This is a genomic window from Caulobacter sp. KR2-114 (assembly GCF_049446115.1).
GTDB lineage: Bacteria > Pseudomonadota > Alphaproteobacteria > Caulobacterales > Caulobacteraceae > Acaudatibacter.
The window spans coordinates 339,191-395,038 of sequence record NZ_JBMSEC010000006.1 but is presented as its reverse complement, the minus strand read 5'-3'; the positions used below and the strand labels follow the sequence as shown (position 1 = coordinate 395,038).

At 71.4% G+C, this 55,848-nt stretch carries 52 protein-coding genes (2 of these 52 only partly in view); 24 read left to right on the top strand and 28 right to left on the bottom strand.

The annotated features are described in order from the left end of the window. From ACO2Q3_RS21530 to ACO2Q3_RS21505, 6 genes are all read left to right on the top strand, one after another. Positions 1–6,891, top strand: the 3' portion of a protein-coding gene (locus ACO2Q3_RS21530) for a hypothetical protein (RefSeq protein ID WP_423310342.1). 3,414 nt of this gene lie to the left of the window's left edge; the window shows 6,891 of its 10,305 coding nt (coding positions 3,415–10,305); the start codon falls outside the window, past its left edge; its stop codon occupies positions 6,889–6,891. Between the two features lie 103 nt (positions 6,892–6,994). Continuing rightward, positions 6,995–7,303 (top strand): hypothetical protein, encoded by a 309-nt coding sequence (locus ACO2Q3_RS21525; RefSeq protein ID WP_423310340.1) that lies wholly within the window; start codon positions 6,995–6,997, stop codon positions 7,301–7,303. A gap of 162 nt (positions 7,304–7,465) precedes the next feature. After that, entirely contained in the window at positions 7,466–8,290 is an 825-nt protein-coding gene (locus ACO2Q3_RS21520; protein WP_423310338.1) for a sterol desaturase family protein, read from the top strand. A gap of 163 nt (positions 8,291–8,453) precedes the next feature. Further along, a complete protein-coding gene (locus ACO2Q3_RS21515; protein ID WP_423310336.1) occupies positions 8,454–10,163 on the top strand; it encodes a thiamine pyrophosphate-dependent enzyme in 1,710 nt (569 codons plus the stop codon). A gap of 238 nt (positions 10,164–10,401) precedes the next feature. Then, entirely contained in the window at positions 10,402–10,719 is a 318-nt protein-coding gene (locus tag ACO2Q3_RS21510; protein WP_423310334.1) for a hypothetical protein, read from the top strand. Continuing rightward, complete coding sequence (locus tag ACO2Q3_RS21505) at positions 10,716–11,582, top strand: transglutaminase-like domain-containing protein (RefSeq protein WP_423310332.1); 867 nt, start codon at positions 10,716–10,718, stop codon at positions 11,580–11,582. The genes ACO2Q3_RS21510 and ACO2Q3_RS21505 overlap by 4 nt, the downstream gene beginning before the upstream one ends. Positions 11,583–11,619: 37 nt before the next feature. Here the strand turns inward: ACO2Q3_RS21505 and ACO2Q3_RS21500 are convergent, their stop codons facing one another. Beyond that, positions 11,620–11,877, bottom strand: coding sequence for a hypothetical protein (locus tag ACO2Q3_RS21500; protein ID WP_423310331.1), 258 nt, complete (start codon positions 11,875–11,877; stop codon positions 11,620–11,622). A gap of 5 nt (positions 11,878–11,882) precedes the next feature. Then, positions 11,883–12,068, bottom strand: coding sequence for a hypothetical protein (locus ACO2Q3_RS21495; RefSeq protein WP_423310329.1), 186 nt, complete (start codon positions 12,066–12,068; stop codon positions 11,883–11,885). 256 nt (positions 12,069–12,324) lie between these two features. On the opposite strand from ACO2Q3_RS21495, the gene ACO2Q3_RS21490 reads away from it, so the two are divergent. Further along, complete coding sequence (locus tag ACO2Q3_RS21490; RefSeq protein WP_423310327.1) at positions 12,325–12,537, top strand: cold-shock protein; 213 nt, start codon at positions 12,325–12,327, stop codon at positions 12,535–12,537. 237 nt (positions 12,538–12,774) lie between these two features. Here the strand turns inward: ACO2Q3_RS21490 and ACO2Q3_RS21485 are convergent, their stop codons facing one another. The 7 genes from ACO2Q3_RS21485 to ACO2Q3_RS21455 form a co-directional block, all read right to left on the bottom strand. Continuing rightward, a complete protein-coding gene (locus ACO2Q3_RS21485) occupies positions 12,775–12,999 on the bottom strand; it encodes a hypothetical protein (RefSeq protein WP_423310325.1) in 225 nt (74 codons plus the stop codon). A gap of 219 nt (positions 13,000–13,218) precedes the next feature. Continuing rightward, a complete protein-coding gene (locus ACO2Q3_RS21480; protein WP_423310323.1) occupies positions 13,219–13,644 on the bottom strand; it encodes a BLUF domain-containing protein in 426 nt (141 codons plus the stop codon). Between the two features lie 3 nt (positions 13,645–13,647). Then, entirely contained in the window at positions 13,648–14,394 is a 747-nt protein-coding gene (folE, locus tag ACO2Q3_RS21475) for a GTP cyclohydrolase I (protein WP_423310321.1), read from the bottom strand. A 192-nt stretch (positions 14,395–14,586) separates the two neighbouring features. After that, a complete protein-coding gene (locus tag ACO2Q3_RS21470) occupies positions 14,587–15,462 on the bottom strand; it encodes an aldo/keto reductase family oxidoreductase (RefSeq protein ID WP_423310319.1) in 876 nt (291 codons plus the stop codon). Between the two features lie 252 nt (positions 15,463–15,714). Beyond that, entirely contained in the window at positions 15,715–16,752 is a 1,038-nt protein-coding gene (locus ACO2Q3_RS21465) for a sensor histidine kinase (protein WP_423310317.1), read from the bottom strand. A gap of 175 nt (positions 16,753–16,927) precedes the next feature. Beyond that, on the bottom strand, positions 16,928–17,119 hold the full coding sequence (locus ACO2Q3_RS21460) for a hypothetical protein (protein WP_423310315.1): 192 nt from the start codon (positions 17,117–17,119) through the stop codon (positions 16,928–16,930). Positions 17,120–17,198: 79 nt separating this feature from the next. Beyond that, positions 17,199–18,041: a fatty acid desaturase gene (locus ACO2Q3_RS21455; RefSeq protein WP_423310313.1), complete on the bottom strand. Its 843-nt coding sequence runs from the start codon at positions 18,039–18,041 to the stop codon at positions 17,199–17,201. Positions 18,042–18,336: 295 nt separating this feature from the next. On the opposite strand from ACO2Q3_RS21455, the gene ACO2Q3_RS21450 reads away from it, so the two are divergent. Then, positions 18,337–19,764 carry an APC family permease gene (locus ACO2Q3_RS21450; protein ID WP_423310311.1) on the top strand — a complete coding sequence of 476 codons (1,428 nt, stop codon included), beginning with the start codon at positions 18,337–18,339 and terminating at the stop codon, positions 19,762–19,764. Positions 19,765–19,806: 42 nt separating this feature from the next. Here ACO2Q3_RS21450 and ACO2Q3_RS21445 read toward each other — a convergent pair whose 3' ends face one another. Beyond that, complete coding sequence (locus tag ACO2Q3_RS21445; RefSeq protein ID WP_423310309.1) at positions 19,807–20,298, bottom strand: HtaA domain-containing protein; 492 nt, start codon at positions 20,296–20,298, stop codon at positions 19,807–19,809. Between the two features lie 171 nt (positions 20,299–20,469). On the opposite strand from ACO2Q3_RS21445, the gene ACO2Q3_RS21440 reads away from it, so the two are divergent. Next, the gene (locus ACO2Q3_RS21440) at positions 20,470–21,066 is read left to right on the top strand and encodes a ribonuclease T2 family protein (RefSeq protein WP_423310307.1); all 597 of its coding nucleotides are present in this window, start codon (positions 20,470–20,472) and stop codon (positions 21,064–21,066) included. A 22-nt stretch (positions 21,067–21,088) separates the two neighbouring features. Here the strand turns inward: ACO2Q3_RS21440 and ACO2Q3_RS21435 are convergent, their stop codons facing one another. The 6 genes from ACO2Q3_RS21435 to ACO2Q3_RS21410 form a co-directional block, all read right to left on the bottom strand. After that, positions 21,089–22,822: an ATP-binding protein gene (locus ACO2Q3_RS21435; RefSeq protein WP_423310306.1), complete on the bottom strand. Its 1,734-nt coding sequence runs from the start codon at positions 22,820–22,822 to the stop codon at positions 21,089–21,091. Further along, positions 22,819–23,730, bottom strand: coding sequence for a sensor histidine kinase (locus ACO2Q3_RS21430; protein ID WP_423310303.1), 912 nt, complete (start codon positions 23,728–23,730; stop codon positions 22,819–22,821). Before ACO2Q3_RS21430 ends, ACO2Q3_RS21435 begins: the two co-directional genes overlap by 4 nt. Positions 23,731–23,743: 13 nt before the next feature. Next, entirely contained in the window at positions 23,744–24,115 is a 372-nt protein-coding gene (locus tag ACO2Q3_RS21425; RefSeq protein ID WP_423310301.1) for a response regulator, read from the bottom strand. A 300-nt stretch (positions 24,116–24,415) separates the two neighbouring features. Beyond that, entirely contained in the window at positions 24,416–25,609 is a 1,194-nt protein-coding gene (locus ACO2Q3_RS21420) for an aminotransferase (protein ID WP_423310299.1), read from the bottom strand. 223 nt (positions 25,610–25,832) lie between these two features. Beyond that, entirely contained in the window at positions 25,833–26,138 is a 306-nt protein-coding gene (locus tag ACO2Q3_RS21415) for a hypothetical protein (RefSeq protein ID WP_423310297.1), read from the bottom strand. Continuing rightward, on the bottom strand, positions 26,135–26,941 hold the full coding sequence (locus tag ACO2Q3_RS21410) for a DUF899 domain-containing protein (RefSeq protein WP_423310295.1): 807 nt from the start codon (positions 26,939–26,941) through the stop codon (positions 26,135–26,137). The genes ACO2Q3_RS21415 and ACO2Q3_RS21410 overlap by 4 nt, the downstream gene beginning before the upstream one ends. Positions 26,942–27,033: 92 nt before the next feature. On the opposite strand from ACO2Q3_RS21410, the gene ACO2Q3_RS21405 reads away from it, so the two are divergent. Genes ACO2Q3_RS21405 through ACO2Q3_RS21390 form a run of 4 tightly spaced genes read left to right on the top strand, consistent with a single transcriptional unit; the run spans position 27,034 to position 30,448 of the window. Then, entirely contained in the window at positions 27,034–28,260 is a 1,227-nt protein-coding gene (locus ACO2Q3_RS21405) for a helix-turn-helix domain-containing protein (RefSeq protein ID WP_423310293.1), read from the top strand. Positions 28,261–28,269: 9 nt separating this feature from the next. After that, entirely contained in the window at positions 28,270–28,914 is a 645-nt protein-coding gene (locus ACO2Q3_RS21400; protein WP_423310291.1) for a glutamine cyclotransferase, read from the top strand. 53 nt (positions 28,915–28,967) lie between these two features. Continuing rightward, positions 28,968–29,759 (top strand): phytanoyl-CoA dioxygenase family protein, encoded by a 792-nt coding sequence (locus tag ACO2Q3_RS21395; protein ID WP_423310289.1) that lies wholly within the window; start codon positions 28,968–28,970, stop codon positions 29,757–29,759. 50 nt (positions 29,760–29,809) lie between these two features. Then, positions 29,810–30,448, top strand: coding sequence for a LuxR C-terminal-related transcriptional regulator (locus ACO2Q3_RS21390; RefSeq protein WP_423310287.1), 639 nt, complete (start codon positions 29,810–29,812; stop codon positions 30,446–30,448). Between the two features lie 136 nt (positions 30,449–30,584). Here ACO2Q3_RS21390 and ACO2Q3_RS21385 read toward each other — a convergent pair whose 3' ends face one another. From ACO2Q3_RS21385 to ACO2Q3_RS21360, 6 genes are all read right to left on the bottom strand, one after another. Next, positions 30,585–31,811 (bottom strand): acyl-CoA dehydrogenase family protein, encoded by a 1,227-nt coding sequence (locus ACO2Q3_RS21385; RefSeq protein WP_423310285.1) that lies wholly within the window; start codon positions 31,809–31,811, stop codon positions 30,585–30,587. Positions 31,812–32,111: 300 nt separating this feature from the next. Next, positions 32,112–33,203, bottom strand: coding sequence for a sulfate/molybdate ABC transporter ATP-binding protein (locus ACO2Q3_RS21380; RefSeq protein WP_423310283.1), 1,092 nt, complete (start codon positions 33,201–33,203; stop codon positions 32,112–32,114). Beyond that, on the bottom strand, positions 33,160–34,008 hold the full coding sequence (cysW, locus tag ACO2Q3_RS21375) for a sulfate ABC transporter permease subunit CysW (protein ID WP_423310281.1): 849 nt from the start codon (positions 34,006–34,008) through the stop codon (positions 33,160–33,162). The genes ACO2Q3_RS21380 and cysW overlap by 44 nt, the downstream gene beginning before the upstream one ends. Before the next feature lie 76 nt (positions 34,009–34,084). Next, complete coding sequence (gene cysT / locus ACO2Q3_RS21370) at positions 34,085–34,975, bottom strand: sulfate ABC transporter permease subunit CysT (protein WP_423310279.1); 891 nt, start codon at positions 34,973–34,975, stop codon at positions 34,085–34,087. 2 nt (positions 34,976–34,977) lie between these two features. Further along, positions 34,978–36,006, bottom strand: coding sequence for a sulfate ABC transporter substrate-binding protein (locus tag ACO2Q3_RS21365; RefSeq protein ID WP_423310277.1), 1,029 nt, complete (start codon positions 36,004–36,006; stop codon positions 34,978–34,980). Between the two features lie 38 nt (positions 36,007–36,044). Then, positions 36,045–37,547, bottom strand: coding sequence for an OprO/OprP family phosphate-selective porin (locus ACO2Q3_RS21360; RefSeq protein ID WP_423310275.1), 1,503 nt, complete (start codon positions 37,545–37,547; stop codon positions 36,045–36,047). Between the two features lie 290 nt (positions 37,548–37,837). Here ACO2Q3_RS21360 and ACO2Q3_RS21355 point away from each other — a divergent pair, with 290 nt between their 5' ends. Beyond that, positions 37,838–38,428, top strand: coding sequence for an HAD-IA family hydrolase (locus ACO2Q3_RS21355; protein WP_423310273.1), 591 nt, complete (start codon positions 37,838–37,840; stop codon positions 38,426–38,428). A gap of 9 nt (positions 38,429–38,437) precedes the next feature. Here the strand turns inward: ACO2Q3_RS21355 and ACO2Q3_RS21350 are convergent, their stop codons facing one another. Continuing rightward, positions 38,438–39,592, bottom strand: a complete 1,155-nt coding sequence (locus ACO2Q3_RS21350) for a hypothetical protein (RefSeq protein WP_423310271.1) — start codon at positions 39,590–39,592, stop codon at positions 38,438–38,440. 900 nt (positions 39,593–40,492) lie between these two features. On the opposite strand from ACO2Q3_RS21350, the gene ACO2Q3_RS21345 reads away from it, so the two are divergent. Further along, a complete protein-coding gene (locus tag ACO2Q3_RS21345) occupies positions 40,493–41,485 on the top strand; it encodes a serine hydrolase (RefSeq protein WP_423310269.1) in 993 nt (330 codons plus the stop codon). On the opposite strand, the gene ACO2Q3_RS21340 is transcribed toward ACO2Q3_RS21345, so the two are convergent. From ACO2Q3_RS21340 to ACO2Q3_RS21330, 3 genes are all read right to left on the bottom strand, one after another. Next, positions 41,482–42,606 carry an AI-2E family transporter gene (locus ACO2Q3_RS21340; protein ID WP_423310267.1) on the bottom strand — a complete coding sequence of 375 codons (1,125 nt, stop codon included), beginning with the start codon at positions 42,604–42,606 and terminating at the stop codon, positions 41,482–41,484. The two genes, ACO2Q3_RS21345 and ACO2Q3_RS21340, sit on opposite strands and share 4 nt — an antisense overlap. A gap of 147 nt (positions 42,607–42,753) precedes the next feature. Then, on the bottom strand, positions 42,754–44,961 hold the full coding sequence (gene katG, locus ACO2Q3_RS21335; RefSeq protein WP_423310265.1) for a catalase/peroxidase HPI: 2,208 nt from the start codon (positions 44,959–44,961) through the stop codon (positions 42,754–42,756). A gap of 516 nt (positions 44,962–45,477) precedes the next feature. After that, entirely contained in the window at positions 45,478–46,341 is an 864-nt protein-coding gene (locus ACO2Q3_RS21330) for a hypothetical protein (RefSeq protein ID WP_423310263.1), read from the bottom strand. A 207-nt stretch (positions 46,342–46,548) separates the two neighbouring features. On the opposite strand from ACO2Q3_RS21330, the gene ACO2Q3_RS21325 reads away from it, so the two are divergent. Next, entirely contained in the window at positions 46,549–47,727 is a 1,179-nt protein-coding gene (locus ACO2Q3_RS21325; protein ID WP_423310261.1) for an amidohydrolase family protein, read from the top strand. 25 nt (positions 47,728–47,752) lie between these two features. Here the strand turns inward: ACO2Q3_RS21325 and ACO2Q3_RS21320 are convergent, their stop codons facing one another. Beyond that, on the bottom strand, positions 47,753–48,943 hold the full coding sequence (locus ACO2Q3_RS21320) for an MFS transporter (RefSeq protein ID WP_423310259.1): 1,191 nt from the start codon (positions 48,941–48,943) through the stop codon (positions 47,753–47,755). Positions 48,944–49,085: 142 nt separating this feature from the next. Between ACO2Q3_RS21320 and ACO2Q3_RS21315 the strand changes: the two genes are divergently transcribed. The 6 genes from ACO2Q3_RS21315 (at position 49,086) to ACO2Q3_RS21290 (ending at position 53,766) form a co-directional block, all read left to right on the top strand. Continuing rightward, positions 49,086–50,012, top strand: a complete 927-nt coding sequence (locus ACO2Q3_RS21315) for a carbon-nitrogen hydrolase family protein (RefSeq protein ID WP_423310257.1) — start codon at positions 49,086–49,088, stop codon at positions 50,010–50,012. A gap of 72 nt (positions 50,013–50,084) precedes the next feature. Next, a complete protein-coding gene (locus ACO2Q3_RS21310) occupies positions 50,085–50,381 on the top strand; it encodes an autorepressor SdpR family transcription factor (protein ID WP_423310255.1) in 297 nt (98 codons plus the stop codon). After that, positions 50,378–50,752: an ammonium transporter gene (locus ACO2Q3_RS21305; RefSeq protein ID WP_423310253.1), complete on the top strand. Its 375-nt coding sequence runs from the start codon at positions 50,378–50,380 to the stop codon at positions 50,750–50,752. Before ACO2Q3_RS21310 ends, ACO2Q3_RS21305 begins: the two co-directional genes overlap by 4 nt. 105 nt (positions 50,753–50,857) lie before the next feature. Next, positions 50,858–52,570, top strand: a complete 1,713-nt coding sequence (locus ACO2Q3_RS21300; RefSeq protein WP_423310251.1) for an alpha/beta hydrolase family protein — start codon at positions 50,858–50,860, stop codon at positions 52,568–52,570. Between the two features lie 148 nt (positions 52,571–52,718). Beyond that, positions 52,719–52,883, top strand: a complete 165-nt coding sequence (locus ACO2Q3_RS21295) for a hypothetical protein (protein WP_423310249.1) — start codon at positions 52,719–52,721, stop codon at positions 52,881–52,883. Between the two features lie 106 nt (positions 52,884–52,989). Next, positions 52,990–53,766: a sensor histidine kinase gene (locus ACO2Q3_RS21290; RefSeq protein WP_423310247.1), complete on the top strand. Its 777-nt coding sequence runs from the start codon at positions 52,990–52,992 to the stop codon at positions 53,764–53,766. 4 nt (positions 53,767–53,770) lie between these two features. Here the strand turns inward: ACO2Q3_RS21290 and ACO2Q3_RS21285 are convergent, their stop codons facing one another. Continuing rightward, positions 53,771–54,727 (bottom strand): polysaccharide deacetylase family protein, encoded by a 957-nt coding sequence (locus tag ACO2Q3_RS21285; protein ID WP_423310245.1) that lies wholly within the window; start codon positions 54,725–54,727, stop codon positions 53,771–53,773. Positions 54,728–55,106: 379 nt separating this feature from the next. On the opposite strand from ACO2Q3_RS21285, the gene ACO2Q3_RS21280 reads away from it, so the two are divergent. Both ACO2Q3_RS21280 and ACO2Q3_RS21275 read left to right on the top strand, forming a co-directional pair. Continuing rightward, positions 55,107–55,595: a MarR family winged helix-turn-helix transcriptional regulator gene (locus ACO2Q3_RS21280; protein WP_423310243.1), complete on the top strand. Its 489-nt coding sequence runs from the start codon at positions 55,107–55,109 to the stop codon at positions 55,593–55,595. After that, positions 55,592–55,848: the beginning of a glycoside hydrolase family 130 protein gene (locus tag ACO2Q3_RS21275; protein WP_423310241.1), read on the top strand. The gene runs 856 nt beyond the window's last position; the window shows 257 of its 1,113 coding nt (coding positions 1–257); it begins with the start codon at positions 55,592–55,594; its stop codon lies beyond the right edge, outside the window. Before ACO2Q3_RS21280 ends, ACO2Q3_RS21275 begins: the two co-directional genes overlap by 4 nt.

Sequence of the window (55,848 nt, the reverse complement as noted above, 5' to 3'; positions counted from 1 at the left end):
GCGGGCACGGTGGCGATCACCTCCACGGGCGGCAACGGCGTGCTGGCGACCACCAACGCGCACGGCAACGTGTCGGTGACCACGGCGGCGAACGCCTCGGTGACCGGCCTGTCGGGCATCGTGGCGACCAACACCGCCGACAACACCGCCTTCGGGACGGTGACGGTGGATGCGGAAGGCAATGTGACGGGCACGGGCGCGGGCGGCGGGGTCAACGCCCTGACCGGCGCGGTGACCGGCTTCGGCGGCCAGGGCATCGTGGCCACCACCAGCACCAACGGCAACGTGACGGTCACGCAAGGGGCCGGCAAGACGATCACGGCGGCCACCGACGGCATCGACGCGACCAACACCTCCGGCATCAACGGGGCGGTGACGGTCAACGTCAACGGCACGATCAACGCCGGCGCCAACGGCGTGGTGGCGGCTGACGCCACCACCGGCAACGACCAGATCGCGGTCAACACGGCGGTCGGTTCGGCGATCACCACCACCGGCGGCACGGGCATCATCGCCTACAGCAACGGCATCGACGGCACGGTGTCTGTGCTCAGCCAAGGCGCGGTGAACGCCACGGGCGGCCTGGGCATCGACGCCGAGATCACCAACGTGGCCAATGGCTCGAACGTGTTCGTCGGCAACGACACCACCCAGACGGGCTCGGTGACGGCGACCGGCACGGGGATCCTGGCCCAGACCGTCGGCACGGGGAACGTGACGGTGGAGACGGCGGCCGGCTCGACGGTGTCCAGCACCGGCGGCGACGGCATCTTCGCCAACGCCCTGGGCGGCGGCAACGCCCGCGTGGTGGCCAACGGCGCGGTGTCCGGCGACCCGGGCATCAAGGTCAACGCCGTCGGCAACGGCTCGGCGACCACCGACACCTTCGCCAACGTCACCGGCCTGCAGCAGGGCATCCTGTCGACCACGGTCAACGGCCCGAACGTCGTCAACGTCCACACCGCCGGCTCGGTGGTGAAGGGCGGGACCGGCGCGGCGGTCGAGGCGGACGCCAGCGGCTCGGGCTCGGTGTCGGTGAGCACCGATGCGGGCACGGACCTGGAGAGCACCTCGGGCTCGGGCGTGCTGGTCACCAGCAACACCGGCAACCTGACGGTGCTGTCGAACGGTTCGATCGGCGCCACCACCGCGGTGGGCGTCGACGGCGTGACGGCCACGATCAGCAACGCCGCCTCGGGGGGAACCATCTCGGTGACCACCGGCGCGGGTGCGGTGAAGGCCGCCGCTGACGGCGTCAACGCCACCAGCGCCGGCACGGGCCAGATCACCGTGAACACCGGCAACGGTGCGATCACGGCCGGGGCCATCGGCGTCAACGCGGCCTCCACCGGCGGCGGCAACGTCACGGTGACGGGCGGCTCGGGCACGATCGCCGGCAACGGCGGCGTCAACGCCACGACCACGGGCGGCACGGGCATCGTCTCGGTGACCACCAACGGCACGGTGACGGGCGTCAACGCGGCGGGCATCAAGGCCACCACCAGCAACGGCGCCATCACGGTGACCGCCAATGGCGCGGTGAGCACCTCGGGCAGCGGCAGCGGCGTCGTCGCCGCGGCGGGCGGCGCCAACGCGGTGACCGTCAACACCCAGGGCGTCAGCGCCAACGGCGGGGCCTGGGGCATCAACGCCTCCAGCCTCGGCGGCAACGTCGGCGTGACCAACGCCGGCGCGGTCAGCGGCCTGAGCGGCATCAACGCGACCACCACCCTCGGCGGCACGGTGACCGTGAACGCGGTCGGCGGTTCGGTGACGGCGCTGGGCTCGGGCGGGACCGGCATCAACGCCGTGACCACCGGCACGGGCAATGTGACGGTGCAGACGGCCGCGGTGACGGCGACGGCGGGCACGACCTCGATCGGCGTCAACGCCGCCAGCGGCTCTGGCAACGTCGGGGTGCAGACCAACGGCGTGGTCAACGCCTCCGGCACCGGCGTGGCTGCGGCCACCGGCGGCGCCGGTTCGGTCAACGTCCTGACCGTGGCGGCGGTGACCGGCACGAACGGCACGGGGATCTCCACCACCGGCGGCACGGGCGGCTCGACCGTCCGCGCCGAGGCGGCGGTGAGCGGCGGCGCGTTCGGCATCAACTCCTCCTCCACCGGCACGACCGCCGTGACGTCCGATCCGGGCGTGGCGGTGTCGGCGAGCGCCGGCACGGGCATCCAGGCCTCGGGCGTGACCACCACGGTCACGGCCGGCGGCACGGTGACCGGCACGGGCGGCTCGGGCATCATCGCTTCCTCCACCACCGGCAATGTGACGGTGACGGCGGCCAAGGCGGTGAGCGGCACGGCCGGTGACGGCATCAAGGCGACCGCCGCGGGCGGCAACGTCTCGGTGGCGGCTTCCGACACGGTGTCGGGCACGACCTCGGGCATCACCACGGTGGCCACGGGCGCCGGCACGACCAGCATCACCGCCGCCAAGACGGTGACGGCGACGGCCGGCGACGGCATCAAGACGACGGCGGCCAACGGCCTGACCACGATCACCGCGGCGGACATCACCGCGGCGGGCGGCAGCGGCGTGAACGCCACGGGCACGGCCACCACGGCCACCCAGGGCGGCTTCAACGTCAACGTCACCGGGCCGATCCTCGGCATCGGCGGCGGCCTGGTGGACGGCATCCGGATCACCGACAACTCGGCGGTGACCTCGGCCGGCATCACCCTGACCAACACCGGCAATATCGGTTCGGCGACGGTGGCGCAGCAGCCCACGGGCGATGGCATCAAGACGACGATCACCAACGCCGCCAACGGCGCGAACATCACGGTGACCAACTCGGGCGCGATCTTCGACAACGGCGGCAAGGCCGGCATCGAAGCGACCTCGGCCGGTGCGGGCACGGTGAGCGTGACCAACAGCGGCGCCATCGATCCGGCCGCCTACGGCATCTACGCCAAGAGCGGCGGGACGGTGAACGTCAGCAACACCGCCACGATCACCGCGGGCACGGGCATCCATGCCGACAGCACCACGCTCGGGGCCAACACCGTCACGGTGCTGGGCTCGGGCGCGATCACGGCCACGAGCGGCAACGGCATCGAGGCTTCCTCGACCGGCACTGGCGCGGTGAGCGTCGGCCAGTCGGGCAACGCCTACTCCGGCGCCATCTCGGCCACGGGCTCGACCTCGGCGGTGGGCGTCAGCGCCACCGGCGTGGGCGCGGTCAACGTCTACACCTCCTCGACCGTCATCGGCGGCGGCACGGGCATCAGCGCGGTTAGCTCTGGTGCGGGTGCGGTCACGGTGAGCGCCACCAGCGCGGTCACGGGTCAGAACGCCATCGGCGTGAAGGCCTCCAGCGCGGGCGGCAACGTCACGGTCGGCACGGTGGGCGTGTCGGGCAAGACCTTCGGCATCAACACCACCACCTCCGGCACGGGCGTCACCTCGGTGAGCACGAACGGCACGGTGACGGCGTCGGCCGGCACGGCGATCAGCGCGACGACGACGGGCTCCGGCCAGGTGACGGTGACCAACGTGGGCACGACCACGGGTACGGGCGGCTCGGGTGTGGTGGCCGGTTCGACCGGCGGCGGCGCGGTGACGGCGAACGTGGCCGGCGTGACCACCGGCACGGCGGGCTACGGCGTGTCGGCGACGACCACGGGCGGCAACGCCGCGGTGGTGGTCAACGTCAGCCCCGGCGCCAGCATCTCGGGCACGGCGGGCGGCATCCTGGCCACCGCGGCGGGCTCGGGCAATGTGACGGTCAACGCCCAGAACATGTCGGGCTCGGGCACGATCACGGCGAGCGGGGCCGGCACGCGCGGCATCGACGCCGAGAGCGGCACGGGCGCGGTGGACGTGGAGTCCTACAACCAGGGCATCTCGGCCACCAAGACCGGCATCTACGCCTCCAGCGCCGGCAACATCGGCGTGGGGACCACGTTCGGCTCGGTGTACGGCCCGATCAGCGGCATCTCCGGCGCTGGCTCGGCGGGCATCGATGCGGAAGGCGCGGGCGCCGGCTCGATCACCATCAACTACAGCAACCTGGGCAGCGGGGCCGGCATCACCGGCGCCGGGGCGGGGGCGGCCTACGGGATCGAAGCCAACAACACCTCCGGCACGATCGCGATCACCACGTCGAACAACGGTGTGGGCGTCGCCTCGATCACCAACATCAACACCGACGGGATCCTGGCCACCACCAACAACAACACTGGTGGCATCACGATCACCAACAACCAGAACATCTTCATGAACGCCGGCTCTGACGCGGGCATCAAGGCGGTGAACCTGGGGACCGGCACGGTGACGGTGTCGAACTCGGCGACGATCGATCCGGCGGCCTACGGCATCTACGCCAAGGGCGGCGGCAACGTGGTGGTGTCGAACTCGGGCGCGGTGACGGCGGGCGTGGGCATCCACGCCGACTCGACCGGCACGAACGCCACCAGCGCGGTGACGGTGACGTCTTCGGGCAATACCGTGACCGGCACGAGCGGCAACGGCATCGAAGCGTCCAACACCGGCTCCGGCTCGGTGAGCGTGACGGCCAACGCGGCGAACCTGACCACCGTGCAGACGGCGGTGAGCGGCGCCACGAACGGCATCAGCGCCACCTCGACGGGCGGCGGCGCCATCGGCGTCTCCACCATCGGCAACGTGTCGGGCGGTTCTGCGGCCGGCATCGTGGCCTCGACGTCGGGGGCCAACGCCAACGTCGCGGTGACCACGGCCAGCCAGTCGAACCTGCCGTCGGGGACCTACAACACGGTCTCGGGGGTCACCTACGGCGTGCAGGCCACCTCGGTGGGCTCGGGCGCCACCAGCGTGACCACCGGCACGATCGTGACGGCCTCGGGCGCGGGCACGGTCAACAGCAAGACCGGCCCGGTGGGCATCAGCGCCACGGGCGGCACGGGCGGGGTCACCGTCACGGCCAACCGCAACGTCACGGCCGCCAACGGCCGGGCCATCGTCACCAGCAGTGGCGCCGGCGGCACGGTCAGCATCGGCTCGGGGGCGATCGCCACCGGCCTGGGCGACGCCACCCACGCGGTGGTGGACGTGACCACCGCGTCCGGCTCGACGACCACCATCAACAACGCCGGCACGATCACCTCGGTGAACGCCTCGCCGGCCGCCTACCTGGACCTGGCGATCAAGGGCACGACCGGCAATGTGGCGGTGAACAACACCGGCGCTCTGCTGGGCCGGGTCGACTTCTCGGGCCTGACCGGAACCAACGCGGCCAGCGTGAGCAACGCGGCCGGGGGGGTGTGGCACACCAACGGGACCTCGACCTTCTCCGGCGGGGCTGACAGCGTCTCCAACACCGGCACGATCTTCACCGGCGCGGCGACCACCCTGGCCTTCGGGGCCGGGACCGACAGCTTCGCCAACAACAAGGGCGGCGTGGTGATCGCCGGGGAGCTGACCGGCGCCTCGACCCTGACCCTGACCGGCCTGGAGACCTTGACCAACAACGGCAAGATCTACTTCGGCAGCCAGAACGCGGGCTCCACCACCGACGGGCAGATCAACGACGCCATCATCGCGTCGGGGGCCACCCTGGGCGGGACGGGCACGCTGCTGATGGACGCCAACCTCAGCACCGTCACCCAGGCCGGCTGTGCGTCGCTGACCGCGGCGGACTGCCTGCAGGTGTCGGGCACGGCGGCCGGGACCAACCAGGCCATCGTGGTGGTCGACACCAAGGCGGCTCCGCTGGGCGGCTTCCTGGGGACCACCACCGGCATCGTGCTGGTGCAGGGCGCCGGCTCGGCGGCGGCCAGCTACCACCTCGACCCGACCTCGACCTGGTTCGTGGCCGGCGGCACGCCGTACTACGGCGGCGCCACCAACGTGCTCGATAAGCCGGGGATGTTCTTCTACGACCTGGCCAACGACGGCACGAACGAACTGCTGGTCTCCGCGCCCAAGCTGCCGGCGTTCCAGTTCGCCCAGATCGGGGCCATCGCCGGCGACACCTGGTACACCACCACCCAGTCCTGGTTCGACCGTCAGGCCGACCTGCGCGACGCCCTCGACGGCCGCGCCACCGGCTCGCAGCCGGCGGTGTGGATGAAGATCGTCGGCGACTGGGGACGGCGTGACTCGACCGAGACCCTGACCCTGGCCAACAAGACCTACACCTACGACACCTCCTACCGTGGCGACACGGCGGCGGTGATCGCCGGGGTGGACCTCTTGAACGTCACCGACAAGGACAAGGCCTGGGTCGTGGGCGTGCAGGGCGGCTACGTCGACGCCAACGAACGCTTCCGTCAGGGCGGCACGCGCCTGAACCTGACCGGCGGCGTGGTGGGCGTCTACGCCACCTACCTGCAGGGCGGGCTGTTCGTCGACGGCATCATCAACGGCAACATCCTGACCGGGAACTGGAACATCCCCGGCCTGGGCGCCACCGTCGCGCCGTGGACCGCCTCCAGCCACGTCAACACCTGGGGCGGCCAACTGGAAGCCGGCTACGCCTTCCCGATCGGCGCCTCGTCCTTCGTCGAACCGCTCGGCTCGATCGCCTACGGCCGCACCACCACCGGTCAGCTCGTGCTGCCCGGCGCGACCCAGACCATCGGCAACGCCGACACCCTGCGCGGCAGCCTGGGCGGCCGGATCGGCACCACCGCCTCCTTCCAGTACTACAAGGTCAAGGTGGCCCTGGAAGGCCGCGTCTGGGACGAGTTCGACGGCAAGACCAACACCGCCCTCTCCGCGGGCGGCATCTTCAACAACTTCAACGACATCAACGGCGTCTACGGCGAGATCAAGGGCGAAGCCAACCTGTTCGCAGTCGGCAACAACCTCTCCGCCTTCCTCAACTCCGGTGTGAAGTGGAAGTCCCGCTACCAGGACACCTCCGTCACCCTCGGCGTCCGCTACCAGTGGTAGGCTGAAAGGCCCGATACCGGGTCAGAAGCAGCGTCCCGCCGGTCGGCAAGGCCGGCGGGACGTCCGCCCCCCCGGGCGGCCCGGGCCGTCGAGGACGTCGCCGATGCCAAACCTCTTCACAACACCGCAAACCGGGCCGGCGGCCGTCTCCGCCGCGAGTCCGGCAGCGACCACAGCGCGGCGGGCGACCTACGGCCAGATCCAGGCGCATTGCCGGCGCGCGTACGGCTTCACGCCGCAGACCTGCTGGATCGCCGACGTCCTGGCCGAACAGGGCCTCACCCGGCGCCAGGCGCCCAACCGCAAGAACCCCGACGCGCCGCGCAAGCCGTGCCCCCCGCACCGCAAGGCCGAGCTGGTCCGCGCCATACGCGCCCTGGGCATGCTGATGGTCGACAAGGGGCTGGACTAGGTCCGGCCCAGCCACAGACCGCCGCTCGCCGAACGAACATCGTTGACCGCCGATTCACCGTCTCTCTAGGCCGGAAAATTAAGTCCGCCGGCCGATAACGGACCCGCGCCGAAGTCGAACCTGGTCCGCAAGAGGCTGGGGGGCGCGGGAACGAGGAGCACGGTGGATCTGGCCTGGTGGATCTCGCACATCACTCACGCCTGGCTGACCAGCCTGGTGCGTGACGGCGGGCGCTATGCGGCCTTCTCCGTAGCCGTGTGGCTGCTGCTGTGGGTGGCGCTGCGCCGGCCGCTGGCCGGGCGCAAGATCCGCGCCGCGACGCCGCCGGTGCGCCAGCTGCTGGTGGAATTCCTGACCTCGATCCGCTCGGTGGCGGTGTTCGCCACCGCGACCGTGGCGATGATCGTCGCCTCACGCTGGGGCCTCTATCCCCTGGTCCGGGTGGCGCACGCCTGGGGCCCGGTGTGGTTCTGGGCCTGCCTGGCGCTGATGATCCTGGCGCACGACGCCTATTACTACTGGACCCACAGGGCGATGCACTGGGGGCGGTTCGCCGTCATCCACCGCCGCCATCACCGCAGCGCCAATCCCTCGCCGTTCAGCGCCTATTGCTTCAGCCTGGGCGAGGCGGCGCTGATGGTCTCGTTCGTGGTGATCTGGCCCTGGCTGGTGCCCACGCCCTGGGGCGTGATCCCGCTCTTCATCATCCACCAGATCGCCCGCAACACCCTGGCGCACTGCGGCTATGAACTGGCGCCCGCGCGCGCCGACGGCCGGCCGGTGTTCGACTGGCTGACCACCACCACCCACCACGACCAGCACCACGCCCACGCCGGCTACAATTTCGGCCTCTATTTCACCTGGTGGGACCGCTGGATGGGCACCGAGCATCCGCAGTACCATGCCGCCTTCGCCCGGGCGGCCGGGCGCAAGGCCCCCGCCCCCGCCCCTTCCGCCGCGCCGGCCGAGATCGCCGCGGCCGGCTGAGGCCGCCTGGCCGTCTCCCGCCGGCTCCCGATCGGCGACCCTTCCACCCCCTGAACCAACGCCCGCCGAGCGCATTGCCCCTGCAGGCGAGCGGTGCGGCTGCGGCGTGCAAGACGGCGGGCGCCGGACCGTTCCCTGATGACCCATCAGCAGGAGCGGCGCGATGTCGAAGACGGTGGCGGAGGTGATGGTCGAGGTGCTGACGGGCGCCGGCGCGAAGCGCTGCTACGGGGTGCCGGGCGACACGCTGAACTATTTCACCGACGCCGTGCGCCGCTCGCCCCTGCGCTGGGTGCACGTGCGCCACGAGGAGGCCGGGGCGATGGCCGCCGGCGCCGACGCCCTGCTGAGCGACGAGCTGGCCCTCTGCGCCGGCTCCTGCGGGCCGGGCAGCCTGCACTTCATCAACGGGGTCTGGGAGAGCAACCGCAACCGCGCGCCGGTGGTGCTGATCGCCAGCCAGGTGATCCGCGACGAGCTGGGCTTCGACTTCCCGCAGGAGGTGGACTTCAAGGCCGTCTACGCCACCGGCACGGTGTTCTGCGAGGAGATCCGCACCCCGGCCCAGGCGCGGCGGATGACGGCGATGGCGGCGCAGGCGGCGCTGTCGGGGCGCGGCGTGGCGGTGCTGATCGTGCCGGTCGACGTATCGATGGCCACGGCGCCGGACGAGCCGGCGTTCGCCGTGCATCGCGCCCGGCCGGTGGTGCGGCCCAGCGACGCCGAGCTCGACCGCATCGCCGAGGCGCTGAACCAGGGCGGCAAGATCACCGTCTATGGCGGCTCCGGCTGCGCCGGAGCGCACGACCAGGTGGTGGCCCTGGCGGCGAAGCTGCAGGCCCCGGTGGCGCGCACCTCCCGCGCCAAGGACTTCCTGGAGCACGACAACCCCTATGACGTCGGGATGACCGGCGTGTTCGGCGCCAAGGGCGGCTACGACGCCCTGACCGCCTGCGACACCCTGCTGCTGCTGGGCTGCGACTTCGCCTGGCGGCAGTTCTACCCGACCAAGGCGACCATCATCCAGGTGGACATCGACGGCGCGCACCTGGGCCGCCGCCACCCGGTGGACATCGCCGCGGTGGGCGACATCGGTCCCACCCTGGACGCCCTGCTGCCGCGCCTGCGCCCGCGCGACGACCGCAGCTTCCTGGACGCCGCCCTGGCCGAACACGCCAAGGCCGGCGCCAGGCTGGAGAAGCACGCGGTGGCGGACAAGGGGCCGATCCACCCGCAATACCTGACCGAGACCATCGCCCGCCACGCCGCGCCGGACGCGATCTATACCGCCGACGGCGGCTCGCCGATGGTCTGGAGCCTGCGCCACGTGGCCTCCACAGGGCGCAACCGGGTGCTGACCAGCCTCAGCCACGGCACCATGGCCAACGCCATGCCCCAGGCGCTGGGGGCGCAGGCGGCCTATCCAGGCCGGCAGGTGATCTCGCTGTCCGGCGACGGCGGGCTGGCGATGCTGCTGGGCGACCTGCTGACCACGATCCAGGAGGCGCTGCCGATCAAGGTCTGCGTGTTCGACAACGGCTCGCTGGGCTTCGTCGAGCTGGAACAGAAGGTCGAAGGGCTGCTGGACGCCTACACCGACCTGAAGAACCCGGACTTCGCCCGCGTGGCCGAGGCCATCGGCCTTTGGGGGCGGCGCGTGGAGCACGCCGCGGATCTGGAGAGCGCGGTGCAGGCCTGGCTTGCCCAGCCGGGGCCGGCGCTGCTGGACGTGGTGGTGGCCCGCAGCGAACTGGTAATGCCGCCCAAGGTCGAGGCCAGGCAGGTGTTCGGCACGGCGCTCTATTCGGCCAAGGCGGTGCTGGCCGGCCGCGGCGCCGACGTGGCGGCCCTGGTCAAGGGGGCGCTGGAGTAGCCTGCGGCCCCCCGACAGCGCGAGATTGTCCGGCGCCGCATCGGGTTTTGTGCTATGGAAGCTGGCGTGGGCGGCGATGGATGCGTCCACCGCGGGAACGCGCGCCGACCCTGGCGTGTCCTGAACAACCCACAGCCTCTATCCGTCGCGGCGCACGACGACGGGAAGGTCCTTCCGACGACCGTCCGATCGCAGGCCCTGCGCGGGCGAGCGTTCTCCCGCCCAGAAAGGCGCCGCTATGCACGACCATCCCCCGGCCGGCGATCCGCCAGCCGACCTCAAGCCGGCCGATGGCGAGGACGCGCAGATCAGCCGCGAGCACCAGGCCGAGCACCAGCGATCGCCGGAGGATGGGGCGGGCGACGAGGTGGTGCAGCGCTGGCACGACCTGCGGGAGATGCTGATCCGCCAGCTGGACCAGTTCGAGACCGGCGGGCTGACCCTGCGGGCCAACGACGTGGACGTCTCCGCCGCCGCGGTCACCGACCTGAAGCGCAGCATCCTGGAGTTCGACGCCCTGATCTCGCAGGCGGCGATCGGCGCGACGGGACGATGAACCCGCTGCGCCTGCAGTCCGGCTTTCGCATCAGCTACGACTGCCCCCTGCCCGTGCCGATGATGCTGATGCTGAGCGTGCATCCCTCGCGGCGCGGCGACCTGGAGACGCCGGACTGGCTGGTCACCGACCCGGTGCTGCCGGTGCGGCTGTACATCGACGGCTATGGCAACCTCTGCAGCCGGCTGCTGGCGCCGGCGGGACGGCTGACGCTGTCGGCCGACTTCGTGGTGCGCGACGACGGGCAGATCGACCCCTACGAGCCCCAGGCCGTACAGCACCTGGTGCAGGACCTGCCGGACGAGGTGCTGCTCTACCTGCTGGGCAGCCGCTATTGCGACACCGATCGGCTGACGCAGCTGGCCTGGACGCTGTTTCGCGACACGCCGCTGGGCTGGGCCAGGGTGCAGGCGGTCGCCGACTATGTGCACGAACGGATCGTGTTCGACCACGCCGCCGCGCGGCCGGACAAGACCGCCTACCAGGCCTGGGAGGAGCGCGCCGGCGTCTGCCGCGACTACGCCCACCTGGCGGTGGCGTTCTGCCGCTGCCTGAACATCCCCGCGCGGTATTGCACCGGCTACCTGGGCGACATCGGCGTGCCGGTGGTGGGGGCGATGGATTTCAGCGCCTGGTTCGAGGTCTACCTGGGCGGGGCCTGGCGCACCTTCGACGCGCGCAACAACATGCCGCGCATGGGCCGCGTGCTGATCGCCACGGGCCGCGACGCGGTCGACACGCCGATCGCCACCACCTTCGGCGACGCCAAGCTGGTGGGGTTCGAGGTGATCAGCCTTGAGGCGCCGCCAGTGGCCGCGCCGCCAGTGGCCGCGCCCCCGCCCACCCAGGGCGAGGTCGGGTAAGGCGGCCCTGGCACTTCGTCGGCGGGGCGGCGGCCGCTCAGGACTTGGTGATCAGCTCGCTGGTGTCGACGCCGCCGGGGGTGACCAGCACGCCCAGGAAGCGCATCTCGCCTCCCGCATAGCTGATGTCCGAGACGGCGAGCGTGCCGTCGCGCTTCAGCAGGCTGGCGTCGCCCAGGGTCAGGCGAAGAGTCATCTTATCGCGCTGCCCCCCGGCCTGCTCGGCGTCCTCGATCTCTTTGCGGAAACGGGCGCCAGGGGCGTCGCGGCGGCGGGCAGAGGGCGGGTTGGCCATGGGCTTCACGTGGTGAGCGCGAAGTAGCCGGCTTCGCCGCTGACCCGCACGAGGCAGGGACGACCGGCGTCCTGCATCTCGCGGGCCCGACGATTGGCCGCCGCCTTGGACACCTGCTGTTCGCTGGACTGCCCGAACACTTCGCCTTCGAGCTCGACGGCCCACGCGCCTTCGTGGCGCAGCACGGTCAACACCGCGCGATCTGAATTGACTCGCATAACCTCTTCTTAACGCATTACGCCCGCTCACCTAGAGTTTTTTTCCAAATTGACTTGCAAAAAAAGCCAGTCTGGCCTAATTATACCCAATCGAATTTCGTTTCGGCTCTGCGCGACTCCGCAAGAGATCTTTGATTTCTGCTGCGGAACTACCCTGACGTCCTATCCGAAAATTTGATCTCACTCGCCAAACGGGGCGTGAGAACTCATGTCCGGAAAGGGACAATCCATGGCAACCGGGACCGTGAAGTGGTTCAATGACCAAAAGGGCTTCGGCTTCATTCAGCCGGACGCCGGTGGCAACGATGTGTTCGTGCACATCTCCGCCGTCGAACGCGCCGGCCTCAGCGGCCTGCAAGAAGGCCAGAAGCTGAGCTTCGAGCTCGAACAGGACAAGCGCAGCGGCAAGATGTCCGCTGGCCAACTGCAAGCCGCGGGCTAAGCCCCCGGCCTGCAGGGCGGCCCGCCTCGGCGGGTTCGCCCCTGCGACGCAAATGAGCGCGCCGGCCTTGTGGCCGGCGCGCTTTTTTGTGTTTTGTCAGAAGGCGCCGGCCAGGCCGCCGGCCACCGCCAGGGCGGCCACGGCCGCGGCGCAGCCCAGGCTGCAGACGACGACGACCCAGCCCAGCGGCGTCAGCACGCTCCGCCGCCTCGCGCGCCCGCCCTCCCCGCGCCGCACTCAGGCCGCCGTTGACGTCCGTGCAGGCGCCTTTCGCCGGGCGACCTTCACAGGGGCCGGCTTGGCCTCCACCCGGGCGGCCAGTTCGGCCTCGATCAGCGGCAGAAGGGTGGCGGCGTCGCGCTGGCGCTGCCCGTCCGGGCCGGCGGCCAGGCGTTCGGCATTGTCCCTCAGGGTGCCGAGGGCGGCGTTGTCGTAGGCATGCAGATTGTCGGCCAGGGCCATCGGTTCTCCAGTTCAGGGCCGAACGCCCCACACAGGCGCGAACGGCCGCCTCCGCACCGTTTTGGGCGCGTAGGCTGACGTTCGCGTCTGTGAGGATCCGTTTCCACGCGCCTGCGCCGATTGCGCCGCGTGACTCAAGGGCCTGTCGCTCCAATGTGGCCCCTTGGACGTCTCGCCGCAATGGCCGGCGCGGAAAGGGGTCGGCGCGGAGCGGGCGGCTCAGTCGCGCTGGGCGACCGATCCGGTCTCCACCAGCTCCAGCAGCAGGGCCAGGGTGGCCTCGCCGGACCCCTCGAACGGATCGAGGGTGGCGCTCTTGAAGTACTTCAGCAGCAGGGCCGCGTTCAGCGAGGCGGTGTCCACCTTGCCCATGCTCCAGAGCGAGAACTTGCGGGTGCGGATCTCGCGGTAGGACAGCAGGCGCACGCCGGCATGGCGGCGGTCGCCGACGATGCGGTTGTAGAGGTCGTTGACCTCGTCACGACCGCCCTCCAGCACCTGGATGAACACGTCGCCGGCGACGCACAGCAGGCCCGTGACGCCCTTTTCGGCGTTGCGCCGGCGGGAGATGGCGACGATCTCGGCCACGGCGCGGGCGTCGCCCGGGACCGTGGCCCTGCTCGCATAGAGGCAGCGCACCAGCATGGGTCAGGCCTTCAGGCTGAGGAGGGAGAGAAACTCGCGGCGCAGGGCCGGATCCTTGAGGAAGGAGCCGCGCATGACGCTGTTGATCATCTTCGCCTCGCTGTCCTTGACCCCGCGCCAGTGCATGCAGAAGTGGTCGGCCTCCATCACCACGGCCAGGCCGTCGGGCTTGACCTTGCGCATCAGCAGGTCGGCCAGCTGGCTGATCGCCTCCTCCTGGATCTGCGGGCGCGACATGATCCAGTCGGCCAGGCGCGCGTACTTCGACAGGCCGATCAGGTTGGAGTGCTCGTTGGGCATCAGGCCGATCCACAGCCGGCCCATGATCGGGCACAGGTGGTGGCTGCAGGCGCTGCGGATGGTGATCGGGCCGACGATCATCAGCTCGTTCAGCGCCTCGACGTTGGGAAACTCGGTGACCTCTGGGGCGTCGACGTAACGGCCGCGGAACACCTCGGTCAGGTACATCTTGGCGACGCGCCGGGCGGTCTCGCGGGTGTTGTGATCGCCGGAGACGTCGATCACCAGGCTTTCCAGCACCGCCTGCAGGCGATCCTCCACCTCGGCGGCCAGTTCCTCCAGCTCGCCGGGGGCGATGGCGAAGGCGATGTTGTCATTGGCGTGGAAGCGCCGGCCGCCCTCGACGAGGCGCGAGCGGATGCGCTGGGACACCGGCACGCCGGGGGTGGCGATGGGCGCGGCTGGCGCGCGGTCCGTCTCGGCGGCGCCCTCGGGCGTATCGTTCGACATGCCGCCCTTATACGGGAGAACCGGGGGATTGGTTCAACAGACCGTAGACTTCCGGCAGTGAGCGCCGCCCCCGGCCAGCTGGCCGAGGGCGCCACTTACGCGGCGCTGGAACCAGGGGATCAGGGTCAGCGCCGCGGACAATACGCGCCAGCGGCGAACTCGATCCCTGTCCGGCGCCGATTGTGGAGCGGCTCAGCCTTCGCCACGTCCGACGCTGTCCAGCCGGGCCAGGACGCCCGCTGGCAGCTCGAGTTCGGCGGCCGCCAGGTTCTCGCGCAGATGGCCGACGGAGCCGGTGCCGGGGATCAGCAGGATGTTGGGCGCACGGTGCAGCAGCCAGGCGAGCGCGGTCTGCAGCGGCGTGGCGCCCAGGTCGGCGGCGACCTCGGACAGCACGGAGGACTGCAGCGGCGAGAAGCCGCCCAGGGGGAAGAACGGCACATAGGCGATGCCCGCGGCCACCAGTTCGTCCACCAGGGCGTCGTCGGCCCGGTGAGCCAGGTTGTAGAAGTTCTGCACGCAGACCACCGGCGCGATGCGCCGCGCCTCGGCGACCTGGGCGGAGGTGGCGTTGCTGAGTCCCAGATGGCGGATCAGGCCCTGCCGCTGCAGCTCGGCCAGCGTCGAGAAGCCCTCCGCGATCGAGCCCTCGCTGGGCTGGTGAATGTCGCCCATGACCCGCAGGTTGACCACGTCGATCACGTCGCGGCCGAGGTTGCGCAGGTTGTCATGCACCGCACTGGTCAGCTCGGCGGGGGTGAAGGCCGGGTTCCAGGAGGCGTCGGCGCCGCGCCGGGCGCCGACCTTGCTGACGATGGTCAGGTGGTCCGGATAGGGCGACAGGGCCTCGCGGATCAGCTGGTTGGTGACGTGCGGACCGTAGAAGTCGCTGGTGTCGATGTGGTCGACCCCGCTGGCCACGGCCTCGCGCAACACGGCCCGGGCGGCCTCGGGATCCTTTGGCGGGCCGAACACGCCGGGCCCGGCCAGCTGCATGGCGCCGTAACCCATGCGTTTCACGGTGCGGTCGCCGAGCGTGTAAGTTCCGGCGGTGGCGAGGTCGGTCATGGGCGGGTCTCCTGAAGGGCCACCGCTATATGTCCCCCGCCCCGCCATCCGATAATCCCACACGATCGGGACGACCTGTTCGCCAAGGCGAACAATGGCGCCTGTCTCGCCGTCGAGCGGCACGGGCCTGATCCGCCTGGCGCTGGCGATCACAAGGCGCGCGAGCGATGTCAGAGGGCGCGACCACTCAGACGGTGGCGCGCGGCCCGTCGCCGCCGAGCGCTGCGCCCCGGGCCTCCGCGGAACAACGCGCTAGGCGCCGCCGGCCCCGCCATCGTGCACGATCGAGACCCGCGTGCCCGGATCGCCGTCGGTGACCTCCACCGTCGCCCCGACCTGAGTGGCCAGGGCGTGAACGATGCTGGTGCCGAGCCCCACCTTGGTGGGCTGCCCGTTCGTGGGCATGCCGACCCCGTCGTCGGTCACGGTCAGCGCCCAGTCCGGGGTCTGGGACTGGTAGCCCACGACGATGTGGCCGCCCTGTCCGGGCGGGAAGGCGTGCTTCAGGGCATTGATCACCAGTTCGGTGACGATCAGGCCGAGGCTGACCGAGAGGTCGGCCGTGGCCACGCCGTCGTCGGCCTCGACCCGCAGCACCAGCTTGTCGTGGTCCTGGATCATCGAGGCGCCGATGCTGGCGCACAGCTCGGTGAAATAGGCGCGCAGCGCCACATCCCCGGCCCTGGACTGGGCAAGCTGCTGCTGCAGCGCCGCCACCGACATCACCCGGCTGTGGGCGTCGACGAGATAGCCCTTGGCGTCTTCCGACGGCACGCGGCGGGCGCTCTGCAGCAGCACGCTGGCGATGATCTGCAGGCTGTTGGCGACCCGGTGCTGCAGTTCCTGGTGCAGCACGGTCTTCTCGTGCAGCAGGTCGTCCTTCAGCTTGGCGGCGAGGCGGGCCTCGGTGACGTCCGAGGCGGCCATCAGCAGGCGCACGTTGTCCGGGTCGGCGTAGTGCAGCACGCGGGCGCTGACCACCAGCCGGCGCGGCGCAACGCCCGGACGGATCAGATCCATCTCGTAGGCGTCCACCCCCGCGTCGCCGTTCAGCGCCAGTTTCAGCAGGGTCCGCAACTGCGGCGCGCCCCATTCGCCGGCGCCCAGGGCGAACACAGAGCGCCCGACCATTGCGTCGGCGGGGATCTGAAAGGCGCGCGAGAAGGAAGAGCTGGCCGCGACGACGGCGAAATCGCCATCCAGCAGGAGCGTGGGGGCCTCGGAAGAGACCACCACGGCGACGGCGAGACTGTCGGCAACAACGTGAGGTGGGGGGGCTTCATCGCCCATGAGTGGCCTTGGGGGTGGCCTGCCGGAGGCTCACAGAACGGAAGTCATTCCCGGCAGGGCTGCAAACAACGCGGAGAACGACACAAACGCATGTCGCCTGCTGCCTACGCTCAACTATAGCACGGCCCGGAGGGCCGGGTCGCCGACTTAGGCATGAAGGCCCGGACACCGCGATTCACCCATCCGAACCAGCCCGGAACACGGCCGCGGCCGGCTCGGTCAGGCTGCCCAGGAAGCCATCGCGCACCGCCATCGCGCGCCAGAGGGCGGCGAGCGCCATGAACTCGGACGCCACCATCACGTCGCAGGCCAGGCCGGCGCTGACGGCGCAGGCCGTCGCGCGCAGATGGCACTCTTCCGATGTCATAGGCCTCACCTGGCCGGGCGTTCGGTCCACGAGCCAAGCGGCTGGCGCGACCGATCGTTCCTCGGGCGGCGGCGATCGGCTAGCGCGTGGCTTCGGGCATCGCCTTCGCGTACGGCCCGACCATCAGCCCCTCGATGCGCGAGCCCTCGGCCACGAGCACCGGGCGCAGGGCCCGGAACAGGCGGGCGTAGTTGTAGAACGGCACGCTGGGCCACAGGTGGTGCATCAGGTGCAGGTTCTGCTGCAGCAGCACCACGGTCCCGCCGGGCCACAGGCTGACGCGGGTGTTGTGGTAGCGCTCGGTGCGGTCGAACGGATAGTGCGGCAGCCACTGGAAGAAGATGTTGAGGATCAGCATCGCCAGCCGCGTGGGAATGAACCACAGCGCCAGCCAGTCGACGAAATGGCCGGTGGTGACGGCCGCGACCAGGATGGCGACATGCGCCAGGGTCACCGCCGAGGCCTGCAGGATGTCGCCCGGGCTGAGGATGGTCGACAGGCGGGCGTAGCGCTCGCGGTTGACGAACCGCAGGGCGACCAGGGGCACGAGGGCGGTGGGCAGGCCCTTCAGCCACTTCGTCAGCAGCTGGGCGAAGCTGCCCTTGACGAAGATGTCCGGGTCGCGCTCGGTGTTGGTGTGCGAGTGGTGCAGCACGTGGGTGCGCAGCAGCGGCGGCCAGCTGGCCCCCATGCCGAGCGCGCCGATCCAGCCGACCACGGTGTTGACCCAGGCGAGGCGCCTGGGGCTGGAGACGACGTTGCCGTGAATGCTCTCGTGCACCAGCGAATAGTGCGCGTAGCACACCAGCGCCAGGATCGGCGTGCAGGCCCACAGCGGCAGGGCATGGCCCAGGCCCGCGGCGATCAGCGCCGCCTCGCTGGCCGGCAGGATCACCGCCAGCGCCAGGGTCGGCCACGCCACGGCCGGCGACAGTTCGCGCGCGATCCGCTTCTCGTCGGCATGGCTGATGCCGATCGCCGCGCGCAGCGCCTGGGTGTCGAGGGTCCCGTCCGCCCTATGTCATCCTCCGTTGACATAGGCATCCCTAGCAGCTTCGGAAGCGAACTCCAGAAGAAAGTGACGGATGCGTCATCTTTCCGCCGACCCAGCCTCTTGGCCCAGACCACTGGCGCGCGACCGTCCCGGGCGGCCCGCGCGACCGGCTTGCCATGGCCTCGGCCGCCGCTAACCTCGCGACCTCGACTGGGGGCCGCAAATGATTGATTCCGAAGAGGGCGCTGCTGCTCGGGGCGCCGGTCCCCGGGACGCCACGCCCGGCGGCGCCGCGACGGCCGAACTGGCGGCGCTGGGCTACAAGCAGGAGCTGAAGCGCTCGCTGTCGCTGGCCGACCTGGTGGTCTGGGGGCTGCTGTTCATCGGCCCGATCGCGCCCACCTCGGTGTTCGGCTTCGTCTACAACCTGAGCCACGGCATGCCGGCGCTGGTCTATGCCGTGGGCCTGGTGGCGATGCTGTTCACGGCGCTGAGCTACATGGCCATGGGCCGCGAGTTCCCGCTGTCGGGCTCGGTCTACGCCTATGTGGCGCGGGGGGCCGGCGAGACGGTGGGCTTCATGGCCGGCTGGGCGATCCTGCTGGACTATGTGCTGCTGCCGACCCTGGTCTATGTCGGCACGGCCACCGCCTTCCACGTGCTGTTCCCCTGGCTGCCGAAGACGCCGCAGATCCTGGCCTTCCTGGTGGTGATCACCGGGGTGAACCTGGCCGGGGTGAACATGGCCAACTGGGTCAACCGCATCATGCTGGCGCTGAACGTGGTGGTGCTGGCGCTGATCCTGGTGCTGGCCGCCGTCGGCCTGTCGCGGGGCACGGCCGGGGCGCACTTTTCGGTGGCGCCGCTGTACCAGCCGGGCGTGGTGACGCCGAAGCTGATCTTCGGCGCGCTGAGCCTGGCGGTGCTGTCGTTCCTGGGCTTCGACGCCATCTCGACCCTGGCCGAGGAGGCCCGCGGCGGGGCGAAGGACATCGGCCGGGCGACCTTCCTGTCCCTGGTGCTGTCGGCGGTGCTGTTCGTGCTGCAGACCTATCTGGCGGGCCTGTTCGTGCTGGGCCATCCGCCTTTCGCCGCCGGCGACGAGGCGGCCACCGCCTTCCTGCAGATCGCCCGCATCCTGGGCGGCGAGCCATTCCGCTTCTTCGTGGCGTTCGCCGGCTCGGCGGGCGCGCTGTCGGCGGCCGTGGTGGCCCAGGCGGCCACGGCGCGCATCCTCTACGGCATGGCCCGCGACGGCCAGCTGCCACGGCCGCTGGCGCGGATCAGCGGCGCGCGCCAGGTGCCGGACATCGCCATCCTGGCGATCAGCCTGGTGACCCTGGGCACCAGCCTGTTCTTCCAGAACCTGCTGCAGCAGCTGACGGCCATCGTCACCTGCGGGGCGATGCTGGGGTTCCTGGCCCTGCACGCCAGCGTCATCATCCACTTCCGCGGCGGCCTGCGGCCGGGCGCCAACCTGGTGCGCCACCTGGCCTGCCCGCTGATCGGCGCGGCGATCATCGGCTATGTGCTGTGGAACACCGAGACCCTGGCCAAGGCGGTCGCCGGCGGCTGGCTGGCGCTGGGCGTGGCGATCGCCGTGACGTTGCGCCTGACCGGGCGCGGCCTGAAGCTGCAGGACGGTCTGTAAGCGCCGCGCCGCCGGAGCGATCCGGCTTGCGGGGCGAGGCGACTAGCGCAGCTTGAGCCGCACGGGGTCCAGCGGGGTCATCGGCAGGTAATGGTCGCCCAGCACCTGCCAGCCCTCGATCGACATCACCGCCGGCACCACCAGGGCGCCGTCCAGACCCACCACCGCGTTGGCCACGTCGAGCTTGGCCAGGGGGATGCGACGGATGCGTTCGGGCGTGTCGTAGACGGTCAGGAAGGCGCCGGCCTCGCCGATCTCGATCGACGGGTCGGCCATGAACACCGACAGCATGCCGCCGTGCGCCTGGAAGCGGACCTCGCCGGCGAAGGCGCCCTGCCCTGTCAGCTTGCCGTCGGCGCCCAGCTTCAGGCCCGGCCCCGGCGCGGCGTCGAAGATGAAGGTCCCGTCCTCGGCGCGCTCGGCGCCCAGGCCCGCGTCCACGGTCCCGCCGGAGCCTTCCACATAGTGGCGGAAGCTTTCCTTGACCCCCCAGGTGAGCGTCGCGGCGTTCGCCCGGATCGGCGTGGCGGACATGACAGGATCCTCTTCGGTTGCAGGCCCCTTCTACGGGGGCAGGCGCCTGCCTTGCAACGCGGGAGGTCCCGCAAGCCCCGTCCGGTCCACTTCGCCCCGCGCCGTCACTCGCGCGTCGCGAGACCTGGGCTATGATGCACCCCTGACTTCGTGCGCCTCGGGAGGGACGCCATGCGGTGGATGATCGGTGTGGTGCTGGGCGTCAGCCTGGGTCTGGCAGGCTGCGGCGTGGCCTCGGCCGCCGGCCACGATGTGGGCAAGCGGCCGCCCGGCAAGTTCGACTACTACGTCCTGGCGCTCAGCTGGGCGCAGGGCTACTGCGACGTCACCCCCCACCCCGATCCGGCGGAGTGCGGGACCATCCCCGGCTTCGTACCGCATGGCCTGTGGCCGCAGCTGAACGGGGGCAACTGGCCGTCGAACTGCAGCCATCAGGCGCTGCCGGCAGCCGAACGCCAGCGCTCGCAGGGGATCTACGCCAGCCCCGGGCTGATCACCCACGAATGGTCCAAGCACGGCACGTGCTCGGGCCTGAAGCCGGCCGCCTATTTCGACCTGACCCGCGCGGACGTGGCCAGGGTGCAGATTCCGGCCGACTACCGGACCGGCCGCAAGCTGGGCGCCGGCGAGGCGGACGCCCTGGATCAGGCGCTTGTCGCCGCCAATCCCGGCCTGACCGCCGGCGACCTGAAGCCCGTGACAGCCAACGGCGAGATCACCGAGGTCGATATCTGCCTGACCAAGGCCGGCGCATTCCGCAGCTGCTGACGACGGCCGCCGCCGGGATGGGTCAGTCCCCCGCCAGGTCGACCAGGCGCTCGCGTCCGGTCATCCGCCAGCGCGAAACGATGGCGTCGAGGGCCGGCCGGTCCATCGGCGCCTGCTCGGCCTTTTCGGCATAGCGCTGGCTCATGTTGTGCGGCAGGTCGGCGCGCGGCAGGTCATCGATGCGCACGCGCATGGGCATGGCCGCGGCCTGGCCAAGGATGATCGCCTCGCGGTCGGCCAGCAGCGGCAGGAAGTCGATCAGGTCGACGAGACCCTCGTAGGCGCTGCCGCGGATCACCTGCTGGTCCCTCTCGCTGGAGAGCCGCAGGGCGATGGCGGTGCTGCACTGTGAGAGGATGGTGGTGTCGAGCTCGCTCGGCCGCTGGGTGACGAGGCCCAGCGAGATGCCGTACTTGCGGCCTTCCTTGGCGATGCGGCCCAGCGCCATGCGGGTGGGCACGAAGGCGTCGTCGCCCTGCGCCGGCGCATAGCGGTGCGCCTCCTCGCAGATGATCAGCATCGGCAGCGTTCCCTGGCTCCAGACCGCCAGCTCGAAGGCCAGGCGCGAGACCACCGAGATCACCACGTCGAGGATCTCGTGCGGCACGGTGGACAGGTCGATGACGCTGATCGGGCGGCCGTCGTTGGGGATGCGGAACAGCCGCCCCAGCACGTCGGTCATCGTGTCCTCGACCGTCAGGCTGCCGAACATGAAGTTGTAGCGGCGGTCCACCGCCAGGGTCTCCAGCCGCGCCTTCAGCCGGCGGTAGGGCGTGATCTTGCGCGTGCGCTCCAGCTTGCCGAGCTCGTCCTGGATATAGGCGATCACGTCGGACACGCGGAACGGGGCGGGCGTATCGACGGTGATGACCATGTTCTCGGTCAGCCGCCTCGCCAGCAGCGAGCTTCGCCCGACGGCGGCCTCGGCATAGCGCTTCTTGGCGAACAGCACGCCGTCGCCGAGGATCTCGACCTCTTCCTCCTGGTAGGCGTCGTTGCTGGTCAGGGCCGCGCACAGCTCGCGGAAGTTCAGCATCCAGAGCGGCAGGTTGAAGTCGTCCAGGGTGATCCGCTCGACCAGGGCGCCGAACGCCCCGGCGTACTCGTTGTGCACGTCGAGAATGACGATGTGCGAGGTCGGCCGCGCCTCCAGCATGCGGCGCAGGATGCAGGTCAGGGCCGAGGACTTGCCCGAGCCGGTGCTGCCGACGACGATGAAGTGCTTCTGCAGCAGGTCGTCGACCATCAGCCGGGCCGGCACGCCGGCGTCCTGATACAGCGAGCCGATGCGGATCGAGGGGCGGCCCGACGGGGCGAAGATGCAGCCCAGGTCCGCCCGGTCGACCAGGGCCACGGGATCGCCGAGGCTGGGCAGGCTGGTGACGCCGCGGCGGAAGGTCGGCTGGCCGTCACCGCCGCCCCCGCTGCCGAAGATCTCGCCGGTCAGGTTCAGCTCGACAAGGCCGATGTCGATGGCCTTGCCGCCCATCTCCGGCATCGGCGCGCTGATCGCCGAGATGATGCCGACCACGGCCGCGCCGGGGGTCTGGACGCGCACCACGCCGCCGACCTGCACGCGCGGGTCGGCCTTGCGGGCGGAGGCCTCCTCGGCGCGCTCCAGCACCGCCACCGCGTGCGATCCGGAGACCGAGACGATGTGGCCGATGCGCACGTGCGCGGCCGCCGGCGCGGCGGGCGGGCTGATGAAGCCGTCGTCCTGGTCCTGGGCGAGCGGCGGCTGGGCGGGCGGGCTCATGGGGCGGTCTTTCGGGATGAGTGCGCGGCGCGGCGCGGCCGGCGACGCTCGCCGCCCCCGGCGCGGCTGACGGGCGGCCCGTTCGGGGCCGGCAGGGTGAGGACGACGGTCGTCCCTTCGCCGGGTTCGCTTTCGATATAGAGGTCGCCGCCGTGCTGGCGGGCGAGGCCGAGCGCGATGGGCAGGCCCAGGCCCGTGCCCTCGTGGCTGCGCGACAGATGCGACTGCACCTGGCCGAACGGGCTGAGCGCGACGGCGATGTCCTCCAGCGACATGCCCACCCCGCTGTCGACCACGCAGATCGTGGCGCCGCCGTCCTTGTTGCCGCGCGCCACCAGCATGATGCGGCCTTGCTCGGGCGTGAACTTGGTGGCGTTGGAGATCAGGTTGATCAGGATCTGCTTGATGCGCCGGCCGTCCACCAGGACCTTGGGGATGCGGCTCTGGATGCGCACCTCCAGCGCCTGATGCTTGTCGGCGATGCGCCCGGCCACCAGCGGCAGGGTCTCCTCGATCAGCCGGGCCACCGAACAGGTCTGCCGCTCCAGGGTGAAGGCGCCGCTCTCGATCTTGGACATGTCCAGGATGTCGGACACCACCTCCAGCAGATGGCGCCCCGCCTCGCCGATGTAGCCGGCATAGTCGGCGCTCTTCACCGCGGCGTCCTCGCTGGGCTTGAGGGTGCGGATCAGGTCCGAGAAGCCGATGATGGCGTTGAGCGGCGTGCGCAGCTCGTGGCTCATCGTTCCCAGCAGGGCCGACTTGGCGCGATTGGCCAGGTCTGACTCCGCCTTGGCCGCCATCATGGCCAGTTCGGTGTGCCGGCGCAGCGCCAGCTCGCCCATGGTGGCGGAGTAGCGCGACAGCAGCGAGCGCTTCTCGCGCGCGGGGAGCGCGGCCCTCAGCATCGTGCGCGGCGGCTCACGCCCCGCGCTCCAGCAGGCGCTTCATGGTCGGGAACAGCTGGTCGTCCGGCGCGGGCTTGGTCAGGAAGGCGTCTGCGCCGGCCTCGCGCCCGGCGGCCTTGTCGCCCTCGCCGTCCAGCGCAGTGACCAGCACCACCGGCAGGCGCGCCGTGGCGGGATCGCCGCGCAGGCGCCGGCAGACCTCATAGCCGTCCATGCCGGGCATCATCACATCCAGCAACACCAGGTCCGGGGGGCTGGCGGCCGCCTTGGCCAGGGCTTCCGGCCCGCTGGACGCCGTCTCCACCGCATAGGCCGCGACCTGCAGCCGCGCTTCCAGAAGTTTCACGTTGTGGATGTTATCATCCACCACCAGGACATGACCCATCCCATGGCCCTTCAGTCATCTCAGGTAATTATGCGGGACGCGAGAAACAGAAACGCCGTGTTTCTCGCCGAGCATTTTGCCTATTACCTGAAAGCAGCCTCGCGACATGATGAGCGCCAATTGTTATCGGCGCTTTAAGCAGGACCTCATCCCGGGCCGGGCGACTTACCCACTATGAGGATTGGAAGGCGTGGCGGAGCCTGAACCTCTCACCTTCCCACGCCCCTAGCTCGAACGGCCCGCCGGCGTGGGGGATCTGCACGGCCATCATGGTGTCGGGCATGGGGGGCTCCGTCGCGTTCAGAAGGCGGCCGCGGCGTCGGCGGCCAGGCGCGCGGCGATCTGCGGCATCAGCGCGGCGTCGACATTGGCGAAGGCCAGCCGCAGGTAGGCGTCCTGTCCGGGGCCGAACATGGCGCCCGGAAGGGCCAGCAGGTTCTGCGCATCCGCGAGCCGCCGGGCGACGGCGTGCGAGCCCCGGCCGGCGTGAGGATGGCGGAGGTAGGCGAAATAGGCGCCGGCGCTGACCACCTGATAGCCGATGTCCGGCCGCGCGAAGGCGCTGCGCAGCGCGGCCAGGCGCGCGCGCATCAGGCCGGCGTTGCCGCGCCGCCAGTCGCCTAAGCTCTTCAGCCCCTCCAGGGCGGCCAGTTGGCCGAGGTGGGGGGCGCAGATGGCGACGCAGTCCATGGCCTTGCCGACCTGATCCAGCAGCGCCGGGGCGGCGGCGATCGCGCCCACCCGGTGGCCGGTGAGGCAGAACACCTTGGAGAAGCTGTAGAGGTGGACCAGGGTCCCGGCCCAGTCGGGCCGGCGGAACAGGCCGTGCGGGACGCCGTCGCCGGGCATGAAGTCGCGGTAGGTCTCGTCGAGGACCAGGGCAATGCCCGCGCTGCGGCAAAGTTCGAACGCCGCCTCCAGGAAGGCCGGCGGATAGACCGCGCCGGTGGGATTGTTGGGCGAGATCAGCACCAGGGCGCGGGTGGCGGGGCCGATCGCGGCGGCGATCTCGTCCAGGTCCGGCACGCCGCCGGTCTGCGGCCGGAAGGCGACCGACCGCGGGACGATGCCGTTCATCTGCAGCCACATCTGGTAGTTGAAGTAATGCGGCAGCGGCAGGATCACCTCGTCGCCCGCCTGCGCCAGCGCCGACAGCGCCAGGCAGAAGGCCTGGTTGCAGCCGGCCGTAATCAGCACCTCCTCGGCCGTCACGGCGCCCGCCCCGCCGGCGTAGAGGCCGTCAATGTCCGCGGCCAGCGCGGCGCGCAGCGCCGGCAGGCCCGGCACCTCGGTGTAGCGGTGGGTGGCGGGGGCGGCGAGGGCCTGGGCCATGGTCGACACCAGGCTGGGCGGCGGCGGATAGCCGGGCACCGCCTGGCAGACGTCGATCAGCGGCCGGTCGGCGGGGAAGCTGCGCCCGGCGATCCAGCCTTGCGCCTCGGCGATGGGTGGGGCGGCGACGGCGGCGAGGCGGGGCTGGACGGCAGGCGACATGGCGCTGCTTTAGGTCGCCGGCCGGGCGCCGCGCCAGCCCTGGCCGCCCCGATCGAGATGGACGCGGAGCCACCGCTCATATTTCAGGCGACGAAACCCCTCACCCTCCCACGCCCTGAAGGGCGCGGGCCCCTCCCTCTCCCTGTGGGAGAGGTGGTTTTCCGCTGCCGGCGAATAGCGTGGTCACCCTCTCCCGGAGGGAGAGGGAGGGGCCCAGTCGCGATCAGCGACTGGGAGGGTGAGGGGTTGCGTCTTGTCCGCGAAAGCCAGGACGGTCCGCCACGAACCGCAGCCAAGCTCCCAGGTGGAAGGCGCTCATCAGGGCGTACATCGGGGCCATGCCGCCGAGGGCCGGCAGGCCGTGCGGGGCGCACATCGCCTGCATCGGGCCCTCGCCGGCCAGGGCCGTGAACACGGCCATGGCGGCAAAGGCCGGGGTGGCGGCCAGGGCGAGGCCGGCGGCGAGGCGGGAGATCGCGCCCCGCCCGCTCTCGCGCTCGCCCCCCGCCGCGGGCGCGGCGGCGCTCATCGCCGCGCCGTGCCGCCCTGCTGGTCGAAGGCGGCGACGCCGGCGTCGGAGACCTGGGCCCAGCGCTGGTTGACCCCGGTCTCGGCGGCGTAGTTGTCGTGCCAGTTCCACCACTTGTAAGGGGCCTCCTGGGGATAGCCCTCGGGCGAGTCCTCCCAGACCTCCTGCCGGCCGAGCGGGGTGAGGTCGAGGTAGCTCCAGACCGTGCCGATCGCCTCGTCGCCGCGGCTGTTGATGAAATAGGTGCGGAACACCTGCTCGCCGTCGCGGATGAAGACGTTGTGGCCGTGCCACAGGTCCACGCCGAAGTCGGCGTCGAAGCCGTCGGTGAGCGTGTACCAGGGCATCTTCCAGCCCATCCGCGCCTTCAGGCGGGCGATGTCCGGCTGGGGCGCGCGCGAGACATAGGCCAGGGTGGTGTCGCGGGCGTTCAGGTGGCTGAGATCGCCGACCTGGTCGGCGCCCAGCGAGCAGCCGCGGCAGGCGTGGTCCGGCCAGCCGAACACGCCGGGCTCGAAGAAGGCGCGGTAGACCACCAGCTGGCGGCGGCCCTCGAACAGGTCGACCAGGCTGACCCGGCCGTTCGGCCCGTCGAAGGCGTAGGCCTTGCCCACCGCCATCCACGGCATTCGCCGCCGCTCGGCGGCCAGGGCGTCGCGGGCGCGGGTGAACGCCTTTTCCCGCACCAGCATCTCCTGGCGGGCAGCCTCCCAGGCCTGCGGCGGCAGGACGGGCGGATGGTTGGGCAGTTGCGGAAAGGCGGCTTGCGCGGCGGGGTGGGCGGTCTCAACTGTGTCGGTCATGCGGGTCTCCGGATGGGACGGCCGGATCGGCCTTGGCAGACCCTGGCCCGGCGACGGCAGGCGGTGGGAGTGACAAGTTTGGCGGGATTTCGATGGACTCGCTGATCACCGCGGCCGGACAAGCCCTGGCGGCGGGCGATCCGCTGGGGGCGCTGAAGCGTGTGGCGCTGAGGGACGACCCGCCGGCGCTGGCGCTGCGCGGCATCGCCATGGCCCAGCTCGGCGACCTCGAACGCGCCCGCACCCTGCTGCGCCAGGCCGCCCGCGGCTTTGGCCCGCGCGAGGCGGTGGCCCGGGCCCGCTGCGCGACGGCCGAGGCGGAGGTGGCGCTGGCCTCGCGCGACCTGGCCTTTCCCACCGGAGCGCTGGCGGCGGCCGCGGCGGTGCTGGAGGCGCACGGCGACCGGGTGAACGGCGCCCACGCCCGCTATCTGGAGGTGCGCCGCCTGCTGCTGATCGGCCGGCTCGAGGCGGCGGAGGCGCGGCTGGCCACGCTCGACCCGGCCCCCCTGCCCCCGGCGCTGCGCGCGGCCCATGCCCTGGTGCTGGCCGGGGTGGCGATGCGGCGGCTGAAGGCCGGCGCGGCGCGGGCGGCGCTGGACCAGGCGGCGCGGATGGCGCGCCTGGCCGCCATCCCGGCGCTGTCGGCGGAGGTGGCCGAGGCCGCGCGGGCGCTGGAGGCGCCGGCCGCGCGCCTGATCGCGGGGCGCCAGGCCGGCGAACGGCCGCTGCGGCTGGACGAGGTGGAGGCGCTGCTGGCCTCGCCGACGCTGGTGGTGGACGCCTGCCGCAACCGCGTTCTGGGCGGCGGCGTCGCGGTGTCCCTGACCACCCGGCCGGTGCTGTTCGCTCTGGCCCGCGCCCTGGCCGAGGCCTGGCCGGGCGACATGGGTCGCGACCGGCTGGTGGCCATCGCGTTCGGCGGCAGGCGAGCCGACGAGTCGCACCGCGCCCGCCTGCGGGTCGAGGCCGGGCGGCTGCGCCGGCTGCTGGCGCCCCTGGCCGGGGTGGAGGCGACGCCGGGCGGCTTCGTCCTGGTCCCCCTGGCCGCGCGCGAGGTGGTGGTGCTGGCCCGGCCCGTGGAGGAGAAGCACGCGGCGATCCTGGCGCTGCTGTCCGACGGCGAGGCCTGGTCGAGCTCGTCCCTCGCCCTGGCCCTGGGCGCCAGCCAGCGCACGGTGCAGCGGGCGCTGGACGCCCTGGCCGGGTGCGGCAAGGCCGAAGGCGTGGGCCAGGGCCGGGCGCGGCGCTGGACCATGCCGCCGGCGCCGGGATTCGCGACGGCCTTGTTACTCCCGGCTGGGCTCCCCGGCGTCTAGGATCGGCGCATGAAGACCGCTCCGGCCGAGATCCTGCGCACCTACGGGCCGTTCCCGGAGGTTTCCAGCGTGCACGGCGTCAGCTTCGATAGCGACCACGTCTGGTTCGCCGCGGGCGAAGCCCTGAAGGCGTTCGATCCGCAGAGCGGCGAGGCCGTGCGCTCGATCCCCGTCGCGGCCCACGCCGGCACGGCGTTCGACGGGCGCCACCTGTTCCAGATCGCCGAGGATCGGATCCTGAAGATCGACCCGGCCACCGGCGCGGTGCTGGGCGACATCCCGGCGCCCGGGGGCGGGGCGGACTCCGGCATGGCCTGGGCCGAAGGCGCCCTGTGGGTCGGCCAGTATCGCGAGCGCAAGATCCACCAGATCGACCCCGAGACCGGAGCCATCCTGCGCACGGTGTCGTCCAACCGCTTCGTCACCGGGGTGACCTGGGTGGACGGCGAGCTGTGGCATGGCGCCCGCGACGAGGACGGCTGCGAGGTGCGCCGCATCGACCCCGGCGACGGCCAGGTGCTGGAGGCGCTCGAGATGCCGGCCGGGACCACCGTCACCGGCCTGGAATCCGACGGCGGCGAGCGGTTGTTCTGCGGCGGCGGCGACAGCGGGCTTGTCCGCGCCGTGCGCCGGCCGCGTCGCGCGAAGGGCTGAGGGGACCGCCGCCGCCCCCTGGGCAAGGCGGCGGATTTCTGCTTGCTGGCGGCATGCGCGCCGAGGACATCGAAGCCTTCGCCCGGGACGGGGCGGTCTGCCTGAAGGGCCTGCTGATCCCCAGCGAGGTCGCGCGGCTGACCGAGGGGATCGAGGCCAATCTGGCGGCGCCCAGCCCGCGGGCCAAGGTCGCCAGCACCCCGGACGATCCGGGCCGGTTCGTCGAGGACTTCTGCACCTGGCCGGACAACCCCGCCTACCGCGAGATCCTGTTCGACTCGAACCTGCCGGGGGCGGCCGCAGCGCTGATGGGATCGCGCGGCGTGCGCCTCTACCACGACCACATGCTGACCAAGGCGGCCGGCACCCGCACGCCGACGCCCTGGCACCAGGACCAGCCCTATTACAACATCGAGGGGCGCCAGACCTGCAGCTTCTGGATCCCGGTGGATGCGGTCCCCGCCGAGGCCACCTTGCGGTTCGTGGCCGGCTCGCACCGCGGCCCGTGGCTGATGCCGCGCAGCTTCATGGACCAGCAGGCGCGCTGGTTTCCGGAAGGCAGCCTGGCCGACCTGCCGGACATCGAGGCGGATCCCGCCGCCTTCCCGATCCTGGGCTGGGCGCTGCAGCCCGGCGACGTGGTCGCCTTCCACATGCTGACCCTGCACGCCGCGGCCGGGTCCAGCGGCCGGCGGCGGGTGTTCTCCGCCCGCTACGTCGGCGACGACGTGACCCACGCGCCAAGAGCCTGGGAGACCTCGCCGGCGTTCCCGGGGCTCGAAGCGGAACTGCCGGCGGGCGCGCCGCTGGACCATCCGCTGTTTCCGGTGGCGTGGCCGCGATGATCGGCGCCCGGGGGAGGGAAAATCCCTCCGCGGCGCGCTAGCGTCAGCCGATGCGCACCTCCCAGCCCCGCGGCCGCCCGCGGCATGATGACGTGCTGACCCCCGCCGAATGGCGGGTGGTGGAGGCGGTGCGGCACGGCATGAGCAACCGGACGATCGCCAGCCGCCAGGGGGTGAGCCTGGACGCGGTGAAGTTCCACGTGGCCAACGCCCTGGGCAAGCTGGGGCTCAGCACCCGGCGGCAGCTGCGCCTGTGGACCGGCGTGCGGCGGGACAGCGCCCTCACCGGGGCCAACGGACGAAAGGAGACGCCAATGGGCAACGGACTGCAGCTGGGCGCGATCGGCCAGATCGGCCGCCAGGTCGGCGACATCGAGGCGGCCACCGCGTTCTGGCGCGACGTCGTCGGCCTGCCGCACCTCTACACCTACGGCAAGCTGGCGTTCTTCGACTGCGCGGGCGCGCGGCTGTTCCTGGAGGAAGGCGCCGGCTATCCGGCCCAATCGGTGCTGTACTTCAGGGTGGACGACATCCACGCCGCCTTCGCGGCGCTGGAGGCGCGCGGCGCGGCGGTGACCAGCGCCCCGCACATGATCTTCCGCCACCCCGACGGGCTGGAGGAATGGATGGCCTTCTTCGACGACAACGAGGGCCGCCCGCTGGCGATCATGGCCCAGGTGCGGGGCTAGGGCCCGCGATCTCCTCCCCCGCTGGGGAGGGGGACCCCGAAGGGGTGGAGGGGGCTCCAGGCGCGAGAGCGCCTCGCTGGAGCCCCCATCCCCCGCTTCGCGGGGACTTCCCCCAGAGGGGGAAGAGAAACCTAGCCTACTTCGACGCGCCGGAGGTGGGGTCCGGCAGGCCGAGGATACGCTTGGAGATGATGTTGTTCTGCACCTCGTGGGTGCCGCCGAAGATCGAGAAGGCCTTGCCGGCGAGCCAGCCGCGCACTTCCGAGAGTTCCTCCGGCTTGAAGGCGTCGCCTTCCCAGCCCAGGCCCTGCGCGCCGTAGATCTCGACCAGCAGTTCCGAGCGGTCCTGGGCCGACTTCATCGACACGTTCTTCATGATCGAGGTGGCGGTGCTGACGTTGGCGTTGCCCTTGGCCTCGGCGGCGGCGCGGCGGACGGTCAGCTTCAGCGCCTGCTCGTCCATCTTCTGCAGAGTGATGCGGCCGCGCAGGTCCGCATCGGCCAGGCGGCCGGTGTCGTCCACGCCGACGTAGCGCTTGGCGATGTCGCCCAGGTTCTCGGCCTGGCGCGGGCCGCCTTCGCTACGGTTGCCCATGCCGTTGCGCTCGTGCTGCAGCAGGCGCTTGGCGATCGCCCAGCCGCCGTTCAGCTGGCCGACCAGGTCGTCCTTGGAGGCCTTGGCGTCGGTGAAGAAGGTCTCGCACTGGCCCGAGGCGCCGGAGATCATCTTGATCGGCCGCGCCTCGACGCCCGGCTGGTGCATCGGGATCAGGATGAAGCTGATGCCCTCGTGCTTCTTGGTGTTGTCGGTGCGGCACAGGCAGAAGCACCAGTCGGCGTACTGGGCGCCGGAGGTCCAGATCTTCTGGCCATTGATCAGCCAGTGGTCGCCCTTGTCCTCGGCCTTGGTCTGCAGCGAGGCCAGGTCGGAACCCGCGCCCGGCTCGGAGAAGCCCTGGCACCAGCGCAGCTCGCCGCGCACGATCGGCGGCAAGTGGCGCTGCTTCTGTTCCTCGGTGCCGTATTCCAGCAGGGTGGAGCCGAACATGCCCGGCCCCATGCCGACGATCGGGTTGCGCGCGCCGATGCGGGCCATCTCCTGGGCCAGCACGCGGGCCTCGGCGGCGGACAGGCCGCCGCCGCCGTATTGCTTCGGCCAGGTGGGGACGCCCCAGCCCTTTGCGCCGATCCGCTGGCGCCACAGCTCGGCGTCGGCGGTAGGCTTACCGCCGCCCTCCATCTGCTCCATGGTCATCTCGGGCGCGTTGCGCACCGACTGGGGGACATTGGCTTCCAGCCATTCGCGCGCCTCTGCGCGGAAGGCGGCCAGCTCGGTGGGTTCGGTGGCGCCGAAATCGGCCATTGAAATCGCTCCCTTAAATTGTGCTCTCAGGGAAATTCGGTCTGAGAATTCCCCATTGTCGCCGGGCCGGAGCGTTCGATCAATGAGGTTGGTGGACGTTGGCCTTCGGCGGGCGCCGTAGCCCCTCACCTTCCCGCGCCCTTGCGGGCGCGGGCCCCTTCCTCTCCCTCTGGGAGAGGTGGCTCCAAGAGGCGGATGGCAAAGGAAAAACACCTCTCCCGCAGGGAGAGGGAGGGGCCCAAGACCAGCGCGGCGGCGCTGGGCTTGGGAGGGTGAGGGGTTACGGCGCCGGGGGCCGCCCTACCGCGCGAACACCGTCACCCGGCGGGGGCGCAGGCGCATCGGGGCGCCTTCGGCGAGGCCCGCGGGTTGGGCGGCGCGGGGGAAGTCGGCTTCGAAGATGCGGCCGTCCTCGGCGCGGCACTCGGCGCGGATCACGCCGCCGCGGGTGAGCACGTCGGTGACGGTCACCGCCAGGCCCGGCCCGTCCTGGGCCAGCTCGGTCTCGTGCGGCCGGAACCAGGCCTCGACGTCGCCGGTCGCGCCGGTGGTGTTGACGGCCGGGGCGGTGAAGTCGCCGAACCGGGCGAGGTCGCCGCTGAGCCTCGCCGGCAGGCGGTTGGCGTCGCCCAGGAAGTCGAAGACGAAGGCCGAGGCGGGCCGTTCTTCCAGGGCCGCCGGCGTGCCGACCTGTTCGAGCACGCCCTCGCGCAGCACGGCCACGCGGTCGGCCAGGTCCATCGCCTCCTCCTGGTCGTGGGTGACGAAGATGGTGGTCACGCCGGTCTCGTCGTGCACCCGCCGCAGCCAGAAGCGCAGTTCCTTGCGCACCTTGGCGTCCAGGGCGCCGAACGGCTCGTCGAGCAGCAGCACGCGCGGCTCGATGGCCAGGGCGCGGGCCAGGGCGACCCGCTGGCGCTGGCCGCCGGAGAGCTGGGCCGGGTAGCGCTTGCCCAGACCCTCCAGCTGGACCAGCGACAACAGCTGCTCGACGCGGGCGGCGATCTCGGCCGCCTTCGGCCGCTCGCGCGCGGGCCGCACCTTCAGGCCGAAGGCGATGTTGGCGGCCACGGTCATGTGCCGGAAGAGGGCGTAGTGCTGGAAGACCATGCCCACGCGGCGCCTGCGCGGCGACATGGCGATGAAGTCCTCGCCGTCCAGCGCCACCGCGCCCGCATCCGGGGTCTCCAGCCCGCCGATCACCCGCAGCAGGGTGGTCTTGCCCGAGCCCGAGGGGCCGAGCAGGGCCAGGAACTCGCCCGGCTCGACGGTCAGCGAGACGCCCTTGAGCGCCGGGAAGCGGCCGAACTGCTTGGCGACGCCCTCGACGACCAGGCCTTCGCGGCCGTCAGCGCGAGTCCCGCCCGAGCTCGCCCCCCAGCTCTCTGGCAAAGCGCCATTCGAGGAGCGTCTTGAGCGCGAGGGTGACGAGGGCGAGACCGGCAAGGAGCGAGGCGACGGCGAAGGCTGCGGCGAGGTTGTAGTCATTGTAGAGCACTTCCACGTGGAGGGGCATGGTGTTGGTGAGGCCGCGGATGTGGCCCGACACCACCGAGACGGCGCCGAATTCGCCCATGGCCCGGGCGTTGCAGAGCAGGACGCCGTAGACCAGCGCCCAGGCGATGTTGGGCAGGGTGACCAGCGCGAAGGTGCGCAACCCGCCCGCGCCCAGGGTGATGGCCGCGGTTTCCTCGTCGCGGCCCTGATCCTGCATCAGCGGGATCAGTTCGCGGGCCACGAACGGGAAGGTCACCAGGATGGTGGCCAGCACGATGCCGGTGAAGGTGAAGATGATGCGCACGCCATGCTCATCCAGCCAGGGGCCGAACCAGCCGTTGGCGCCGAACAGCAGCACCCAGACCAGGCCCGAGATCACCGGCGAGAGCGAGAACGGCAGGTCGATCAGGCTGAGCAGCAGAGCCTTGCCCTTGAACTCGAACTTGGTGACCAGCCAGGCGGCCGACAACCCGAACAGGGCGTTGGCCGGAACGGTGACCGCGGCCACCTGCAGCGTCAGGCGGATGGCGGCGCGGGCGTCCGGGTCGACGATGGCGGTCTTGTAGGTGTCCCAGCCGCTGCGCAGCGCCTCGAAGAACACCAGCGCCAGCGGCGTGAGAATGGTCAGGCCGATCCAGCCGACCGCGACGGCCACCAGGACGGCCGCGCCGACGTCGCGCACCTTGCGGGGGCCGCGCATCAGACCGCTCCCCGGCGCGTGAGGGCCAGCTGCACGCCGTTGATCACCAGCAGGGCGGCGAACGAAGATTCACGCATCAGGTCGTCCCCCGCCGGGCGAGCGCCAGCTGTACGCCGTTGATCACCAGCAGGGCGGCGAACGACAGGCCGAGCATGGCCAGGCCCACCGACGCCGCGCCGGCGTAGTTGAACTGTTCCAGCTTGATGATGATCAGCAGCGGCGCGATCTCGGACTTCATCGGCATGTTGCCGGCGATGAAGATCACCGAGCCGTACTCGCCCACCGCGCGGGCGAAGGCGAGGGAGAAGCCGGTGATCACCGCCGGGACCAGGCCCGGCAGGATGACGAACGCCGCGCGTTGCCAGGAGCGCGCGCCCAGGGTCAGGGCCGCTTCCTCGACCTCGGCGTCGAAGGCCTGCAGCACCGGCTGCACCGAGCGCACCACGAACGGCAGGCCCACCGCCGCCAGGGCGACAAACACGCCGAGCGGGGCATAGGCCACCTTGACGCCGATGTGCGCCAGCGGCGCCCCCAGCCAGCCGTGCGGCCCGTAGAGGGTGGCCAGGGCGATGCCGGCGACCGCCGTCGGCAGGGCGAACGGCAGGTCGATCGCCGCATCCAGCAGCCGCCGGCCGGGGAAGTCGTAGCGGACCAGGGCCCAGGCGGCGATCAGCCCCATCACCACGTTCACCGCCGAGGCGGCCAGCGCCGCCCCGAACGACAGCTTCAGCGCGGCCAGCACCCGGGCATCGGTGACTGTGGTCCAGAAGCCGGCGAACCCGTCCTCCCACGGCCGCGCGATCAGCGCCGCCAGCGGCAGCAGCACGATCAGCGACAGATAGAGCACGGTGAAGCCCATCGCCGGGCCGAAGCCCGGCAGGATGCTGGGCTCGCGCCAGCGGGGAAGCCGCAGCCCCCCGCCCTGCCCGCCCGGCCTGGCCCCCTTGGCTATGCCGATCGCCGCCATGCTCAGGGCCGGTAGATCTGGTCGAACACGCCGCCGTCGGCGAAGAAGGTGGCCTGCGCCTTGCGCCAGCCGCCGAAGTCGGCGTCGATGGTGGCCAGCGGGATCTTCGGGAACTTGGAGGCGTACTTGGCCGCCGCCTGCGGGTTGCGCGGGCGGTAGTGCTGGGCGCCGATGATGTCCTGCGCCCGGGGGCTGTACAGGAAGTTCAGGTAGCCCTGGGCCACGGTGCGGGTCTTGCGCCGGTCGACCACCTTGTCGACCACCGACACCGGCGGCTCGGCCAGCACCGACATCGACGGGGTGACGATGTCGAACTTGCCCGGGTATTCGGCCAGCGAAAGATAGGCCTCGTTCTCCCAGGCCAGCAGCACGTCGCCGATACCGCGCTGGGTGAACGACAGGGTCGCGCCGCGGGCGCCGGTGTCGAGGATCGGCACCTGCTTGTAGAGCCGCTGGACGAAGGCCTTGGCCGTGGCCGGCGTGCCGCCCGGCTGGCGCAGGGCCCAGGCCCAGGCGGCCAGGAAGTTCCAGCGCGCCCCGCCGGAGGTCTTCGGATTGGGGGTGATCACCTCGATCCCCGGCCGCACCAGGTCGCCCCAGTCGCGGATCTTCCACGGGTTGCCCTTCTTGACCAGGAACACGATGGTCGAGGTGTACGGGGCCGCGTTCTGCGGCAGGCGGGTCTGCCAGTTTTTCGCAATCAGGCCGCGGTCGGAGATGGCGTCGATGTCGTAGGCCAGGGCCAGGGTGACCACGTCGGCCTGCAGGCCGTCGATCACCGAGCGCGACTGAGCGCCCGAGCCGCCGTGGCTCTGGTTGATGGTCAGCGCCTGTCCGACCGAGGTCTTCCAGTAGTCGACGTAGGCGGCGTTGACCGCCTTGTAGAGCTCGCGGGTGGGGTCGTAGCTGACATTCAGCAGGGTCACCGGCGCGGGCGCGGCGAAGGCGCGGCTGGAGAGGATGGCGGGGGCGGCGATGCCGCCGGCGGCGGCGGTGATGAAGCCGCGGCGACTGGGAGTGGTGAGGCTCATGATCGGGTCCTTCCGGGTCGTGATCGGAACGCGAAGGGTCAGAACGCGAACTGGGAACGCAGGGCGATGGCGTCGATGGTCTCGCCGATGTTGCCGCCGGCGGCGTTCAGGCGGTGGATGCGACCGTGCTGGTAGTCGAGCAGGAACCGAATGACGGAATTGGGGTACCAGTTCAGGCCGAACGTAAAGATGTCCTGCTCGCCGCCGCGGATGCCGCCGGTCGGCGTCGCCGAGCCCAACACGCCGTAGTGGTCGTTGAGGTTCAGCACGCTGTAGCGCGCCGCCACTTCGAACGCGCCCCAGTCGCCCTTGTCGAGGCTGAACGACTTGGCCGGCCGGATGCCGCGGAAGCCGCCGTTGGCCGAGTTCCAGACGTGGCGTTCGCCGGTCAGGGTCCAGGCGCCCTGGATGTACCAGCCGCCGAACTGCGGGTTGAAGGCCGAGCCGGCCGAATTGCGGTCGACATTGATCCGGAACCACTCGCCGGCGAGATACAGGTTGTGCCAGCTGCCGCCGGCCTCCAGCCCATAGGCCTGCATGCCGCTGGAGGTGATCGCGCCGGTGCTGACCAGGCGCAGGGTGTCGACCCGCAGCTCGGGCCGCTCCTGCAGGTTCAGGGTCTCGCTGACGCCGGGGCCGGCGACGGTGTCGGCGGGGGTGATCACGCCCTGGATCGAGGCGCCCAGGTGGAGGTCGTAGTCCAGGCCGTGGATCGGATTGATCGCCACGCGGGTGACGAAGCCGCGCTGCTGGTTGTTGGGCACGCCGGCCGTGCCGACGACCTTGCCGGTGTAGACGCCCTCGACGTACCAGCGATCGCCGTTCTGGACGATGCCGGCGCCCGTGCGCCCGTCGCCGGCATCGATGCCGCGGATCATCTCGGCCACCGCCGGACGTTCCAGGAACAGGCCCTCGGTGTTGCTGGTGGCGTCTTCCAGGCTGGACGGGGCCGCCCAGGCGCCGGCGCGCAGGCGCAGCGGATGGTCGGCGCCGAACGGCTTGAAGCCGGCGTACTCGATATAGGCCTGGTTCAGCACGGGGGATTCCCCGCCGGCGCCGCCGAATTCGCCCCACAGGGCGAAGTTCCAGTCGCCGTAGGCCGTGCCGTCGAAGCCGAGGCGGGCGCGGCGGAAGTTCGTGCCCGAGCCGATGTCGTTGGCCGTGGTCAGAGGATGCACCGCCGTGTGGGCGGCGTCGAACTGGACCACCGAGCGCACCGCGAAGCTGAACTTGCCGTCGGCGGTGGTGAAGGTCGGCCGGGCGTTGGCCAGGCTGACCTTGGGCAGGGCGGCCGCGGCGTCGCGCACCTGGTGGAAGTTGTCCGAAGTGGCGGCCTTCAGATCGGCCAGCTGGGCGCTGGTGTCGGACTGCGCCCCCTTCACCTCGGCGACGTCGGAGGCGTTGGCGTGCACGGTGTTCTTGAGGTCCTGCACCTCGGCGGCCAGGGCCTGCACCTCGGCGCGCAGCTCGGCGATCTCGGCGTCGCGCGGATCGGGCGTGGCGGCCGCGGGCGGCGCCTTCGCCGGGCGGGAGGCCGCCATCGCGTGGCCGGACTGAAGCGCCGCGATCGTGGCGAGCGCGGCTCCTGCGAGCAGTGATTTGTTCCTAGGCGACACCCGTCCCCTCCCAACGATCCCGAAGGCCCTGAGGCGCCAGATAAATTACTATCGCGCCGATAGGGATTATAGAAGTTCTGATGACGGCGCCCGATTTGCTTGTCGCGACCGTCAGAATCGCGCCGCTATCCGGCCCCTCGGCCGTGACACGGAGCCCGGTGCGGCAAGGCTTTGCCGCGGCGAACCGAAGGCCGGCGGCGCTGCGGGAGACGAGCATGATCGACGCGCTGATCTTCGACCTGGGCGGGGTGATCGTCGGCCACGACAACGAGGTGATGTACCGCCGCATCGCCAGCCGGTGCCCGGGCGGCGACGGGCCGAAGGTGGTGCTGCGGGTGTTGCGCGGCCGCGCTTGGGACACCGGCGCGCCGATCGCCGAGCTGCATCAGGCGCTGCAGGCCGAGGCGGGGTATGAGGCCGGCTGGGACCAGTTCGTGCAGGACTGGACCTGCCACTTCACCGTGGACGCCGAGATGCTGGCCTACGTCGAGGCGCTGGCGGGGCGGCGCCGCACCTTCCTGTTCTCCAACACCAACGCCGAGCATTGGGACCATCTGGTCGAGGTCACCGGCGGCCGCCTGGGGCGGCTGGAGCGCTACCTCAGCCACGAGATCGGCCTGGCCAAGCCGTCGACGGCGTCGTTCCTGGAGGTGGCCCGGCAGGCCGGGATCGAACCCGCCCACGCGGTGTTCTTCGACGATGTTGCCGCCAACGTCGATGGCGCCCGCGCCGCCGGCTTCCAGGCCGAGCTGTTCGTGGACCAAGCCGGACTGGCGCAGACCCTGGCGCGGCTGGGGGTGGCGTAGAGCGCCGCCCTACGCCAGGGCGGCGATGCTGGCCCAGCAGACGATGGCGCTGCAGACGCTGCTCCAGCGGCCGAACCCCTTGTAGATCTGGGCGGCCATCGCAGCCTGCTGCTTCAGCGTGCCTTCGGCTTTGATCTGCGGGTCGGAGACGTTGCGGATCGCCAGCCACGGCGGCGCCGTGGGGCCGATCTGCTGGGCCACCAGGCCGAGAACGGCATCGCCCATCTCAGAGACCCCGCCCAGCCCCTGCAGCCGGTAATGGTCGTCGGAGGTGTCGAAGCCGAAGAAGTCCGTGGTCACCACGCTGCCGGCGAGCGCGCCGGGGGCGTCGACGTGAATCACGGGCGCGCGGGGATTGGTCTTGGGCAGCTGGCCGGCGTTGGCGGCGAACAGCTGCTGCGCCTGGGCGAACCGGGAGGTGTCGGCGGCGGCGTTGGAATACTCGGCCTGCGCCCAGGGCTCGTGCTTGAACTTGGCCGTGCAGTCGAAGCGCACCACGGGGCTGACCACCACGTCGCCGACCATGGCCTCGGCGCCGATGCCGCCGGCGGTGCCGGTGGTGATCACCAGCCGGGGCTTCACCTCGTCGATCAGCTGGCGCCAGACCTGGATGTTCGGCGCCTTGGGCCCGTCCTGCGACAGGTGCGAGTCTGACTTGAACACCACCACGGACTTGCCGCCGATGGTCGTGCGCCACCAGGCGCCCAGTCGCCGGGCCTGCACCGCCGGGCAGCCGGCGCGCATGTCGGCGGCGATGGCCGCGTAGTTGTGCGTGTAGCTGAGGTAGTCGTCATGCGAGTCCTTGCCGGGCGTCAGCACCCGGCTGAGCGCGTGGGCCTCGTCCACGGTCCAGGTGACCACCAGCACGTCGGCCTGCGGCAGCGGCCCCGCGGCGACCCCGCCGGCGTCGGCGGCGGTCTGGGGCGCCAGGCCCTCCGGCCAGGGGATGTCCCGGAAGCGCGACAGGCCGGTGGCCGAGGAGAAGGCCAGGAAGTGCAGGCCGCTGGTCGCCTCGGAGTCGAAGTCGATGATCTCGCGCTGGAAGTCCTCGTCCTGCGCGCCAGGGCCGTGGGCGGCGTCGAAGGCGAAGGTCTTGGCCGGCGGCGGTTCCTCGATCGGGTCGTAACCCAGGTTGGCCTTGAACCAGGCGCGATCGGCGGTCATGGGCGTCCCTCGCTGGGGCTGTCCGCAGGCGGGCGCAGCTGCGCCGTCGCCGACGGCGGCTCCGCACACGGAAGGTTTTCGAAATACGCGAGACCGGAGCGCTCGCCAGCGGCGGCGCCCCACCGACTTTCAACTGTCGCGAGCATGGCGGCCAGGGGACGGCGCGGCGAGTCAATTTCCTGTTAGGGCGCGCGGCGAATGCCCCCTCCCTCGCGCCCGCCCGGCATGCCAAGCTCGATCCTGCCCCCTTCAAGGAGATCGCCATGCCTGCCGACGCCACCGCGCCACCGCCGACGCTGGACCAGCGGCTGGACGCCATCTTCGCCCCCTGGGCGCGCACCGACGAGCCGGGGGTGGTGGCGGGGGCGGCGCTGGACGGCCAGGTGATCTGGCGACGCGGCTTCGGCATGGCCAGCCTGGAGACGGCGGCGGCCAACACGCCGAGGACGCGCATGCGGATCGGCTCGACCAGCAAGCACTTCACCGCGCTTTTGGCGCTGCTGCTGGCCGAGGACGGCAAGCTGGACCTGGACGCGCCGATCCGCGCCGCGATCCCCGAGCTGACCGGTCCCGGCGGCGATCCGACGCTGCGCCAGCTGCTGCAGCACCGCGGCGGCTCGCGCTGCTACCTGGACATCGGCTTCATCGGCCACGGCATGAGCGTGCCGCCCGCGGGCCGGGCGCTGCAGAGCCAGATCTGGCAGACGGGGCGCAACTTCGCCCCCGGCGCGGCGATGATCTACAACAACGGCGGCTATCACCTGGCGTCGATCGCCATCGAGCGGGCGGGCGGCGCCCCGTTCGAGGCGCAGCTGAAGGCGCGGCTGTTCGACGTGGTCGGCATGCCCGACACCGCCTTCGGTCCCCAGCGATCACGTCATCACCCCAGGCATCGCCACGATGCACGTGCCCACGCCGGGCGGCGGCTGGCGGCGCGGCCTGTTCCCCTCGGACGAGGTGCGCGGCGAGGGGGCGATCGTCTCGACCATCGACGACATGCTGCGCTGGATGGCGCACCTGCGCCGGCGCGACCTGTTCGGCTCGGCGCAGAGCTGGGCGGCGCTGACCGAGGCGCCGGCGTACGACGACGGCAGCGTCGGCGCCTATGCGCTGGGCCTGATGCTGGAGGACTATCGCGGGCTGCGCACGATCCAGCACGCCGGCGGGGTGATGGGCGGCACGGCGCAGATGCTGAGCTTCCCGGACGACGGCCTGGACGTGATGGTGATCGCCAACGGCGCGCGCGGCGCCGACGTGGTGCGCCTGGCCCAGCAGGTCGCCGACGTGGTGCTGGAGGGCCGGCTCGGGCCGGAGACGCCCAAGGTCGCGGCCGAGGACTTCAAGCCGCTGATCGGCGACTACTGGTCGCCGGACAGCCGCATGATCTACAGCCTGCTGGACCACGGCGGCGAACTGAAGCTGGGCGTGGCCAAGTCGCCCAACGGCCTGCCGCTGGACCGCCAGCCGGACGGCGGCCTGGGCACGCCGCCCGGGGCCGGCGCCCTGGGCGCGATCCGGCTGCGGCCGGTCGAGGGCGGCCTGGAGGTGTCCTTCGGCGGCGAGCGAATGGTGCACGAGCGCCTGGACCCGCGGGACGGCGACGCCGAGCTGTTCGCCGCCGCGGCGGCCGGCCGCTACCGCGGCGACGACGCCGATGCCTGGGCCGAGATCACGGCCGCGGACGGCGGCCTGACCCTGAGCCTCTCCGATGGTCACGGCCACACCATCGCGCCGTTGGTGGTGCTGTCGCCGCGGGTCGCCTTTTCCAAGCCGGGCGGGATGATGTCGGCGTCCCGCATGACCATCAGCCTCGACATCGGCGGCGACCCGGCGCCCGGCTTCCAGCTGAACACGGCCCGCACGCGGGGGCTGGCGTTCCGGAGGGTCGACTAGGGGCGCGCGGGCCGCGCGCGCAGCCAGCGCAGCAGGTCCGGCCGCGCCTTCGCGCTCCGCGTTGGAACCGGCTCGCCCAGCATGTCCTCCAGATAGAGGCACTGCACCAGCACCAGGACCGCGACGGTGATCGGTCCGGTGAGGAACACGCCGACCGGGCCCAGCAGCAGGGCGAAGACCACGGTGGAGAACACCGAGATCACCGGCGGCACGTCCGCCGCCTCGTCCTGCACCTTGGGGGTGATGAAGGCCCCGTCCAGAAAGTGCACCGCCCAGATCACCACGGCCACCGCGACGGCCTTGATCGGTTCCTGCAGGAAGCCGATCAGCATGGCCGGCAGGGTGGCGATCACCGAGCCGAGGTTGGGGATGAAGCTCAGCACCGCCCCGGTCAGGCCCAGGGCCACCGGCGCGTCGATGCCGAGCGCCCACAGGCCGAGGCTCGACAGCACCCCCACCACGGCCATCACCACCATCCGCCCCGCCAGCCAGCGGCGCAGGGCGGTCGCCAGCCGGTCGGCCACCTCGCCATAGCGTGCGCGGCGCGACGGCGGCGCAAGACGCAGCAGGCCCCGGCGGTAGCGGGCGGGGTCGGCGGCGAGGAACACGCCGCCCAGCAGCATCACCAGCACATAGGTCAGCGTCTTGCCAAGCGTGGCGATGAGGCCGGCGGCCAGGCGCGGCGCATTGCCGGCCAGCAGGGTCACGGCGCCTCCACGGGCCTGCAGCAGCAATTCGTGGCCAAAGGCCGTCGCGTTCATATGGCCGGCGATCTGCCGCAGGCCGGCCGGCAGCTTGTGGCTCAGAACGTCGAACTGGCCGGCCAGGGTGGCGCCGAACACTTCCAGCGTCAGGCCCACCGCGCCGATGACCACCGCGACGCCCAGCGCGAGGGCCAGCGGGCGCGGCAGGCGCAGCCGGCGGCTGAGCGAGTCGGCGAGGCCGCTGAAGCCCAGCCCCAGCACGACCGAGCCCAGGCCGATGGCCGCCGCCTCGCGCATCCGCCACAGCAGCAGCGCCGCAGCGATCACCGCCACCGCGACGACCATCCGCGCCGCGAAGCCGGACAGGGCGGCGGGCGCGCGGCCGGCCGGGCCAGGCGCCGCGACAGGATCGGTCACGGGCGCTCCGCCGTCGGGAACCCCTCTCGTCATGATAGGACCCTTGCCTCCAGGAGGCGCACTCTGCGCCTGGCCGGCAGCCAAGGGCCTTGATGTCGGTCAAGCGCGCCGCCCTCCCCCGGCCGCGCCGGGAGAGGGCCGCCGCGGTCAGGCGGCCAGGTCGAACCGGTCCAGGTTCATGACCTTGGTCCAGGCCGCCACGAAGGCTTCCACGAAAGCGGCCTCACCGTCATCGGTGGCGTAGGCCTCGCTGAGCGCGCGCAGCTGCGAGTTGGAGCCGAAGATCAGGTCGGCGCGGGTTCCCGACCACTTCACCGCGCCGGCGGCGTCCCGGGCCACATAGACCCCGTCGTTCGCCGCGTCGGCCTGCCACTTCAGGGTCAGGCTTGAGCCGAGCAGGTTGACGAAGAAGTCGTTGCTGAGCACGCCGACGCGGTCGGTGAACACCCCGTGCCGCGAGCCGCCGACGTTGGCGCCCAGCACGCGCAGGCCACCCAGCAGCACCGTCATCTCCGGCGCGGTCAGGGTCAGCAGGTGGGCGCGGTCCAGCAGCATCTCCTCGGGCGACAGGGTCTGGCTCCCGCTCAGGACGTTGCGGAAGGCGTCGTCCTTGGGCTCCAGCGGGGCGAAGGATTCGGCGTCGGTCTGGTCCTGGCCGGCGTCGGCCCGACCCGGCGTGAAGGGGACGCTGACCGCATGGCCGCCGGCCTTCGCCGCCGCCTCCACCGCCGCCACGCCGCCCAGCACGATCAGGTCGGCCAGGGAGACCCGCTTGCCGCCGGCCTGGGCCCCGTTGAACGCCGTCTGGATCGTCTCCAGCGTCGCCAGCGTCGCGGCGAGTTCGGCAGGCTCGTTCACCGCCCAGTCCTTCTGCGGGGCCAGGCGGATGCGCGCGCCATTGGCGCCGCCGCGCTTGTCGCCGCCGCGGAACGTCGAGGCGGACGCCCAGGCGGTGGCCACCAGGCGGGAGATCGACAGGCCCGAGGCGAGGATCCGGGCCTTCAGGTCCTCGATGTCGGCGGCGTCGATCAGAGGGTGGTCGACCGCCGGCAGCGGGTCCTGCCAGATCCGCGGCTCGGCCGGGACTTCCGGACCCAGCAGGCGGCCGTGCGGACCCATGTCGCGGTGGGTCAGCTTGTACCAGGCCTCGGCGAAGGCGTGGGCGAACTGGTCCGGATGCTCCAGGAACCGGCGCGAGATGGCCCCGTAGGCCGGGTCGAAGCGCAGCGCCAGGTCGGTGGTCAGCATCATCGGCGGATGGCGGCGGGCCGGATCGTGCGCGTCGGGCACGCTGTCGGCCGGATCAAAGGCCTTGGGCGTCCACTGGTGCGCGCCGGCCGGGCTCCTGGTCAGCTCCCACTCATACCTGAACAGGTTCTCGAAGAAGCGGTTGCTCCACCGGGTCGGCGTCTGGCTCCAGGTCACCTCAAGGCCGCTGGTGATGGTCTGGGCGCCGGCGCCGGCGCCGTAGCTGCTCTTCCAGCCCAGCCCCTGCTCCTCGATGCCGGCGCCTTCAGGCTCGGGACCGACATACTGGCCGGGATCGGCCGCGCCGTGGGCCTTGCCGAAAGTGTGGCCGCCGGCGATCAGGGCCACAGTCTCCTCGTCGTTCATCGCCATGCGGGCGAAGGTCTCGCGAATGTCGCGCGCCGCGGCCAGCGGGTCCGGATTGCCGTTCGGGCCCTCAGGGTTGACGTAGATCAGACCCATCTGCACCGCCGCCAGCGGGTGGGCGAGGTCGCGGTCGCCGCTGTAGCGCTGGTCGCCCAGCCACTCGCGCTCAGGCCCCCAGAAGATGTCGTTCTGCGGCTCCCAGACGTCCACGCGGCCGCCGCCGAAGCCGGCGGTCGGCAGGCCCATGGACTCCAGGGCGCAGTTGCCGGTGAGGATCATCAGGTCCGCCCAGCTGAGGGCGCGGCCGTACTTCTGCTTGATCGGCCACAAGAGGCGCCGGGCCTTGTCGAGATTGGCGTTGTCCGGCCAGGAGTTCAGCGGCGCGAACCGCTGGGTCCCGTAGCCCGCGCCGCCGCGGCCGTCGCCGACGCGGTAGGTGCCGGCGCTGTGCCAGGCCATGCGGATGAACAGCGGGCCGTAGTGGCCGTAGTCGGCGGGCCACCAGTCCTGCGAGGTGGTCATCACCTTGATGATGTCGGCCTTGACCGCCTTGAGGTCCAACGCCTTGAACGCCGCGGCGTAGTCGAAGCCGGCGGGCATCGGATTGCCGGCCGGCGGGTTCTGGTGCAGCACCGACAGGTCCAGCTGGCTGGGCCACCACAGCCGGTTGGTCATCTCGAACAGCTTGGCGTGACCTTCCACGCGGCCGCCGTCCATCGGGCATTTCGGTTGGTCGTCCATGGCGCTTCCAATGCTGGTCCGTTGCTGCCGCCCCCGGCGAGGCGAAACGTCCCACCTAGCGCCAGGCGGGTCCAATCGATTGTATTTTCCGGATCGATAGACGAAATCTTCCGACGGTGACGATCAAGGATCAGGTTTTCCGCCGGATTCTGGCGAGCGCCTCGACAACCCGTCGCGAGATTTCTCGATCGCCAACCCGGGGGCGAGGATCGCGGCGAGCACAATGAAGGGTATCAGGCATCCAGGCGCCCTGCCACAAGGGGGGCCAATCCGCAGTCACCCCTGGCTGCGCCCTAGCACGATCATCATCAGCCCGCCGCCCAGTTGGAAGGCGATCGAGAACCAGAAGGTGACCGGCTGATCCTTTCGGTTCGCGAAGCCTAGCGCGACACCGCCCGACCGGTGACCAGGCCGTAGGCCGCCGTCGCGACGAACGCTATCCCCATGAAAAGGAAGGCGAACGGCGCGGTGTAGTCGACCTCTCTGCGCATCCCCGTCGCTAACGTACTGAGGTCCCTAGTCGGCCGGGTGCGGCGCTGAGGCGGGGATGGTCTGCGGCGGGGCGGGCGCCGGGTCTATTGGGGCCGAGAGGGGCGCGGGGGTCGGGCCGCCGCCGACGGCGGCGTCGGGGCGGATCTCCTGGATCTCGCCCCAGCGGCGGCGCGAGGCGTCCCAGAACCGGGCCAGCAGGCAACCCGGGGGGGCGCCGGTCCAGGCGGGGGCGCCGTCGTTGCACGGGGCGTGGGCCAGCAGCACCGGCCGGCCCTCGATCTCGCCGAGCGCGGCGGCGAAGGTCGGGCTGAGGTGATAGCCGAGCGGATCGCTGAGCAGCAGCAGGGTCGAGCCCTCGGCGCGGGCGCCGCCGCCGCTGCACGGATCGTGGAAGAAGAAGTCCGGGCGGTCGTCCTCGTTGTAGCGGGTGGCGACGATCGGCGTCAGGCCCAGCTCGAAGGCGGACAGGGAGATGCCGCGGCACGGGCCGCCCGCGGCCAGCCGGTCGTGCAGGTCCAGCAGCGCCTGGCGGGCGGAAGCCGGCAGTTCGGCGAGGTTCAGCTGGACATTGTCGCCGACGCGACGCTCGGCGGCCGGCGGCGGTGGGGGCGGCGGGGCCGCCGCGACATGGCGGGCCGGCGGGTGGCGCGGGCGGCGCGGCGGATGCGGCTTGGCCGTGGCGGACGTCGCCGCGACCGGCGCCAGCCCGGGGAACGGCAGCACGACCGCGGGGCGCGCGGATGTGGCCACGGGCGCCGGCGCCGTCGCCGCTGCGGGCGCCGCCTGTCCGCCGGAGGGCGCCAGCCAGCCCAGGGCGATCGCGACGGCGGCCAGGACGCCGGACGACCCCGTGCCTCGTCGTTTCAGCTGCGCCGCGCCCGGACCCACGTCTGTCTTCGCCCCGTTCGGATGATTCCCGATCATCCGACGATTGGCCTGCCGGGTGGTTAATGCGGCGGGGGCGCCTGCCCCTCGGCGGACCTTGCCGCGCGGGCGCCCGTGACGCGCCCCCTGGCCCCCGGCGCCATCCTGGGAAATAGTGCGCCTGGCCGGCGACCTCGGGCACACGGGGGGCGGCCTGTGGGAGGAACACCGATGACCTACGCGCCGCCCGGGCGGGCGATCTACGACGCCGACAGCCACATCATGGAACTGCCGGACTTCCTCAAGAAGTACGCCGATCCGGGCCTGCGCGAGGAGATTCCGGCGGTCAGCTATTCGGCCTCGATCGTCACAGACGAGGAGGTTGCTGTGATCGTCGGCCAGGGCGGGCGCCACAGCCCCGAGCACGTCGCCGCGCAGGTGGCGATGGGCGACCGGCTGATCGCCCAGTCGAAGGAGATCCAGGCGCTGGGCGCCTTCGACGCCGTGGACCGCTCCACCGCCCTCGACCTGCTGGGCTTCAGGAAGCAGCTGGTGTTCGCCACCCACAGCGTGGCCATGCCGTTCTCGGCCAGCTCGAAGCTGGAGAGCCGGCTGCGCTACGGCGCGGCGCGAGCGCACAACCGGCACATGGCCGACTTCTGCCGCGCCGACAAACGGCTGATCGGCGTCGCCGTGGTCCCGCTGGACGACCCGGACCTGGCCCTGGCGGAGCTGGATTTCGCGCTCGAGAGCGGCCTGGGCGCCGCCTGGCTGCCGCATCGCCCGAGCGGCGACCGCTCGCCGGGTCACGTGGACCTGGATCCGTTCTGGGCGCGGCTGGCCGAGGCAGGCGTTCCGTTCGTGCTGCACGTGGGCGGCGCGCCGCTGCAGCTGGCCAAGGCCTGGATGAACAACGGGCGGGCCCCGACCAAGGACTGGCTGGGCGGCGGCGAGAACCTGCGCACCAAGGACATCGCCCTGCTGCACGAGGGCCCCGAGGCGTTCCTGACCATGCTGGTGCTGGACGGGGTGCTGGAGCGCCACCCGGGGCTGCGCGGCGCCTGCGTCGAACTGGGCGCGGGCTGGGTTCCCGAACTGCTGCGGCGGCTGGACTGGGTGGTCAAGCACTGGAGCCGCAACGACGCCAACCTGCAGGCGCTGCGCCGCACGCCCAGCCAGCAGATCACCGAGCAGCTGGCGTTCACCCCGTTCGTCTTCGAGGAGGTGGGACGGTTCATCGACCAGTCGAACCCCGACCTCTACCTGTTCTCCAGCGACTATCCGCACATCGAGGGCGGGCGCGATCCGATCGGCCGGTTCGAGGCCTCGCTGGGCGAGCGCGAGGCGTCCGTGCGGGACCGGTTCTACACCGACAACTTCCTGCGCATCTTCCCGCACGCCAGGGGCTGAGGCGGCGTGATCGGGGGGCCCTGGCCTAGGCCGGGGCCTTCGCCGGGCCCGGCAGGGTGGCCACGCCGGCCAGGGTGGCAAGCGCGAAGGCGGCGCCGGTGAGGAAGGCCGCAGGAGCGCCGAAGGCGGACCAGAGGGCGCCGGCCAGGGCCCCTGCGGCCAGCATGGCAAGGCCGCTGGCCAGGTTGAACAGGCCGAAGGCCGTCCCGCGCAGGTCCGCCGGGGCAGTGTCGGCCACCAGCGCCGCCAGCAGGCCCTGGGTGCAGCCCATGTGCAGGCCCCACAGGCCAACCCCGACGATCACGCCGGCGATGCCGCCGACCCAGGCCAGCACCGCCTCGGCCGCCGCCAGGGCCACGAGGCCGAAGGCCAGCAGACCGCGCCGCCCGATCCGGTCCGACAGGCTGCCCGCCGGCGCGGCGACCAGGGCGTAGATCAGGTTCATGGCGATCAGCACGAAGGGGATGAAGGCCAGGGGGATGCCGGCGTCGCGGCCGCGCAGCACCAGGAAGGCCTCGCTGATCCGCGCCAGGGTGAACAGCACCCCGACGCCGACCGCGCGCCAGAACGGCGCCCCCATGCCCCGAACCTGCGACCAGCGGATCGGCGGGCGGGCGCTCGCGGCGGGGCGCTCATTGCGCGGCTCCTCCACGCCCAGCGCCAGCAGCAGCACGGCGATCACGGCGGGGATCACCGCCCAGCCGAACACGGCGCGCACGTCGTTGTGCAGCGCGAGCATCAGACCCACCGCCAGCAGCGGGCCGGTGAAGGCCCCCACCGTGTCCAGCGCCTGGCGCAGGCCGAAGGCTGCGCCGCGCAGTTCCGGCGGGGTGACGTCGGCCACCAGGGCGTCGCGGGGGGCGCCGCGGACACCCTTTCCGACGCGGTCGACAAAGCGGGCGGCCAGCACCTCGAACGGGGTGACGGCCAGCGGGAACACCGGCTTGCTGGCCGCTCCGAGCGCATAGCCCAGCACCGCCAGCAGCTTGCGCCGGCCCAGCCGGTCGCTGAGCCAGCCGGAAAAGATCTTGCTGATCGAGGCGGTGGCCTCGGCGACGCCCTCGATGATCCCCAGCAGCGCCGGCGACGCGCCCAGGCCCGCCACCAGGTAGACCGGCAGCAGGCTGTGGATCATCTCCGAGGAGATATCCATGAACATGGACACCAGCCCCAGGGTCCATACCGCCCGCGGCACGCCGGAGATCCTGATCGCCATCGGCAGAGCCTTCCTTCGGACGCGACGCGGGCCACAGCCAGGGCGCAGGGATAGGCGAGCGGAACGGCGGTGACCAGGGCGGCGAAGCGCGGCGGCGCCGGCGCCCTACCCCACCCCCGGGAAAACGCGCTATGCCGGCGCCATGAGCAAGACCACCGTCGCCGCGCTGCAGATCGGATCGGACCCTCGCGGCAAGGCCGCGACCCTGGAGGCGGTGCTGGCGTACGAGGCGCAGATCGCCGCCACGGGCGCGAGCCTGGTGGTGATGCCCGAGGCCCTGCTGGGCGGCTATCCCAAGGGCTCCGACTTCGGGACCCGACTGGGCTATCGCCTGCCCGAGGGGCGCGCGGCTTTCGCCCAGTACTACGAGAATGCGGTGGACCTGGACGGGCCGGAGATCGCGGCCCTGGCAGCCTTGAGCGAGCGCACGGGTGCAGCGCTGGTGCTGGGGGTGATCGAGCGGGCGGGATCGTCGCTTTACTGCACGGCGGTGTTCATCGAGCCGGGCCAGGGGCTGGTGGCCAAGCACCGCAAGCTGATGCCGACGGGCTCGGAGCGGCTGATCTGGGCGCAGGGCGACGGCTCGACCCTGCCGGTGGTGGACAGCCGCGCCGGACGCCTGGGGGCGGCGATCTGCTGGGAAAACCACATGCCGCTGCTGCGCACGGCGATGTACGCCAAGGGCGTCGAGATCTGGTGCGCGCCCACCGTCGACGAGCGCGACATCTGGCGTTCGACCATGCGCCACATCGCGCACGAGGGGCGCTGCTTCGTGGTCAGCTGCTGCCAGGTTCAGCCCTCGCCCCGGACGCTGGGCCAGAGCTTCGCGGGCTGGGACGACGACCGGCCGCTGATCGCCGGCGGCAGCCTGATCGTCGGCCCGCTGGGCGACGTGCTGGCCGGGCCGCTGGAAGGCGAGACGGGCTTACTGACCGCCACCATCGACACCGCGGACCTTGTCGGCGCCCGTTATGACTTCGACGTGGTCGGCCACTATGCCCGGCCGGACGTCTTCACCCTGACGGTGGACGAGCGCCCCAAGCCGGGCGTGGTGCGGATCACCGACTAGGCTGTCTCCATCGCGGTCGCGTCGACGACCCCGGCGTTGACTTCAATTCTACAATTAGCTAATCATCGAACTATGAACCAGGTCTTCAAGGCCCTTTCCGATCCCACGCGGCGGCGCGTGCTGCAGCTGCTGCGCAAGGGGCCGATGAGCGCGGGAGAGCTCAGCCGCCAGTTCGACGTCTCCAAGCCGACCATGTCGGCGCACTTCGCGGTGCTGAAAGAGGCGGACCTGCTGCACGCCCAGAAGGACGGCAAGTCGGTCATCTATCACCTGAAGCTGTCGGTGCTGGAGGAAGCGCTGCTCGGCTTCATCGATTCATTCGGCCTGAGCGCGGAGGCGCCGGAGCCCAGCGAGGAGACCGCGCGATGAAACGGGAACTGATTGGAAGTCTCGCCTGGGGGGCCGGGATGATCGCCCTGGCCTTGGCCGCGACCTTCGTGCGCAAGCTCGGCTATATCGACGAGACCGCGACCCGCCGCCTGGTCTCCTGTGCGATCGGGCTCTGGCTGGCCTGGTACGGCAACGGCATGCCCAAGGCCCTGGTCCCCAATGCCTGCGCCCGCCAGGCGAGGCGGGTGACGGCCTGGACCATGGTGCTGAGCGGCCTTGTCTATGCAGCGCTGTGGGCGTTCGCCCCGATCCAGCTCGCGACGACGGCCGGGACCGGCGCGGTCCTGGCGGGCGTAGCCGTCTCGCTCGGCTATTGCCTGTCGCTACGGGCCAGGGCGAGCGCCGCCTAGCCTAGCCCTGGCGTTCCGCGCCGGGCCCGAGCCCGGCCTCCAGTCCATACGATCCGCATCCGTGCGCCGACTTAACCCGTCGGCCGCCCGACGGGAGACCCATGCATGCACACGCTCGCGGGATACCGCGCCGCGCTCGCGGCCCTGGTGGCGGCGCCGGTGATCTTCACCTCCGACGCTGCGCGATCCCAGGCGGCGGCCGGCGACTGGCATGGAACGATCGAGGTTCCCTCCGGCGCCCAGTTGCGGATCGGCATCACCGTCAAACCCAAGGCCGGCGGCGGCTATGATGGGGTCCTGCAGAGCCCCGACCAGACCCCCGCGCCCATCCCGCTGGATGGGGTGCAGGCGGCCGACGGCTTGCTCAGCTTCTCCATCGACGCCTTCCACGCCAGCTACACGGGACATTGGGACGGCGCGCGCCAGGCCTGGGTCGGCACATGGCGGCAGGGCGCGCCCTTGCCCCTGGTCCTGACCGCTGGAAAGCCCGATCCGCTGCCGGTGATCGAGGGCCTCGACGGCGACTGGGCGGGAGCGATCACGCCCGCCGGCGCCACAGTGCGCCTGATCCTGCACATCAGAACCGACAGCCGCGGGACGATCGTGACCCTGGACTCTCCCGACCAGGGCGCTTTCGACATTCCGCTACGCACCCTGAAGCGCGATAGCCGCACGGTGACCTTCGAGATCAACGGCTCGCGCTTTGAAGGTATCCTGTCGGCCGACGGCCGCTCGATCGTCGGCGCCTGGGCAGGCGTCGCCTACAAGGGGCCGCTGACGTTCGCGTCGAGGCCGGTGGCGACCCTGCCTCCAAAGCGGCCCCAGACCCCTCAGCCGCCCTTCCCCTATCGTACCGAGGCGGTCGTGGTGCAGAGCGCTCCGGGCGTGAAGCTTGCGGGCACCCTCACCCTGCCACAGGGCAAGGGTCCGTTTCCGGCGGCCGTGTTGATCACCGGCTCGGGCGCGCAGGATCGTGACGAGACCATCCTGGGCCACAAGCCGTTCGCAGTGATCGCCGACCGTCTCACCCGCGACGGGATCGCCGTTCTGCGTGTGGATGACCGCGGCTTCGGCCAGTCCACCGGCGATTTCGCCAGCGCGACCGACGACGACTTCGCCGTCGACGCCGCCGCCAACGTCGCCTTTCTGCGGGGGCGCGGCGACATCGATCCGACGCGCATCGGCCTGATCGGCCACAGCGAGGGCGGCCTGGTCGCGCCGAAGGTCGCGGCCCGGGATCCCAAGCTCGCCTTCATCGTGCTGATGGCTGGCCCGGGCGTGCCGTTGTCTCAGGTGCTGCGCGCCCAGCGCGCCGCCATGGCGCCGGCCATGGGGGTGAGCCCTGAGCGGATCCGCCGCAGTCAGGCGCTGCTCGACGACGTGAACGCCGCGATGCGCGGGGCCAGGGACGAGGCCGACGCCAGGGACCGGGCGCTGAAGGTGATCCAGGCCGAGGGTGGCGAGGCGATCCGCACCCCTGCGCAGGCCATGGGCCTGGCGGTGCAGTTGAGCTCGGGATGGATGCGCGGCCTGCTGGACTACGACCCGGCCCCGACCCTGGCGCGGGTGAAGTGTCCGATCCTGGCCCTGAACGGCTCGAAGGACGAACAGGTGCCGCCCGATCAGAACCTGCCGGCGATCCGCGCGGCGACCAAGGCGAACCCCGACGTCGCCATCGTCGAGCTGCCGGGCCTCAACCACATGTTCCAGACCGCCAAGACCGGCGCCCTGGGCGAGTACGCCGACATCGAGGAGACGGTCGCGCCGATCGCCCTCGACACCATCTCGACCTGGGTCCGCAGGCATGTCGCAAAGTGAAGCCGGAGGGCCGCTTCGCGGGCGCGCCTGTCTGTGCGACAATTTGTCGGCGCTGCAGGACCTGCGTCCAGAACGGTTGTTAAGCAGGTTGGGCGCATCCCGGGCCCTCCTCCGGCGCAGACGCCGCCGCAGGCTCATGGAGAACGCCATGTCCGTCGCCCCCGTCGCGAGCACCCCCGCCCCCGCCGCCTACGCCGCGGTGAAGCCGCCCGAGGCCGCCGAGAAGGGGCCGGACATGGATCATGACGGCGACGAACCCGCCAAGGCTGCGGCGGCGCCGAACACAGGCCTCAAGGTCGACATCACCGCCTGACGGCGCGCCGGGCGGTAACGCTGGCGCGCAGGCGCGCTTGAGGTGTCTCAATTCCAGGGCTCGCGCCTTGCGCTAGTGCTCCAACACGGGGCGGCGGAGGGCGGCGATGCGTACGACAATCAAGGCGGCTGGCCCGTCCCCGCCCGACCCGCCGCCGCGAGTCCGTCCAACGCGCCAGGGCGACCAGAGCGCCTCAAGGGGGCCGGAGTCGCCGCAAGAAGGCCTGCTGGGAGCAATCCTGGATTCGGTGGCGCACGACCTGCGCAACCATCTGACGACCATCCTGGGCGCCGCGACCACGCTGCTCGAATTCCAGGCGGTTCTGCCTGCTGAAGCCCGGACTGACCTGTTGCAGGCGATCCAGGAGGAAGCGGGACAGTTGAACGGCTACGTCAGCCGCCTGCTGGACGCGCGGCGGCTGCGTGGCGCGGGCGCATGCGAACAGCCTTCCCTGGATGTGCGCGAGGTCGCGCGCCACGTCGTGCGCGCTGGCGTGCGCGCGCGGACCGGCCGGACCCTGGTGTGCCGCCTGCCCCGCATCCTGAGCCTGGCGCGGGGGGATCGAACGCTGCTTGAGGGCGCCCTCGACAACGTCGTGCGCAACGCCTTGGCCTACGGCCCGGTCGGCTCCCGGGTGACGGTGTCGGTCTGGGAAGAACCGCGGGCCGTGTGCCTCAGCGTGTCCGACGAGGGGGCGGGCTTTCCAGGCGCGGATCCGGAGCGGCTATTCGAGCGCCTGCGTCGGGGCGGGGCGGCAGGAGCCGGCTGCGGCCTGGGCCTGGCGATCGCCAAGAGCTTCATGCAGGCCATGAGCGGCGAGATCACGCTGGGCGAGCGGCGCGGCGGCGGGGCCGAAGTGATCCTGCGGCTGGCGAAGGCCTGACGGATCAACGGCGGTCGCTGTCGACCTTGTCGTACTCCGCCTGGATGTTGGCCGGCGGATCGTCGTCGCCCTCCGGCAGGGGCTTGTGCAGGGTCTCCGCCCAGCGGTCGAGCCAGTCGGGGCCATCGGACCCCACGTGGCGGTCGGCGGTGCGATAGGCTGGATCGAGCAGCGCCTGTTGCAAGGTGACCGGCTTCAGGCCCGCCTGCCGCAGCAGACCGAGCACGCGGTCCAGGCAGTCCGCATTGAGCCGGGTGTCGTGCAGCAGCATGACGTGGGCGATCTGGCGGCCGAAGAGGGCGCGCGAGGCCTTGCGGGCCCAGGCGATGCGCTGGGCGGTATAGGCCAGGTACTGGGCCTGGATGCGCCGTGCTCGCGCGGCGTCGCCATGGGCCAGGGCGTCGTCGTAGGGCTCGGCGAACTCCCAGTCGGAGGCGTCGATCGTCACTGGCGCGACGCGGTAGCCGTGGCGCGCCAGCCAGCCGTCGACGGCGCGCTTGCGGGCGGCCGTGGCGCCGGTCTCCAGATAAGGGTGCCGGAACCAGCGCGGAACCTGGCCGCGCGCGGCCAGCAGAGGCCGGATCGCCGCGTCGCCCTGCGCCAGGTCGGCGACATAGCCTAGCGTTCCAAGGGTCTCGGGAGATTCGTGCGAGAAGGTGTGGTTGCCCAGCGCCATGCCGGCGGCCAGCCAGGCGTTGACCCGGGCGATGAGGCGCGGCTCGGCCGGCTCGCCCAGCTCCTGGCCGATGACGAAGCCCACGGCGGGGATGTGGCGCCGGCGCAGCGTGTGCAGCAGCCGGCTGTTGAAATCGTCCGCATAGGCCTGGTCGTCGACGAGGCTGAGGCCCGGCAGATCGTCGAAGGTGAGCGCCACCTGGCCCGCGCGCGCCGGACCGGCGGCCGCGACGATCAGGGCCAAGGCCATGGCGAGCGGGGACAGCAGGCGCCGGGGGCAGGTCATGGCACTCAGGGAATCATCGCCCGCACTGCCGGGGCCTGGGGCGCCCGGATAGAGTCGATCCGCGAGGCGGGATCAAGGCGCGTGGCGAGCCTGGAGCGCTGCAGGGCGAGGGGTAAGACGGCCGGCGTGGATGGCGCCGGCCGCCTCGAGGGTGTCCCCGCTGGGGGGTTGGGGGACGAGTCGGCTTGTAGTCCACGGGTGTTTCGCCGCCATGTCGTGGCCGTAGCACTTCGGTCGCGTCGGCCTGTCGACATGCGCAAGGCCGCGGCTTGCGATCGTGGCAGGCCTCGTGTCCATTGCATGGGTAGCTGGGGGTTGAACCGCAATGGCCGAAACGCAACCCACGCCGTCCGCCGCCCTGCGTGAGGACGAACGGTTCTTGATCCACCTGATTGCGGTCTTCGAGGCCGCGCGCGTGCACAAGCTGGACCCGCACCTGAAGGCCGCGGGCCTGACCACGCCGGCGATCCGCGCCCTGGCCTGGATCAAGGCCTCGCCGGGGGCGACCATGTCGGAACTGGCGGCCGGGGTGTTCACCGACCGCACCACCCTGACCCGCACGGTGGACATGCTGGTGCGCGAGGACATGGTGCATCGGCTGGGCGACGCCACCGACCGCCGCAAGGTCACCCTGACCCTGACCGAGAAGGGCGACGACGTCTGCCGCATGGGCCACGACCTGATCGACGAGATCAGCGCCTCGATCGGCGGCCTGGTCGAGCCTGACGTGCTGCGGCAGATGAACCGGGCGCTGCTGAAGCTGCACAAGGTGTTCGTCGACGACCCACGCATTCGCGACATCCACACCGGCCGCGCGATGCCGCCGCCAGCCGCAGACGCCCCCGCCGGCAAGGACGACAGAGCATGATCGCGCCGTGGATGCTGGGGCCGTTCTCGCCGCCGCAGCGCATCCTGGAGGCGCGGCCGGACGTCGAATTCGACTGCCCCGTGTCGGGCCGGCGCGTGGCCTGGGCGGCCAAGGACCTGTTCAATCCGGGCGCGGTGGTGCGGGACGGCCGGGTGTGCCTGCTGGTGCGGGCCGAGGATGCAATGGGCCGCTACGCCGGCGTTTCGCGCATCGGCCTCGCGACCAGCGAGGACGGGATCAACTTCTCCCTGGA

Bases quoted from the DNA above. Each gene is read 5' to 3' on its own strand.
- ACO2Q3_RS21505 (WP_423310332.1), top strand. From the start codon at position 10,716: ATGAACCCGCTGCGCCTGCAGTCCGGCTTTCGCATCAGCTACGACTGC.
- ACO2Q3_RS21445 (WP_423310309.1), bottom strand. From the start codon at position 20,298: ATGTCCGCCACGCCGATCCGGGCGAACGCCGCGACGCTCACCTGGGGG.
- ACO2Q3_RS21470 (WP_423310319.1), bottom strand. From the start codon at position 15,462: ATGACCGACCTCGCCACCGCCGGAACTTACACGCTCGGCGACCGCACC.
- ACO2Q3_RS21345 (WP_423310269.1), top strand. From the start codon at position 40,493: ATGCACGTGCCCACGCCGGGCGGCGGCTGGCGGCGCGGCCTGTTCCCC.
- ACO2Q3_RS21355 (WP_423310273.1), top strand. From the start codon at position 37,838: ATGATCGACGCGCTGATCTTCGACCTGGGCGGGGTGATCGTCGGCCAC.
- ACO2Q3_RS21325 (WP_423310261.1), top strand. From the start codon at position 46,549: ATGACCTACGCGCCGCCCGGGCGGGCGATCTACGACGCCGACAGCCAC.
- ACO2Q3_RS21285 (WP_423310245.1), bottom strand. From the start codon at position 54,727: ATGACCTGCCCCCGGCGCCTGCTGTCCCCGCTCGCCATGGCCTTGGCC.
- cysW (WP_423310281.1), bottom strand. From the start codon at position 34,008: ATGCGCGGCCCCCGCAAGGTGCGCGACGTCGGCGCGGCCGTCCTGGTG.
- ACO2Q3_RS21450 (WP_423310311.1), top strand. From the start codon at position 18,337: ATGATTGATTCCGAAGAGGGCGCTGCTGCTCGGGGCGCCGGTCCCCGG.
- ACO2Q3_RS21500 (WP_423310331.1), bottom strand. From the start codon at position 11,877: ATGGCCAACCCGCCCTCTGCCCGCCGCCGCGACGCCCCTGGCGCCCGT.
- ACO2Q3_RS21425 (WP_423310301.1), bottom strand. From the start codon at position 24,115: ATGGGTCATGTCCTGGTGGTGGATGATAACATCCACAACGTGAAACTT.
- ACO2Q3_RS21320 (WP_423310259.1), bottom strand. From the start codon at position 48,943: ATGGCGATCAGGATCTCCGGCGTGCCGCGGGCGGTATGGACCCTGGGG.
- ACO2Q3_RS21410 (WP_423310295.1), bottom strand. From the start codon at position 26,941: ATGACCGACACAGTTGAGACCGCCCACCCCGCCGCGCAAGCCGCCTTT.
- ACO2Q3_RS21415 (WP_423310297.1), bottom strand. From the start codon at position 26,138: ATGAGCGCCGCCGCGCCCGCGGCGGGGGGCGAGCGCGAGAGCGGGCGG.
- ACO2Q3_RS21405 (WP_423310293.1), top strand. From the start codon at position 27,034: ATGGACTCGCTGATCACCGCGGCCGGACAAGCCCTGGCGGCGGGCGAT.
- ACO2Q3_RS21290 (WP_423310247.1), top strand. From the start codon at position 52,990: ATGCGTACGACAATCAAGGCGGCTGGCCCGTCCCCGCCCGACCCGCCG.
- ACO2Q3_RS21515 (WP_423310336.1), top strand. From the start codon at position 8,454: ATGTCGAAGACGGTGGCGGAGGTGATGGTCGAGGTGCTGACGGGCGCC.
- ACO2Q3_RS21295 (WP_423310249.1), top strand. From the start codon at position 52,719: ATGTCCGTCGCCCCCGTCGCGAGCACCCCCGCCCCCGCCGCCTACGCC.
- ACO2Q3_RS21365 (WP_423310277.1), bottom strand. From the start codon at position 36,006: ATGAGCCTCACCACTCCCAGTCGCCGCGGCTTCATCACCGCCGCCGCC.
- folE (WP_423310321.1), bottom strand. From the start codon at position 14,394: ATGTCGAACGATACGCCCGAGGGCGCCGCCGAGACGGACCGCGCGCCA.
- ACO2Q3_RS21435 (WP_423310306.1), bottom strand. From the start codon at position 22,822: ATGAGCCCGCCCGCCCAGCCGCCGCTCGCCCAGGACCAGGACGACGGC.
- ACO2Q3_RS21430 (WP_423310303.1), bottom strand. From the start codon at position 23,730: ATGCTGAGGGCCGCGCTCCCCGCGCGCGAGAAGCGCTCGCTGCTGTCG.
- ACO2Q3_RS21310 (WP_423310255.1), top strand. From the start codon at position 50,085: ATGAACCAGGTCTTCAAGGCCCTTTCCGATCCCACGCGGCGGCGCGTG.
- ACO2Q3_RS21480 (WP_423310323.1), bottom strand. From the start codon at position 13,644: ATGCTGGTGCGCTGCCTCTATGCGAGCAGGGCCACGGTCCCGGGCGAC.
- ACO2Q3_RS21525 (WP_423310340.1), top strand. From the start codon at position 6,995: ATGCCAAACCTCTTCACAACACCGCAAACCGGGCCGGCGGCCGTCTCC.
- ACO2Q3_RS21510 (WP_423310334.1), top strand. From the start codon at position 10,402: ATGCACGACCATCCCCCGGCCGGCGATCCGCCAGCCGACCTCAAGCCG.
- ACO2Q3_RS21350 (WP_423310271.1), bottom strand. From the start codon at position 39,592: ATGACCGCCGATCGCGCCTGGTTCAAGGCCAACCTGGGTTACGACCCG.
- ACO2Q3_RS21305 (WP_423310253.1), top strand. From the start codon at position 50,378: ATGAAACGGGAACTGATTGGAAGTCTCGCCTGGGGGGCCGGGATGATC.
- ACO2Q3_RS21300 (WP_423310251.1), top strand. From the start codon at position 50,858: ATGCACACGCTCGCGGGATACCGCGCCGCGCTCGCGGCCCTGGTGGCG.
- ACO2Q3_RS21490 (WP_423310327.1), top strand. From the start codon at position 12,325: ATGGCAACCGGGACCGTGAAGTGGTTCAATGACCAAAAGGGCTTCGGC.
- ACO2Q3_RS21460 (WP_423310315.1), bottom strand. From the start codon at position 17,119: ATGACATCGGAAGAGTGCCATCTGCGCGCGACGGCCTGCGCCGTCAGC.
- ACO2Q3_RS21390 (WP_423310287.1), top strand. From the start codon at position 29,810: ATGCGCACCTCCCAGCCCCGCGGCCGCCCGCGGCATGATGACGTGCTG.
- ACO2Q3_RS21465 (WP_423310317.1), bottom strand. From the start codon at position 16,752: ATGGGCGATGAAGCCCCCCCACCTCACGTTGTTGCCGACAGTCTCGCC.
- ACO2Q3_RS21400 (WP_423310291.1), top strand. From the start codon at position 28,270: ATGAAGACCGCTCCGGCCGAGATCCTGCGCACCTACGGGCCGTTCCCG.
- cysT (WP_423310279.1), bottom strand. From the start codon at position 34,975: ATGGCGGCGATCGGCATAGCCAAGGGGGCCAGGCCGGGCGGGCAGGGC.
- ACO2Q3_RS21360 (WP_423310275.1), bottom strand. From the start codon at position 37,547: ATGGCGGCCTCCCGCCCGGCGAAGGCGCCGCCCGCGGCCGCCACGCCC.
- ACO2Q3_RS21420 (WP_423310299.1), bottom strand. From the start codon at position 25,609: ATGTCGCCTGCCGTCCAGCCCCGCCTCGCCGCCGTCGCCGCCCCACCC.
- ACO2Q3_RS21315 (WP_423310257.1), top strand. From the start codon at position 49,086: ATGAGCAAGACCACCGTCGCCGCGCTGCAGATCGGATCGGACCCTCGC.
- ACO2Q3_RS21440 (WP_423310307.1), top strand. From the start codon at position 20,470: ATGCGGTGGATGATCGGTGTGGTGCTGGGCGTCAGCCTGGGTCTGGCA.
- ACO2Q3_RS21385 (WP_423310285.1), bottom strand. From the start codon at position 31,811: ATGGCCGATTTCGGCGCCACCGAACCCACCGAGCTGGCCGCCTTCCGC.
- ACO2Q3_RS21485 (WP_423310325.1), bottom strand. From the start codon at position 12,999: ATGGCCCTGGCCGACAATCTGCATGCCTACGACAACGCCGCCCTCGGC.
- katG (WP_423310265.1), bottom strand. From the start codon at position 44,961: ATGGACGACCAACCGAAATGCCCGATGGACGGCGGCCGCGTGGAAGGT.
- ACO2Q3_RS21395 (WP_423310289.1), top strand. From the start codon at position 28,968: ATGCGCGCCGAGGACATCGAAGCCTTCGCCCGGGACGGGGCGGTCTGC.